The sequence below is a fragment of the Williamsia sp. z34 genome (genome assembly GCF_059553395.1).
Genome location: NZ_JCANWW010000002.1, coordinates 804,684 through 861,248, shown reverse-complemented (window position 1 = coordinate 861,248; position 56,565 = coordinate 804,684). Strand labels below are relative to the sequence as shown.

The window sequence follows — 56,565 nt, the reverse complement described above, 5'->3', positions numbered from 1 at the left end:
TCCGTGGCTTAGACCCTGGCCGATGCCGTGATCCGCCAGCGAGCACCGCGCCGTTGCAGCGCGCCGGCCTGAAAGACGGTGAATGTGGCCAAAGATGTTCGCAGGACTTTAGATCAACGCCGAGCCAATGAGCGCTGCTTTCGTTTGGGTTCAGCCGAATTAGTGACCCATTCTTTTGACCTCAGTACGCCGAGTCTGTTTTCAGCTGAGGCAGATAGGTCCTCCATGCCGTCTGCTAACGAAAGAATCGCGGTAGCGTCGGTATGGTTCAGTCCAATGGCGTCACGCCAGCGGGAAGAGGAACTCTCGACTAGTTTCAGATACTCTTCTACCAGAGTGCGGTATTCGTTGGGCGCTGAATTAGTGATAATCCAGTCCACGATTCCTGTTAGCCCTTTGATTACGGAAGACCGGACGCGCGGCCACGCCGCGGAGCCATAGCGCAAAATAGTTAAGGTATTGATTGGACCTAGGGCTGTGGCAAGTATTTCTCGAGCGCCTGTCGCGAGTTGCTCGATTATTGTCCTTATCCAACCGTACTCATTGTAGCTACTTGATTTTTCGATAAGTGAGAGAATCGTGAAACGGGGCCTGCTGGCGATCGCCCAGTATTCCGCAGATGCACCAAGTAACTCCCGTGCGGTTGTGTCATCGAGTTTACCAAGGGTTAGTAGCTCGTATTGTATTTCGAGTGCCAGCGTGTCTTGGTGTATGGCAGCAGTCTCAGCTAGCCTTGCATGATATTCCGAACGCAGTTTGGACAAGCGGTTTAGCGAAGGGCCATTTTCCCGGTCGCGATGATCCGCAATCATATCGGCCGCAGCGAGCGCTTGCTCGGACAGTAGGCGAAGCCGTTGTGATTCTGCATTGGAGTCGTCTTCTGGTCCGTCCAATCTCTCTACGGCACGCCAATTCTCCAGACTTGTTTCTGGCCCTGATCGCAGTAACTGGTCGGGGCGAAGAAAGAGCCGGTTCTCTCCTGATTGGCGTGTCTCAACGGAACGCCCGTCCTTCGCGATGACTGCGAACCAACTACTTGTTGGATACATGGCCGGTGCATCGAAGTCGCTTTGCCGAGTTGCTGCTACACCGTTCGCAGCACGTTGGCGAAGGAGCAGCCGCGACTTTATTTCCGACTCGAGGAGTGATCCCTCGATTGCGGGCAGATTGGCGAGTGCCCCAAGAGGTGGGGGGCTGAGAATGCTTGCATCTTGCAAAGCCCAGCCAGCCACCGCGGTGAGTAGTCCATCCCCTACAGCGGAAGCGATCTGGTATGCAGTATCGATTTGATCGAAGGCGAGATTTATTGCGAAGAATTTCCGTGCATCTATGACCAGTGAACCATCAGAAGATTCCTCTGATGATAGTATTGCTGACACACCATGCAGCTCATCAAATCCGAGGCCGCTCTTCCACAATTCGATAAGAGAGTTCCACGGCTGAGGATGCCACTCAGTTCGAATTCGTTCGAAGTCGACTTCAAATCTTCCCGCCATGACACAACGCGTGACAACAAGGTTAATCGAATAGACTGCCATATTTCCAATTATCGAAGAGCTTCCATATGGTGTGGGCAGCCTGCCGGACAACATGTCTGGCAATTCACTGTTGGTCAGAATACGTTTTAGTTGGCTGTAGATTAGAGTATCAAGAGATTTTAGAAAAGTGCCAATTTCGAGACCCGATTGAATCTGATACTCGGTCCATTCGCGTAGCATCTCTAGGACGACTGGCCGATTGAAATGTGGGGTAGTGGCGAGCGTTGTGAACCATTCTGTGGGCAGTCCCTCTTTGCCGAAGGTCCGATCCTGAACAATTTGTCCAAGCGCAGGGTTGGCTTCAAGTAGTGTTATCATTGTAGTCTCCCGGGAGATTACATCGAAGATCCACTTTGCGGCAAGAAACTCACCGAATGTATTGTGAAGGAATTCGAATGCGGAATTGCTTAAGTCAGATGTGTCTGCATTATCGTGGACTCGAGATCGAGATTCATGAACAAAGAAAAAGCTCCCGAGAAGTAATTCGGATTGCTTTAACTGGACGCCGCGGAGGCCTTCATCCGCTTCCTGGGTGGCGTTGAAAAATGTTAGATCCTCTTCGAGCTCGGCCTTCGATAGCTGTACGGTCCGTCTGTTCAACATTCCAATCGCCGCTACGCCGAGTCGTCGCAGATCCCCTTCGATAACCTTTTCGCGTTCATCATCGGTGAGTGCCAAGAACTTCTGTCCATCATCTCCCTTTCCGTGCTCCCTGCGAATGAATCGGACAAGTAGGCTGTAGTAGAGAACTGACTGTCTGAGGTTTTCTCCTGATTCTAATTTATTGTTATCGCTATCGTAAAGTGCGAGCATCAATAGAAGTAGGGGCTGGCCTGCTAGTTCTTGCACTTCACTGGTTCGAGGAATTGAGAATGGTTTAATATTGTTAGTTTCAAAGTATGGGGAATTGACTTGATTCCATACCTTTGTCCAAGCGGATCTTCGAGGCTCATCAAACTCCTCTAGCCGCAAAACGACAGAGCCGACAGGTATTTCGGCTTTGTCGATTAGGGTCACTCGACTAGTGATGATGATCCGAACTGGTCGACCAAGCGTCTTTTCTCGATGCTGGAAACTTGCTGCTTTCATTAGGTACGTGCTAAAAACTCGTCCAGTTGCTTGTAGTAGCTCGTCGTAGCCGTCGAGGATCACTAATGGCGGCCGTGTGTACGAGCTTGTAAGGTCCGTCCATTCAACGTTGCGTCCGGTCGTGGCTCGAATCTGTTGTTCGATTTGGTCTTGCAAATCCGAATCTGGATTTATATCTCGCAGTATGACCCGAACAGGATTGAATTCTTCGCTTGCGAGCCGAGCTGCTAGCATCTCTGTTAACAACGACTTACCGGAGCCTGGATGTCCCAGAAGAATTAATGGCGTCTCGGTGGAGTATGGACTTGTAAGATGCGTTAGAATGTAGCGACCAATGTCCTCCTGCACATCTCTCTGTGACCAGTGCCATTCGTTTTCAAGTGCCGCAGTATCGCCCGAGTATCGAATGGAGCGAAAGCTCTGCGGGATGTATATCTGAGACTTTTTGGGATATACGAGAGCTGTCCCCGTACCCTTGTCAAAGGTATCTTCAATTACTCGTTGCTCGATAGCGTCGCGATAGATTGTGCCAAGGTCGTTGAGTAGGCCGGTCGAGTTCGTGGAATTTCGTGCCGCGAGTGCGGTCTCTATTGCCGCTTGCAAATTTTCTAGCCCAATGTCTATCGAATATAAACTTGAACGCTGTATTTCGAGTAGCGACGTAACCGCTGCGATATCACGCTCTGACTTATTGATTTGTTGTCGAGTCATAGAGTGTTCTTGCAGGTTGGCCCAGATATTGAATTCCTCGAACTTTGCGCAGAGAGCGATATACTGGCCCTTATACATTTCTTTGGATAACTCTGGTAATAGCTGCAGTTGAGCTCGGAGTTGGTCACGACCGGCTTCATCCAAATTTTCCCACGTGGAAAGACCTTTTATGAGCCTAGTGATTCCACGAGTCATATACGTATATAACTTGTCAAGCTGGGTGGTACTCGTCTCCAGCGAATCGTTCGGATGCGGAAAGTGTAGTTTGTATGAGCCTAAGGGGGCCAGCGGTGCTTCCTCGGGTTCCGGTTCAGTGGACACGACTGCCTGGATGGAGCTAACGGCTAGGTCTAGGCGGTTTTTAGCGGTCAGTCCTAGGCTCTTTTTTATTTCTGGCGCCGCGCGATCGAGTGCCTCGAAGAACGCGGTATAGCAGGACAGGCAGTAAGCGGTAGACAGAACTTCGTGACGCGTTAGCTCGTCGTCACGCTTAGTTTTTTTGAGGTAGCGAAGGATCGCTTGCCCGGCCTTGGTAGCCTCGTTCTTGGCGCCTATCAGGCTGAGTGCTGCGGGCCCGACTGCGAGTGGCGCCATCAACAGCAGTGAGCCAGCCATGAGGTCGACGGCCTGGATGATCTTCTCATCCTTGACATCTGACTTTATGAGCTCGCAGATTTCGTCGAAGGTCATCTCGGTAGCTTGGGCTTTCATCGTGCTCCCTTGTCGTCCTGCGAGGTTGTCCTACAAGATTCGCACATCACGTACCCGGTTGCTATTGAGACGTTGCGTGTTGGGGACTGCTGCGCCAATAGGTGACATCTGATGTGGCTTGCCTGCGGGCGGTCGGGAAGGGTGTAGCTGTGCCCAAGCCCTACCCTCAAGAGTTCCGTGACGACGTTGTACGGGTGGCCCGTGATCGCGGCGATGGAGTGACAATCGAGCAGGTTGCCAAGGATTTCGGTGTGCATCCGATGACCTTGACCAAATGGATGCGACGCGCCGACATCGACGAGGGTCATCGACCGGGTGTGACCTCGACCGAGTCTGCCGAATTGCGCGAGGCCAACAAGCGGATCCCGTTGCTCGAGCAGGAGAACGAAGTCCTACGCCGGGCCGCGGCCTATCTGTCGCAGGCGAACCTGCCGGGAAAAGGCTCTACCCGCTCGTGAAAGAGCTCGCTGCCGACGGGGTTCCCGTGGCGGTGTCGTGCCGGGTCCTCAGGCTCTCCCTCCAGCCCTACTACCGGTGGCTGGCCGATCCAGTCACCGCTGCCGAGTTGACCTGGGCGTATCGGGCGAATGCACTGTTCGATGCCGATCGCGAGGACCCGGAGTTCGGCTATCGGTTCCTCGTTGGCGAAGCCGCCCTGGTCGAGGTATCAATGTGCGAGCGGACCGCCTGGCGGATCTGCCGCGACAACCGTTGGTGGTCGGTTTTCGGTAAGAAGCGAGGCCGCAATGGCCGTCGATCCCGTCCGCCAGTTCACGACGATCTGGTCCAACGCGACTTCACTGCCGATGCTCCAAACCAGTTGTGGCTCACCGATATCACCGAACATCACACCGCGGAAGGCAAGCTCTATCTGTGCGCGATCAAAGACGTTTACTCAGGGCGAATCGTCGGTTACAGCATTGATTCGCGCATGAAGTCCCGACTGGCGGTGGTAGCACTGGGCAGTGCTGTTGCCCGCCGCGGCGACGTCGCCGGCTGCATCGTCCACAGCGACCGAGGATCGCAGTTCCGGTCGCGAAAGTTTTTGCACGCCTTGAATATGCATGGTTTGGTCGGCTCGATGGGCAAGGTCGGGGCCTGTGGTGACAATGCGGCGATGGAGAGCTTCTTCGCTCTGCTGCAACGCAATGTGCTCGACCGTCGTCGTTGGGACACCGGGAACAACTGCGGATCGCGATCGTGACGTGGATTGAACGGACCTACCAGCGCCGCCGCCGCCAGGCCCGCCTTGGTCGGTTGACGCCGATTGAATACGAAGCCATCATCAACAATGCTGCAGCCGGGGCATGACACTGTAACTGTCACCTATCCGTGCAGCAGTCCCTTGGTCGGCATGTGGCGGTGGCCACTCGCTCACATGCACCAGTGGCGGGCCTGGTGGGACTTCGTGCCACTTGCGCAGCTTTGGCAGCACCGATCTCGTCGAACGTTGGACTCAATCTGGCTCAGTGCGAACGGGCAGTTCGCGCGGGTGGTTCTCCTAAAGGTGCGCTCTGAAGGTCTCCGATTTAACACGTACCTAGGGAGGCGTCAGGTTCGGCTGGTGGGTAGGGTTCACCGGGTGATATCGACCCCAGCTGTGAAGTCCGTGAATGCTCGAATCGCCGAAGAACTCGATGTTCGGGAAGAACAGGTGGCGGCAGCGGTAAAGCTGCTGGATGAGGGCTCGACGGTGCCGTTCATCGCCCGCTACCGCAAAGAGGCCACCGGCAGTCTCGACGACGCTCAGCTCCGTACTCTCGACGAACGCCTGCGGTACCTGCGGGAGCTCGACGAGCGCCGGGCAGCGGTGTTGGCCTCGATCGAGGAGCAGGGCAAGCTCACCGACGAACTCAAGGCCGCGCTGAACGCCGCCGAGACCAAGTCGCGCGTCGAGGACATCTACCTGCCGTACAAGCCCAAGCGGCGTACCAAGGCGCAGATCGCTCGCGAGAACGGCTTGGCTCCGCTGGCCGAACAGTTGCTGGCCGATCCGTCGTTGGTTCCTGAAGACGTTGCGGCCGGATTCGTGTCCGAGAATGTCGCCGATGCCGCAGCCGCTCTCGAGGGTGCCCGCCACATCCTGATCGAACAGGTCTCGGAAGATGCCGAGCTGGTCGGCGCGGTTCGGGAGAAGTTCTGGAAAGAGGGAACGCTGCGCACTGCTGCCAAGTCGGAAGCGGTGGCGAATACCCCTGCGGCACAGAAGTTCCGCGACTACTTCGAGTACGGTGAACCCCTCGACAAGATGCCGTCACATCGGGTGCTCGCCGTCATGCGTGGTGAGAAAGAAGAAATTCTGTCGCTGACCCTCGACGGTGGCGAGGACGAGGGCTATCAGGCGATGGCAGCGGCCTCGCTGGGGGTCGATGTCGCAAACTCCGGCCCGGCCACCCCGTGGCTGATCGCAACGGCCCGTCTGGCCTGGCGCACCAAGCTGATGATCACCGCGATGGTGGACGCCCGCGTCCGGCTGCGTCGTGCTGCCGAAGAAGACGCGGTGGCGGTGTTCGCCCGCAACCTCGGTGACCTGCTCCTGGCCGCCCCGGCCGGCGCGCGCACGACCCTGGGCCTGGACCCCGGGTTCCGGACCGGTGTGAAGGTCGCGGTGGTCGACGGCACCGGCAAGGTCCTTGACACCTGCGCCATCTTCCCGCACCAGCCGCAGAACCAGTGGGACAAGTCCAAGGCGACCCTGGCGGCGTTGGTGGCCCGTCACGGCGTCGAGCTGATCGCGGTCGGCAACGGCACCGCCTCCCGCGAAACCGACGCCCTGGCCGGCGAGTTGATCGCCGAGATCGGCAAGGCCACGGGTAAGGCCCCGGCCAAGGCGATGGTCAGTGAGGCAGGCGCCTCGGTCTACTCGGCCTCGGAATACGCCTCGCATGAATTCCCGGACATGGATGTCTCCTTGCGTGGTGCGGTCTCGATCGCCCGCCGTCTGCAGGACCCGCTGGCCGAGCTCGTGAAGATCGAGCCGAAGTCGATCGGTGTCGGGCAGTACCAACACGACATCACCCCGGGCATCCTCGCCCGGAGCCTCAACGCAGTGGTGGAAGACGCCGTCAACGCTGTCGGCGTCGACCTCAACACCGCGTCGGTGCCGCTGCTCGCGCGGGTGTCCGGTGTGACGAACACACTCGCGGAATCCATTGTCGCGCATCGTGATGCGACCGGACCATTCCCGAGCCGCAAAGCGCTGCTGAAGGTTCCGCGACTGGGGCCCAAGGCGTTCGAGCAGTGCGCCGGCTTCCTGCGCATCCGGGAGGGCGACGATCCGCTCGACGCATCAGGTGTGCACCCCGAGGCATACCCCGTGGTCCGCAAGATCCTCGACCGGTCCGGTGTCACCCTCGCGGAACTGATCGGCAATGAGCGTGCACTGCGCGCGCTGCGCCCGGCAGAGTTCGCCGACGACAGGTTCGGTGTCCCGACGGTGACCGACATCCTGGCCGAACTCGAAAAGCCCGGCCGTGACCCACGTCCGGCCTTCACCACCGCCACATTCGCCGCGGGCGTCGAGAAGGTCGCCGACCTCAAGCCCGGCATGGTGCTCGAAGGTGTTGTCACCAACGTGGCCGCCTTCGGTGCCTTCGTCGACGTCGGTGTCCACCAGGACGGACTGGTGCATGTCTCCGCGATGTCCGACAAGTTCATCTCCGACCCCCACGAAGTGGTCAAGTCCGGACAGGTTGTCCGGGTCAAGGTGATGGAGGTCGACGTCGACCGCCAGCGGATCGGGTTGTCGCTACGTCTGAACGACGAGCCCGGTGCCGGCAAGGCCAAGCCCGAGCGCGGTGGCAATCAAGGTGCGGCTAATCAGGGCGGCGGCAAGCAGGGCGGCGGTAATCAGGGTGGCCCGCGCCGCGGACCTCGCCCCGATCAGCGGGGTAATCCCAAGCGGGACAACAATTCCGGTCGGAAGTCGTCCACTCCGATTCCGGCGAACGGTTCACTTGCCCAGGCACTCCGCGACGCGGGGTTCGGTAACAAGTAGTCGCTTTTCGGTAGGGCTACTCGCGGAGCGAACCGCCGGGTTCCAGCTCGGTCGCACGCAGTCCGGTCTCGGTGGCGAGTTGTACGAACTCGCCGCCGGGACCGAAAAATCGTTCGGGGCGCACCCGGCCCATGCCGACCGGCCACAGCGTTCCGAAGTGAATGGGCACCACGTGACGGGCCGAGACGATCTCCGCGGCTCGTACCGCGCGGGACGGATCCATGTGCCCGGCACCCAACGTCGGCCCCCAACCGCCGACCGGGAGCAGCGCCAGGTCGATGTCGGACACCCAATCGGCCAGAGCCGGATAGAGATCGGTGTCGCCGGCAAAATAGGTGCGCCGGTCGCCGGTGATCACATAGCCCAATGCCGGAGTGGTTTGCGGCCCGCGGCGCCACCTGCGGCCGTCATGGTCGGCGGGTACCGCCCGGATCGACAATTCGCCGATCGACACCGCGTCGCCGGGGCGCACCTCGATCAGCCGGGCGCCGACGTCACGCAGGGCGGGTAGCGCGTCGGGCGCTCCGGCGGGCACTATCAGCGGCACATCCTCGGACAGGAGCCGCAGCGACGGCAGATGGGTGTGATCGGCGTGCAGGTGGGACAGCACGACAACGTCAGGACTGTGAATCTCGGACCCGGACGGGGCCGGCCCCCGACGGCGTCGTAGATGACCGACCCGCGAGGTGAGGACCGGATCGGTCATCACGGTGGTGCCACGGTCTTTGATCACCGCGCTCGCATGCCCCAACCAGCGCAGCGCCACGCCGACACGGTCCTCGTCGTCTGTGTCCGGTGTCGGCCCCACACGCATTACGATCCCAGAGATCACGCGAAAGGGGTGCCCTATGCGCACCACAGCCCGGCTGGTCGGCCTTCTCGTCGAGTTCGTCGTGCTGTGGTTGTCGTCGGCGGTGGCGATCCTGGTGCTCGACGCGGTCTTTGACGGCATCTCCTTGGATTCGGTGAACATCGGGATCCCGGCGTTGTCCAAATTGCCGTCGGCTTTGGTGGTTGCCTTGGTGTTCGGTGTGCTCAGCGCCGTGCTGTGGCCGCTGTTCGTTCGGTTGATGTCGTGGGTCGGGCCCGCGGTGCTCTTCCTGCTGGTCTTCTTTGCCAGCGGTGCGATCATGCTGTTGACGCTGAACATCGTCCCGGTGGCCTCGGTCGAAAGAGCCTGGGACGCAGTCTTGATGGCGACGTTGCTGTCGTTGTTCACGTCCGTGGTCGGCGGCGCCATCGCGTCCCGCTCGAATACCGCGTACCGGCTGATGCAGGTACGCAGGCAGCGACTGCGTCGCAATCACGCGACCGTTTCCGGTGAACCCGGGCTGCTCTGTATTCAGATCGACGGCCTCGGGCACGAGGTGCTGCGCCGAGCCATCGCGGACGGCGTCACCCCGGGTCTGGCGGCACTGGTCAGACAGACACACACGCTGATCCCGTGGCATACCGACTGGAGCAGTCAGACGGGGGCAAGCCAACTCGGGATCTTGCACGGTTCGAACCGCAACGTGCCCGCCTTTCGTTGGTATGACAAGACAAACGGCAAGATCGACGTCTTCAGCAATCCGCGCGACAACGAGGACCGCGAGCTCGAACGCGCCGACCGCCCCGGGCTTTTGGCGGTGGACGGCGCGAGTCGCGGCAACCTGTTCACCGGAGGTGCGGACGACAATGTTCTTGTCGTGAGCCGGATGCACGGGGCGCGCCTCGGCGGTGGCGCAGGCTATTCGTCGTATTTTGTCGATCCATCCAGTGCCCTGCGCACCCTGATCAGGATGGTCGCCGAGGTGCAACGCGAGTTGCGGCAGGCGTGGCATCAGCGTCGCGCCGACATTCGACCGCGTGTGCCGCGCGGTGGGACCTATCCGCTCGTACGCGCGTTCGCCACGGTGCTGGCCACGGATGTCACTGTGGCAGCGGTCGTCCGGGACCTGATCCACGGTCGAAGCATCATCTACGCGGACCTGATCGGGTACGACGAGGTGTCACACCACTCAGGGATCTCTCGACCCGAAACGCTGAAGGTGCTGACCAAGATCGACGAGGAGATCCAGATGCTCGTCGCCGTGCTCGAACAGGCGGACCGTCCCTATCACGTCACCATCCTGTCCGACCACGGGCAAAGTCAGGGTGCAACGTTCTTGCAGCGCTACGGGATGAGCCTGGAACACCTCGTCCTGCGACTCTGTGGTGAATCACCAGAGGTCGGCAGCTCTGCGGACCAGCATGCCGGTGCCGAGGGCGCCGAGTACGCGGCCGCCAGCGTGCGGTCACCGAAAAGCCCGCAGACGCCGGCACCCCAAGAGGGGAAACCGGTGGTACTCGGCTCGGGCAATCTCGGGTTGATCAGCTTCCCGGCGATACCCGGGCGCGCCGACATGGACGCCATCGAGTCGGCGCACCCCGGACTACTCGACGCGTTGCGCGCTCATCCGGGCATCGGGTTTCTGTTGGTTGCCCGGATAGCGGGCGGATCCGTGGTTCTCGGGGCCGACGGCACGGTGGATGTCACCACGGGCACCGTCGACGGTGTCGACCCCCTGGTGGATTTCGGACCGGATGCTCTGGAAAAGATCCGCCGGACCGACACATTCGACAATGTCGCCGACATCATGGTCGGCGGCGCGTATTGGCCCGAAACCGATGAGGTGGCCGCGTTCGAGGAACAGGTCGGCTCACACGGCGGGATCGGCGGGCCACAGAGCACGCCATTCCTGCTGTGCCCCAACGTGTTACCCATTCCCTCCGGGAATCTGCACGGTGCCGAAGCCGTACACACCGTGCTCGCGGGCTGGCGTGATGCGAGCATTGCCGCAATGAAGTGAATTGCCGGACCACGAGTGGGTCCGCAGCGCACGATCTCCGTGTTCGTGGACGACGTGCGATCGGCCGACGCTAGTCTTGCTCCCAAAGGAAGAAATCGGTGGCCGAGCGGGTCCGTGGCAGCAGGGGAGGGCGGTGGCGTGACGCTTTCGGTGGATCAGCACGTGCATGCGGTGAAGGAATGTCCGATGACCATCGGCGCCGCCCTTCCCGCGCTGGCCGAGCCTGCGTATGTCCGCAGCGCCATCGACAGTGTCGGAGCCCAATTGCGTGATCAGACCGCGTATGTCGTCGGGGGTTCGGGTGTCGGCGCCGCGGTGGGTGGGATGACCGGCCTCGGGGTGCGGCGGGGGCTGTTACTCGGTGCGACCACCGGCGCCCTGTTCGGGGTACGGGTAGGTGGTGTCCGGTTGCATTCGGTAGTGGGGGCTGTCGAAGAGGCGTCGCCGACGGTGGTCGCGAGCGAGACGCTGCGGATCATGGAGTTCAACGTGCACGGCGGCATGGGCGGTCCGGGGGAGTTCTTCGCCACGCCGGCCAAACTAGACCTCCTCGCCGAGACGATCAACCGGGAGCGGCCCGACATCCTATTGCTCCAAGAGCTCGACAATTGTGCGGTGCGCTCGAACTTCGTCGACACACTCGGTGCGCTCGTCAAGCGCCTGCGGCCCACCGGGGCCGTGATGACGGCGGCGATCGAGAAGGTCAACGGACGACGGGAAGGCACCGGCGTCATGACGTTCCACGGCGCGACCATCACCGACGCCCGAGGCCTGCGGATCGGCGATGCACTCGGGGACAACAGTGGGCGGCGCTTCCGGGCCACCGCCGATGCGTGGGCCGCCATGGTGAGCACCAGGCTGGGACACACCTGGCAACCATTCGGGGGTATGAAGGAATACCAGCCGCGGGTTGCCGGCGATGTCATGGTGCGCACCGCGGGCGGCAACAACATTCGGGTGCTGTCAGGGCATTTCAGTCCGCCCCAACACGGGATCGATGAGCCGAAACGTCAAGTCGATCCGGTGGTCGCCACGATTCGGAGATGGCCGGGGCCGACGATATTCGGTGCCGACTTCAACATTCGAGACGGATCACCCGAGTTCGCCAGTGAACACGAGGTGTTCGCCGCAGCCGGTCTGACCGAATCCACCGCCGGGGCACCACCCAACAGTGACCGGGTGTATGCGTCGGCCCACTTCACCGCTTCGAAGCCTCAGAAGCTCGTGCCCCCAGAGGGTTCGGTCCGCGCGAGCGATCACGATCCGGTTGTCGTGGATCTGACGCTGCACGCCGGCTGAAGCAGATCTGCCCCGGATACAGACGATCCGCCCCACGCGCAGCGCACTGCACGTGGAGCGGATCGTGTGAGGTGAAGCGGATCGCCGGGGGGGCGACCCGATCAGGTCAGCTGACGTTGAGTTCCAGCTCGCCGTCATGGACCTCCACGAAGACCTTGCCGCCGTCGGTGAGGACCTCGTCGAGCAGCAGGTCGGCGATGCGGTCGTCGACCTCCCGCTGGATCGAGCGCCGCAACGGGCGCGCTCCGAACTCCGGTTGATGTCCGTGCTCGGCGATCCAATCGATCGCGGCATCGGTGAAATCGATCTCGATGCCCTTGGCGCCGAGCCGTTTCCGGCTGTCCTCCAACAACAGATCGGTGATCTGGTGCAGCTGTGCCTCGTCGAGCTTGCGGAAGATGACGATCTCATCGATCCGGTTGAGGAACTCCGGCCGCATCGATTCCCGCAACCGACTCATGATCCGGTCACGGATCGGCTTCTCCGCGGCTTCGGCGTCACCGGAGGTGAACCCGAGTCCGCCCGACTTGCTCGAGATGATGTCCGACCCCAGGTTGCTGGTCATGATCAACACGGTGTTCTTGAAGTCGACGGTGCGACCCTGACTGTCGGTCAGGCGGCCGTCGTCGAGGACCTGCAACAAGGTGTTGAAGATGTCCGGGTGGGCCTTCTCGATCTCGTCGAACAGGATCACCGAATACGGATTGCGACGGACCTGCTCGGTGAGCTGTCCGGCCTCGCCGTACCCGACGTAGCCCGGAGGGGCACCGATGAGCCGGCTGACGGTGTGACGCTCGCCGTACTCGCTCATGTCCAGTCGAAGCATCTTCGATTCGTCGCCGAACAGCGAGGCGGACAACGCCTTTGCCAGCTCGGTCTTGCCGACGCCGGTGGGTCCGAGGAACAGGAAGCTGCCGACCGGACGATCGGGATCACTCATTCCCGTCCGGTTCCGACGCACCGCTCGGGCGATCGCCCTGACGGCGTCGTCCTGCCCGACGACCCGCTTGTGCAGTTCGTCTTCGAGTCGGCGCAGCCGTTCCTTCTCCTGTTCGGTCATCTGAGAGGCCGGAATGCCGGTCGCCCGCGACACCACATCGGCGATGTCCTCGGCCGTCACGTCGAGCCTGGTTGCCGGCTTGTCGCCGTGACCCTCGAGCCGTGCCTGCAGCCGAGTGATCTGGTCGCGCAGCGCGGATGCCTTCTCGTAGTCCTCGTCGGCGACCGCCTTTTCCTTGGCGGATTCGATGGCAGCGAGCTGCTTGCGAATCCCTTCGCTGTCCGCGCTCGGCGTGGTCAGCTGCATCCGGGCTCCCGCCTGGTCGATCAGGTCGATCGCCTTGTCCGGTAGGAAGCGGTCACCGATGTAGCGGGCGGACAACTCGACCGCGGCGGTGATCGCGTCATCGGAGTAGCGCACGCCGTGGTGTTCCTCGTACCGGCCACGCAGACCGGTGAGGATCTCGATGGCGTCGGCGACGCTGGGTTCGGGAACCGTGACTGGCTGGAACCGGCGTTCGAGTGCCGGATCCTTCTCGATGTGCTTGCGGTACTCGTCGAGTGTGGTGGCACCGACGATGTGCAGTTCACCGCGGGCCAGCTTGGGCTTGAGGATGTTTCCGGCATCCATTGAACCGTCGGCCCCGGCACCTGCGCCGGCGATGGTGTGAACCTCGTCGATGAAGACGATCAGCTCATCGGAGTGCGCGACGATCTCATCGATCACGCCGTTGAGTCGTTCCTCGAAGTCGCCGCGGTACCGCGTACCGGAGACCATGCTCGACAGATCGAGTTGGACGATCCGTTTGCCGACCAGTCGGTCGGGCACGTCACCGTCCACGATCCGCTGGGCGAGACCTTCCACGATGGCGGTCTTGCCGACACCGGCCTCGCCGACCAGAACCGGGTTGTTCTTGGTGCGCCGAGACAGGATCTCGATGGTCTGCTGGATTTCGTCGGCCCGGCCGACCACCGGATCAACACCGCCCGAACGTGCCCGGTCGGTCAGGTCGAAGCCATACTTGTCGAGATTCGGGGTGGCGTTATCGGACTTTGTGGTCGCTGCCGATCGGCCCTGCAGCGCCTCCTGCAAACCCTGAGGGGTGATCCCGGCAGATGCCAAGAGCCTTCCGGGTGCACGATCCTGATCCCCGGCGAGTGCCAGGAACAGGTGCTCGGGATCGATGTACGTCGAGCCGAAGGCCTGGGCGAGCTGATGGGCCTCGAACACGGTGGTTCGTACAGCCGGGCTCAGTGTGGTGGTGCCGGGACCGGTGATGGTGCCGCGGTTGGGCAGTCTCTCCTCCACGGCGGAGATGACGGTGGCGGGCGCAGCACCGGCGCGTTCCATCAGGTCACGGGTGGGCTCTTGGTCCGCCATGATCCGCAGAATGTGCAGGTTGTCGAGCTCAGAATCGCCGCGCCCGGCTGCGAACTTGGCCGCGTCAGCGACGAGGGCCTGGGTGGATTTGCTCATCAATCGACTGATGTCGATGCGGCGCGGGCCTTCGGGCCCGAAGAATACTGCCATTCGGAAGCCTCCCTGTGAAGAGTTGAGTGCATTCGACTCAATTAACATGAGCGTGGTCCGATCAATTCCCGCACAGCCGTGTCATTCGGCTGAACGACATGATGTGCATCACACCCGACTGAACTCGGAAAGCCCGTGTATTGCTGTCGAGGGTGCTCGTCATGGCCGGAGCTGCAGTACCCGTACCCGGGTGGTTCTCGTCCATCAACCAGGACTGTGGGGTCGCGGTCGGTGATATCGGCGGCGGGGACGGCGCGGGCCGTCGACGATTCGAACGGGCCCAGTTCCGGTCAGATCACCGTCGGCTGGGGTCTGACCGTCTTCGGACATCGCGTCGACGGCTGGAGCGTGTGGGCCGGCTGGTACCTGCTGTGTGTGGTTGGCACCCATGGTGTTCCGTCAATCGGACGGCGGCTGAACATCTCGTGACGGACTCAGTCGGTCGCCTGGTCGATCACGCCGGCGGCCTGGTCGACCCAGAAGGCGGCGTGCGCTCGACCGGTTGCCGCGGCGGCGTCGACGTCCCCGGTCGTCGCCAGCACGTCGGCGGCCGCGTTCGCGGTCTCGGTCGTCCCGAGGAGCAGCAGTTCGGGTGCACCGAACAGTACTGCCGACGCCGTGTTGATGCCGTCGACCGCGGCGGCCTGTTGCTCTGTGGTGACGATGGCCGTCGATGGCGGGTTCGGTGTGACCGGTCGATCGAGCGCCTCGAGTACCCGCGCGCGTCCGGTGTCGATGTCCTGCCCGTCCGCGGTTTTCATCGCTTCGACGACGGCGACCGTGAGCGCGTTCTGCGCGCGGGGCAGTACCAGGGTCAGGTCGTTGACGATGATTCCCGTCATCGCCGCATGTGCCGGTTCGGTGACCGAATGTGCCGCAACGCCAGTGGAACTCGGAACCGATTCGGTGGTCTCATATGCTGCGGCAAAGACTCCGGGTGACCTGGCAGCAGCGATCGGTACGGTGGTCACACCCGCGATGAGGTACGGGCAGATGAGACTGCAATACAGAGATTGATTGCGAATCACCGCGGCTGGTATCTCGCCGGTGATCACTGCCGCCGGCCGCACGCCGGGTGACACCGCACCGGCGGATCGGGGGTTGTCGGCCGACGTGGCGCCGAAGATGAGGGCGACGACAGCCGTGACCGAGGCTGTCAGGCCGGTGAATGCACGAACAGTCGGGCGCATTGGTCGACCCCCCCAGGTGAGTCGTCGGCGGATGGCGGTGTGCACTGGAATCTACGCTCGTCGTCGCACCGTCACCCACTGTTCGTTCGCATACGGACGAGTCGGAGGAGCCTTTGCCGACTTTGCCTCCGTCGATCGGATCGCGTAACGCTCGGGGTCGGATAGCGTGTTTGCCTGAGGCTCCGCCGCCACGACCTGAAAGAGGTTCGAGTATGGACGACACAGATTCGACCCTGGAAGTGCTCTCCGCCAAACGCCTGGATCTGGCCCGCGACGATGCGCACGGACGGAGCGCCGACATCCTGGTTCACGATGGCCCGCTGAGGCAGAGCGTCGTTGCGATGATCGCTGGTTCTGAACTCGGAGAACACAATTCGCCGCCCGCCGCCAGTCTGCTGGTGCTTCGCGGCTCGATCAGGGTGTCGAGTGGGGCGGGGGACGTCGTGATCGGTGCGGGCGAACTTCGTGGGCTTCCGCATCACCGGCACAGCCTCACCGCGATCGAAGACTCCGTCTTCATCCTGACAACGGTCACCGGTACCGGTGAACCCTCTCGTCGCTGATCGAACCGGACGGCCGGGTCTTCGAGGCTGGGATACTTAGCCCTTGCGCTAACTGTCCATGTGTTGATAGTTTGCCTTATGGCTCAGTATCAGAAGGATTTGAACGGCGTATTTCAGGCCCTCGCCGACCCGACCCGTCGAGCGGTGCTGGGGCGACTGGGCCAGGGGCCGGCCGGCATCACGGAGCTGGCCCAGCCGTTCGACATGGCGCTGCCGTCATTCATGAAACACATCCGCCTGCTCGAGAGCACTGGGTGGATTCGTACGCAGAAAGTCGGACGGGTCCGGACCTGCGCAATCGAGAAGGAGCAGTTCACGGTCGCCGAGAGCTGGCTGGCGGAGCAGCGCGCACTCTGGGAGGGCCGCACTGACCGACTCGAACAATTCGTCCTGTCCGACCAGAGTGACCAGCCCGATCAAGCAGGTACTTCCCCCGACCAGAATTCCCCTGAAAACGAGGAGACCGCATCATGACCACCACCGATTCTGCCCTCGACCTCACCGTGTCCCGAATCATCAAGGCACCGCGGGACGCCGTGTGGTCGGCCTGGACCGACCCCGCGAAGTTCGCCCAATGGTGGCTGCCCGCGCCGGCGACGTGCCGGGTCGTGCACATGGATCTGCGCCCGGGTGGCGCGTTTGAAACCGAGATGAGCGAGGACGGGATCGACTTCACGCCGCACATCACCGGCTGCTTTCTCGCGGTCGACGATCGGGAACGCATCGTCTTCACCACCGCGCTGGTCGCCGGCTGGCGGCCGGCGCGCGAACCCTTCATCACCGCTGTCATCACGTTCGCCGATCATCCCGACGGCACGGAGTATGTGGCCACCGCGATGCACAAGGACTGCGCGGACCGACAGATGCACGACTCGATGGGGTTTGACGATGGGTGGGGGACCGTCACGCGCCAGCTCTCCGAACTGGTCGAGCGCGGGGTTTGACGGCTCACTCGGTGACAAACGTGTGCCGAAATGTCCTGTGCGCGTTGTCCAGATAGAGTGACCGGCCGGGTTCGTCGATGCCGTGGGCGTAGTCCTCGATCCACTTGCACCTGGCCAGAAATGCGGCGCGTTCGAGAAGACTGCGCTCGCCGATCCCGGCGATGCGGGCGACTGCCTTGGCCGCGCCGGGTCCGAGGTCCCGATAGATCAGCGCGATGTCCCGGGCCGGATCGGTGAGAGCGGCGTCGGTCCAGTCGATGATTCCCGACAACACCCCTGAAGCCGGGTCGACGAGAAGGTGTTCGGCACCCAAGTCGTTGTGGCACAGGGTCCGATAGGCCGGGTTCGCCGGTGGCGGTGTGGCCAGGAAACGCCGGATCTGTGGACGCTGGTCCGCAGCGAGGTGGGGGTCGATCCGGTTCGCGATGGATCTCGTCTCCACAAGCCACAGCTCGAGCGGATGGTCGTCGTGTGGCAGATCGACGTCATCGGACAGTCGGTGCAGGGTGCGCAGAACGGTCCCCAGCCGGTCGGTCAAGGCAGGCGAACCGAGCTGACTGGACGAGCGTCGTGTCGAAAGCAGGTACGGCTGTCCCGGCAGCTTTCGGTAGACGACCACTCCGGCGACTTCATCGGTGACGAGGAAATCGGGGACGGCGACGTCCAGTTCGGGCCCCAGACGTGCGAGCAGTCTGCTCTCGGTTGCCACGGCAACGGCTCGGTGTGGTGTGGGCTGCACATTGACGCGAACGATGAACTCGTCGGCGACATCGATCACCAGATTTTCGTCCCCCCGGGACAAGATCCGATACCGAGCATCGGGGCCCCACAAGCGGTGTTCGGAACACAGCTTGCCGACCAGCGACCCGATCTCTTCCACCGATGTGGTTTTGGAGGACACCCACTCAAATGTAGCGCTCATCTGTCCTCCTCGACGGTGTGGGCGACCGGCGTCGGCGCGATCGGTATGGCAAGTCAACGCCCTGGTCCGGGCTCTCACGAATCGTTCACAGTCAGCCGTCCGGGCACCGATCGCTGCACCAAAAGGCAGCCGGTCACCGCGGTGTTCAGTCTCGTACGCTGCGTGGGCCCAGAACCTGCGCACCGAGCGCGGTCACCCGCGTGCGCAATTCCCGGTCGGCGGTGACCACGGCGCAGGGTCGATCCGAGTTGGCGGCGACGAGCTCGACGATCTGATCGTCGCCGGATCCCGGGGCGTTCACCACCTCCACGGTCGGTGAGGAATCGACCCCGCGGGCCTGTCCCTCGACGACGAGGATGACCTGTGGGTGGTCGGCTCCGGTGAATCCAGGTTCGGAGACCCCATTTACGGCAAGGTCTGCCAGGCTGTCGCGCAGTCGCTCGGTCGCCGCTTTTCGATCACGCCACCAACCGTCGGGTTTGGACCCGACGACGTTGGCCGCATCGACCACGATGACCGGGCGCGGTTGTGGGACTGATTGATTCTGCGGCATCCGCCCATTGTGAGCGCACGTTTGGCACCCGGACCAGTTTTCGTTGCCCTGGCGGTTCAGTGTTGCCTGGCTAGGATCAAGGGATGCGATTCGGAATGTTCGTTCCCCAGGGTTGGCGTTTGGATCTGGTCGGTATCGACCCCGCACAGCAGTGGACGGTGATGCGTGACCTCGCGCTCCGTGCCGACCAGGGCGAATGGGATTCGTTATGGGTCTATGACCACTTCCACACAGTTCCGGCGCCCACCGAGGAGGCCACGCACGAAGCGTGGACTCTGATGGCGGCACTGGCGGCATCGACCTCGCGGGTCCGGCTCGGTCAGATGTGTACAGCGATGAGCTACCGCAACCCGGCATATCTGGCGAAGGTGGCGGCCACCACCGACCTCATCTCCGGTGGGCGGGTGGAAATGGGAATCGGCGGCGGCTGGTACGAACACGAATGGCGTGCATATGGTTACGGATTCCCCTCTGCCGGAGAACGTCTCGGTCGGCTGGACGAGGGCGTGCAGATCATGAAACAGGCCTGGACGACCGGATCGGCGACACTCGACGGCAAGCACTATCAGGTCGACGGGGCCATCTGCCGCCCACTTCCGTTGCAGGACGGCGGTATTCCGTTGTGGATCGCCGGCGGCGGCGAGAAGGTCACGCTGAAGATCGCCGCAAAGTATGCGCAGTACACGAACTTCGATGGCACACCAGAAGGTTTTGCGCACAAATCGGCGATCCTTCGTGAGCACTGCGACAACGTCGGTACCGACTTCGATGCCATCGTGCGTTCGGCCAACTACAACATCGCGATCGGCAGCACCGAGGCCGAGGTGCAGCAACGACTGGACACCCTGGTCGAGCGTCTGACCCCGTACGTCGGCCCCGAAAAGGCCGAAGCCTCGTTGGGTGCATTCCGCGGCATGCCGGGCGTCGGGACGCCCGACCAGATCATCGACAAGCTCGGCGCACTCAAAGATCAGGGCCTGTCTTACGGCATCTGCTACTTCCCGGAAGCCGCTTATGATCTGTCGGGCATCGAACTCTTCGAGAAAGAAGTCCTTCCCGCGCTCCGCTAGGCGTCGGGCGTTCCGGTGCCGAGATAGAAGGCGGTGGTACGCATCTCAGCGGCCCGAGCGAGTTCCTCCGGGGTTCCCGACGCAATCGAGGCATCGGCCCAACGCCGGCTGCTGTCGGACAGGAAGGTCTGGGCCTGCTCGGTCTGCGCCCAGGCGGTGTCCTGAGCCGGCGCCGCGCCGCTGTTGGCGAGATGGTGCGCCAGGCCGAGCAGGCCCAGGTCCCACCCGATACCGACGGCGCCGGGGCCGAAGGCCTGCCACCGCAGCGGCTCGACGTCCGCGGTGTGCTCGAGGACGAGTCGCGAGCGCGCTGCGTCGTCCGACTCGACGCGGACGGACAGTTCGCTGACCTCGCCGCCGAACTCCCAGCTGACGGTGAAGCCACGCGGTGCCTCGCAGCTCTTGATGGTGCCGCCGGCGTTGCCCTCGATCTGATAGGTACCGCCGAGGCGGAGATCGCCTTTGACCGGTGCGAACCACCGCACCAGGCGCTCGGGGGCGGTGCAGGCATCCCACAGCTCATCGATCGAGGTGGGGTAGTCCTGCTGCAACGACGCCACCGTCCTGACCACCGATCCGTTGTCGGTGACGGTGACGGTCCTGCTCACGGCGTCGATCTGTCCCTGCGCGGTGGTGGCGAGGTCCGGGTCGGTCATTGTCTGCTCCTGGAGGGTCGGTGCGGGGTGTGTTCATTCTCCGTTGTGGTCCGGTCCGGCCACAAAGGTGGTCGGACACGGAGTTTCTTTGTGAGAATGTTGCGGTGAGCGACTTCCACCCCGACCGGCATCTGTACGGAGATGCCGGCGCTACTGTTCGCATCGTCGAATACGGCGACTTCCAGTGCCCCGGCTGCAAGATGCTGGCCCCGGTCCTCAAGCAGCTGGTCGACGAGTCCGGTGGCCGGATCTGCCTGGTGTTCCGGCATTTTCCGGTGTTCGAGGTACATCCTTTCGCCCTGACGGCGGCGCTTGCCGCGGAGGCCTCCGGCGGCCGGTTCTGGGAGATGCATGAGCAGCTCTACAGCCACCAAGACCATCTCGATGACGACAGTCTGGCCGAGTACGCCGCGCGCGCCGGTGTCGCCGGTGCGGTGACCGGTCTGCAGGCGCAGCAGTACAAGGCGGGCGTCTCGGCCGACTACACGCTGGGGATCGACGAAGGGGTGCGTGCGACCCCGGCATTGTTCATCAACGGGGTCCGATACGAGGGACCCTTCGAACTCGACGCCCTGCGAGCAGCCGCCGCCGGCCACTGATCGCTTCAGCGCCCCGTGGGGTCGAGCCATGGTCCGTCCGGGAGACCCGGCGGGTTGTCGACGTCGTCGACACTGCACAGCGGAAGTCGCTCACCGAGATAGCGGAGCAGGACCGACCCGAGGATCGCGGCGATGGCGGAGCCGGCCAGGACCCCGATCTTGGCGTCCTGCCGGAGCACCGGATCGGTGAACGCGAGGTCGGTGATGAACAGCGAGATGGTGAATCCGATGCCGGCCAGCGCGGCACCGCCGATCAGATGCCCGTACCGTACCTGCCCGGGTAGGCGGCCCCAGCCGAGTTTGAGTGCGATGCCCGCGGCAACCGAGATGCCCACGCCGTTGCCCACCACCAGTGCCACGATGATGCCGATGGTCACCGACGAGGAGGCCGCCGCCGACAGTGCGTCCGCGTTGAGCAGGACCCCGGCGTTCGCCAGACCGAACAGGGGCACCACCACCAGTGCGCTCACCGGGTGCAGGGCATCTTGCAGCCGTTCATTGGCCGGGACCGTCGCCCGCAGGGCGGTCGCGGCCAGTCTGGCTCGTCGGGCATCGGTCCGCTGCAACGCCAGTCGGCCATAGATCCGGACGCGCACCTGCTGTTCGGGTTCGACCGCAGCCGTCGGGATCAAGATCCCGAGGATGACCCCGGCCAACGTGGGATGGAGGCCCGACTCGTAGACGGCAGCCCACAACACGAGTCCGACCAGGATGTACGGGCGCAACATCCAGACCCCGGCCCACCGCATCACGGCCAGCGCGGCAACCGCCAGGATGACCACGGCCAGGGCCGGGAGCGAGATGTCATCGGTATAGAACACCGCCAGCACGGTGATCGCACCGATGTCGTCGACGATGGCGAGAGTGAGCAGGAAAAGCCGGATCTGGTCGGGGCAGCGCGGACCGAACAAGGCCAGGATCCCGAGTAGGAACGCGGTGTCCGTGGAGATGGGGATACCCCAGCCGGCCGCTGCCGGACCGGTCGGCTGGAAGGCCAGATAGATCAGTGCGGGGAGGAACAACCCGCCGAGCGCACCGAGCACCGGGATGATGACGGTGCTGCGATCACGCAGATCGCCGACGGTCACCTCCCGGCTGATCTCCAGTCCGACAACCAGGAAGAAGATCGCCATCGCCGCGTCGTTGATGATGTGCTGCAGATCCAGTTCGGTGGACCAGCTGCCCACCTGCAGCACCACTTCGGTGTGCCAGAACGTGAAGTAGCTGTCCCCGGGCAGGTTCGCCCACACCAGTGCGAGGACGGTGGCGGCGAGCAGCAGACCCGCGCTACCCGACTCCTTGGACAGGAATTGCAGTGTGCGGGGGGAGATCGGCCGCCTCGCCGACCGCAGCCGCGTGGTCGGACCCGGGCCGACGGGCAGCGCCGCTGCCGGGTGGTTGTCGCTGGGCATGCTGGTTATTGTGCGCCAAAGGCCCGGCTTGTACCGGCCATGGCTCCAGGGAAACACCTACTGTGGATCATCTGACGTGACCAGAGCGCGCACTGTGGCGCCGAGCGGGAGACACCTGAGATGACTGAAGAGCACACCGTGGTGACGACCACGAATGGTCCGGTTCGGGGACTCGATGACGGAACCACCACCTCGTGGCGTGGGATCCGTTACGCCGCACCGCCGGTTGGTCGCCTGCGGTGGCGAGCGCCCGTGCCTCCGGAGCCGTGGACCGATGTTGCCGACGCGACGGTGTTCGGGGCGGTGGCACCACAACCGAGCAACCCGGTGATCCGACTCGGTCCGGACGTCAGCCAGGACGAGGACTGCCTGAGTCTCAATGTCTGGTCGGCGTCGAACGTCGACCGCAGCGACCGGCGTCCGGTGATGGTCTGGCTGCACGGAGGCGCGTACGTCTTCGGGTCGTCCAGCCAGCCGCTCTACGACGGACGTGCCCTGGTTGCGGGCGGCGATGTGGTGCTGGTGACGGTGAACTACCGCCTCGGTGCGCTGGGGTTTCTCGATCTGTCGTCCTACAGCACCGACGAGCGGACGTTCGACTCGAATCTGGCTCTGCGCGACATCATCCTGGCCCTGGAATGGGTCCGCGACAACATCGCGGAATTCGGTGGTGATCCCGATCGGGTGACGCTGTTCGGTGAATCGGCCGGTGGTTCGCTGGTGACCACGTTGTTGACCATCCCGTCGGCGCGTGGCCTGTTCGCCCGGGCGATCGCTCAGAGTGCCCCGGCGACATCGGTGTACGACAGTGCCCGCGCGGCGCGGGTCGCGGGGATGTTCTTGGAGAACGTGGGGGTCGAGGCGGGTGATGCCGCGGCTCTGGAGGGTCTCGCGGTGAACCGGGTCGTCGCCGCCGGTCTGGCATTGTTCAACGATGTACCGGCCGGAACCCCGGGCACGTTGGCGTTTGCACCGACGGTCGATCGTGACCTCCTGCCGGACTACCCGTTGGAGGCCTACCGGGCCGGACGGTCTCATCCCGTGCCGCTGATCATCGGCACCAACAAAGATGAAGCGTCCCTGTTCAGGTGGATGAAATCGCCGTTGATGCCGGTCACCCCGGACGCGATCCGTGCGATGTTCGCCGAGATCGCCAGTGAGCAGCCAGGGTTGGCCCTGCCGTCCGAAGCCGAGATCGGCTCGGCCTATACCGGTATGAAACTCAAGGCCGCCGGTCTCGCCGTGGCGCGGGATATCGGGTTTCGGATGCCGACGCTGTGGCTGGCCGACGCGCACAGCGCGGTGGCTCCGGTTTATCTCTACCGATTCGACTGGGCCACACCGATGTTGCGGGTGCTTCGGGTCGGTGCCACGCACGCCACCGAGTTGCCGTACATGTGGGGAAACCTGGTGATCGGCACCAAGGACATCACCTTCAAACTCGGTGGGATGAAGGTGGGTAAGGAGTTGAGCGCCCGCATGTTGAAGCGTTGGGTGTCGTTCGCCGTCGCCGGAACTCCGGAAGGCGTGCCCGGAGATCCGGAGTGGCCACCCTACGAATCCGGGAGACGCGCGACGCTCGTGATCGATCGGAAGGACGAGGTCGTCGACGACCTGGACAAGGCGCTGCGTCAGGCCTGGGGGGACGATGTCCTGAATTTCCGTTAGCAGGATGGGCCTTCGCGATTGTCTGACGTTGCGTGGCGCGGCCTGAAATCTCCTCAGGTCCACAACGAATATGCTGTGCGACATGGATCGCGCGCCACGGGCACCACGACATCGCATCGATCCGCGGGCCCGGTGGTACTGGCTGACCGAATGTGGTCTCTGGTTGCTCGTGAGCGTGATCGCTCTGCTCCTGCCGGCGATCATCTGGACCGCGGTACGGCCCGGCTTCCTGATCGCCTCGGCCGTTGTCGGGACGGTGCTGCTGTGCTGGTCGGTGACGATGCCGATCGTGCGGTACCGGGTCCACCGGTGGGAGGCGACGAGCACAGCGGTCTACGCGAAGACGGGATGGCTCTCCCGGGAGTGGAAGGTCGCGCCACTGTCGCGGATCCAATCGGTGGAGGCCAAACGCAATCCGCTGCACCAGTTGCTGGGTTTGGCGCAGGTCTCGGTGACAACGGCATCTGCGCACGGCGACATCGTCATTCAGGGTCTCGACAAGGACGCCGCCGACGACCTGGTGGCCGAGCTGACCGTGGCCACGGAGGGAACTCTCGGAGACGCGACGTGAGTGAGGTTCCGGCTCAGGGGATCACGGCAGAGCAGGGGTGGCAGCGCCTCGACCGGGGGATGATCGGCGCGGCGCTGATCAGGATGGTCATTCTCATCGCCCCGGTGGTGTTCGGGTGGGTGTTCCTGGGACAGCGTGATCCGTCGGTCGCCGGCACTCTGATCGTCCTGACCGCAATGGCGGTGTTGGTGCCGAGCTTCTACATCTTGCAGTACCTGCGATTTCGATATCGGCTGACCGCCACCGAATTACAGATCACCTCCGGGCTGTTCGTCCGCCGTACCCAACGGATCCCGCTGCACCGGGTCCGGACCGTGGACATCATCGCCAAACCCGTGCTGCGACTGCTCTCGCTCGCGATCGTGACCATCGGAACGGGGGAGCAGGTCACCGCGGGCAATTCGGCGTTGCGGCTGGATGCGGTGAGCGCGCGCGTCGCGGCAGCGCTGCGCGCCGACCTGCTGGCCGCCGCCGGCATGCAGCGCGCCGGGACACCTGACTCCGCGTCACCCGGCACCGACACGTCGACGGTTGATCCCGGGCCGGTGGTCCTGCGGTTGCGGTGGCTGTGGATGGTCTACGCCATCGTCGGGGTGTGGTCGCTGGTTGCCCCGGCGGCGATCTTCGGGTTTGCGTACCAGGGTCTACAGGTTGTGGGCCGTAGTCCCGACACCGTTGTGGGCTGGTACTTTTCGGAATACCTCGAGCAGGTGTCGTTCACGCAGTGGTTGTCGACCACGGTCGGGGTCTTTGTGCTGATCGGTGTCGTCGGTGCCGCAGCCCTCTTTGTAGAGGCATGGTGGAACTACACGCTGGTGCATGAAGCGCACGGACGTTTCGTGGCCACCCGCGGGCTGTTGACGACGCGGTCGTTCACCGTCGACCAGTCCAGGCTGCGTGGTGTGACGGTGTCCGATCCGCTGACGACGCGGGTCCTGGGAGGGGCTCGGCTCGTTCCGATCCTGACGGGCGTCAGCGCGGACCAGCAGAACACGAAATCTGGGGTGCTGGTACCGACCACCACCCGCGACGTTCCGATCATGTTGGCCAACACCCTGTTGTCGCAGCAGGTGCTCAGTGACGAGAGATTCGGGAATCACTGGCTTCACGGGCATCCGCCGGCGGCTCGGCGGCGGATCATGTTCCGCTACCTCGGACCCGTGGTTGTCGTCGCGGCGGCACTGTCGGTGGCCCTCCACCTGTGGTCATGGCCGCCTGGGCTGTTCGTGATTCCGGTGGTCGCCGCGGCGGCGCTCTATCCGGCGGCGATCGGCAACTTTTCCGGTCTGGGTCATCGGATCGAGGACGGCTACCTGTTCAGCCGCCGCGGGTACTTCCTTCGGCGATTCGACGCGGTGCAATTGCGCGGTGTCAGCGGCGTCGCGGTGTGCCAGACGATCTTTCAACGACGGGTCGGTCTGGCATCGGTCATCGCGACCACCGCCTCGGGTGAGAAGGCCTATCACGTCGTCGATGTCAATCTGGCGACCGCGACGGATCTTGCGGTCGCGCTCGGTGGACGCGTGTTCGTCAGCTGAGCGCGGCCGGGCTGTGGTCGCGGGCAGGTTCGATGGGTAGCCACAGTTCCCCGGTGCCGGTCGGCTTGTCATCGGAGAGTTGGACCCGAACCATTTCAGGTCCATCAATGAGCTGGAACGGGTTGGCAGGGAACCACTCCGAGTAAGCGGCGGGCCACAGTTGCTGCAGGGATTCGGGGAGCGGGCCGGAGGATTCGAAAACGACCCAGAGTCCGGCCGCGACGTCGAGGTTGTCGAGGCCTTCTGGGGCGGGGCGACTCGTGACAATCGCGTGGTAGTAGTCGAGTTCGGTTCCCTCTGCGCGCGTCTCGTCGAAGTCTGTGCAAACGGAGATGATTCCGAGTGGATCCTGGTCGCCGAGTTCGGTGAGGGCCGCATCGAGCGAGTCTGGGATGCTGCGTTCGAACTCGATGATCGCCGGGTTGGGTCCGGAGTACACCAAGGGAATCCGGCGTTTGCGTCCGACGATCCGGAACGAGTCCTTCTGGACAATGCGATATTGCATATCTGTCCGTCCTTCGATGGTGAGGTGAAATGTCAGTCGCGGTTGGGAACGCAGGCGGGTACCGGGTTGTCTCGCTTCGGCGGGTCCCACACCGTGCATCCGTTTGAAGGCCCGGGTGAACGCATCGGCGGACGTGTAGCCGTACCTCACGGCGATGTCGATGATGGACTCGTCGCCACCGACGACCGCTGGGGCGGCAACCGTGAGTCGACGACGTCGGATGTAATCAGACAAGGACATTCCGGAGAGTGCGGAGAAGACCCGTCGAAAGTGATGCTCGGAGGTCAGTGCCAGGCGAGCCAGTTCGGACACGTCGATGGCACCCTCGAGATGTTCCTCGATGGCGTCCATTGCGTGATTCCAGCGTTCCATGGGAGTCACGCTAGGGGCTCAGGGAGCCCGTCCGCCCGACAATCGGTGCCCGGATCTGTCGGGTCGATCGGGAACCTGTGTCAGCGGCCGGCGACGAGAGATTCCAGGTAGACCGCGACACCGTCGTCGTCGTTGCTCGGCAAGATCGTGTCGGCAACCGCGAGAGTGTCGGGGGCGGCGTTGGCCGGACACAGTGCCAGCCCGGCCCAGCGCAGCATGGGCAGATCGTTGATCGCGTCGCCGCAGGCGGCGACTTCGGACGGATCGATACCCCACTGCGTGCACAGTCTCGACAGTCCGGTGGCCTTGGAGACACCGTCGGCCGCCATCTCCAGATACGGGGCGCCGGAATGGGTGGGAGTCACCTGGGGTATGCCTGCCGCGGCGACCGCACGGAACAGGTGCTCACTGGTCACCTCGGGATGCCGGGCTACGATTTTCACGATCGGTTCGGTGTCGAGCGCAGACGAATCCGACAGCTCCATCGTCGCCGGGTCCCGGTGATGATCGGTGAACTCACACAGCGCCGCGTAGTCGGGATCGGCGACAAACCTAGTGGGCCCGACCGAAGCGAAAACCGTTCCGGGGACCAGAGTGCGAACCCGGGACATCGTGTCGTGCGCAATGTGCGCCGGTAATGGTTGTACGTCAATGACTTTCGGTGTGCCGTCGGCGAGGTCGAGGAGGACTGCGCCGTTGGCCGCCACCGCGAATCCGCGAAAGCCGCAGGAGGCCGCCAATGTCTGGACCGAGTGCTGGGCCCGAGCAGTCGCCCACACCACGATGATGCCGGCCTCGGCAGCCGCGGCCATCGCCGCGGCTGTTCGCGCGCTCACCGCGCGGTCGGAGTCGAGAAGGGTTCCATCGAGGTCGGTTGCCACCAGGCGAATGCTCACTCGTACATGATGCCAACATGCCGTGGTGATCCTGTACGCTCACGTACCGATCATGGGTTACATCCTGGATCACAGTGTAACGTCGATATGTGCATCTAGGGTTGACCAGCTGAGAAGGGGAACAGTATGGACACCGCTGTGCCGGTGTTGACGGCATTACCTGAGCCGTTGCGTGACCCGGTGGCCCTGGCGATTCCGTTTTTCATTCTTTTCCTGCTGCTCGAGATCGCGGCAGCCCGCATCCTCGAGCACCGGGAGGCAGCTGATCCAGGCGCGGCCGGGCGACCGGGTCCCGGCGCATACCTGAAGGCCGACGCCCGAGCGAGTATTTCGATGGGGTTGGTCTCCATCGTCACCACTGCGCTGTGGAAGGCGCTGGCGCTTGTCGTCTACGCCGCGCTGTTCGCATATGTGGCGCCGTGGCAGCTGCCGGCAGACCGGTGGTACACATGGGTCATCGCGCTGGTCGGCGTCGACCTGCTCTATTACACCTATCACCGATGTGCCCACCGGATTCGGCTGATCTGGGCCACGCATCAGGCCCACCACTCCAGCGAGTACTACAACCTCTCGACGGCCCTGCGGCAGAAGTGGAACAACAGCGGCGAGATCGTCATGTGGTTGCCGTTGCCGCTCTTGGGTGTGCCGCCGTGGATGGTCTTCTTCGCGTTCTCGGTGAGTTTGGTGTACCAGTTCTGGATTCACACCGAACGCATCGGGCACCTGGGGCGTCCGGTCGAGTTCATCTTCAACACCCCGTCGCACCACCGCGTCCACCACGGCCGCGATCAGGAGTACCTCGACAAGAACTACGGCGGCATCCTGATCATCTGGGATCGGATGTTCGGGACCTTCCAGAAAGAGCTGCATCGTCCGCACTACGGGCTGACCAAGCCGGTGGACACCTACAACATCTGGCGTCTGGAAACACGCGAGTATGTCGCGATCGCCGCCGACGTCCGCCGGGCCGCCCGGTGGCAGGACAAACTCGGATTCATCTTCGGGCCGCCGGGATGGCAGCCACGAAAGTCGGCTGTCGACGAGGTCGTGTCGGCGGGCTGAGCAACCAAGCCACCGAAGTGTCGGTGCTGATCGTTACCGTGGGTGTGTGTTGCTCGCAGAGGTTGTGTCCACGAGTGCGGCGGTGGCCGGCACCCGGTCGCGGAAGTCCAAGTCCGCCGCACTTGCTGCGCTGATCAGCGCGTGCGCGCCCGACGATGTCCCGATTGTCGTGTCGTGGTTGTCGGGAGAAGTGCCGCAGGGACGTCTGGGTATCGGATGGCGGACCCTGGCCGGTGCACGGACCGAGCCCGTGCCGGATTCGGGGTGGACCGTCTCCGAGGTGGACGAGCTCTTGACCGACCTGGCCCAGACCTCCGGCGCAGGGTCGGTGGCCCGGCGCAAAGAACTCCTCACGCGGTTGATGTCGGCGGCCACCGACGACGAACAGACGTTCCTCATCCGTCTGCTCACCGGCGATATGAGGCAGGGCGCCGGTGAAGGCGTGATGACCGACGCGATCGCGGTCGCGGCCGGCCTGTCGGTCGACGTGGTCCGGCGTGCCTTCATGCTGTCCGGGGACCTGGCGGTGACAGCTGCCGCCGCGATCAGTGGTGGGGCGCAGGCGTTGGGAGAGTTCGCGTTGAGCGTAGGGCGTCCGGTGCGGCCCATGCTGGCGTCTCCGGCCACCTCGCTTGCCGATGCCCACGCCGCGCTCGGCGGCGCGGTGAGTGTGGAATACAAGCTCGACGGCGCCCGGATCCAAGTGCATCGAAAAGGCGATGAGGTCGCCATCTACACCCGCACGCTCAATGACATCACCGATCGGGTGCCTGAGCTGGTCGAGCTGATTCGTGAATTGCCCTGTGAATCGGTGGTTCTCGACGGTGAAACACTGGCGTTGAACGACTCGGGTCGGCCACGTCCGTTCCAGGAGACGATGAGCCGCTTCGGTGCCACGTCCAAACGTGAACTCCTACTGCACCCGTACTTTTTCGACTGCCTCCATCTCGACGGTGTTGACCTGCTCGACGAGCCGCTGTCGGATCGACTGGATGCGCTCGATCGTGTCGCGTCCGCGCACCGCATCCCGTCGTTGGTGGCCCCAGACCTCGCGGCGACCGAGATGCACCTCGACGCCGCCCTCGCTGCCGGCCACGAGGGCATCATGATCAAGTCCCTCGATTCGGTGTACGCGGCCGGGCGACGCGGCAAGACCTGGCAGAAGGTCAAGCCGGAACACACGTTGGACCTGGTGGTGCTCGGTGCCGAGTGGGGTTACGGCCGCCGCACGGGCTTCCTGTCGAACCTGCATCTGGGCGCCAGGGATCCCGACGGAGGTGACCCGATCATGGTCGGCAAGACGTTCAAGGGATTGACCGACGAGTTGCTGCGGTGGCAGACAGAGGAGTTTCCGAAACACGAACGCGATCGCGACGGCCAGGCGGTCTATCTGACACCGACGCTGGTCGTCGAGATCGAGCTCGATGGTGTGCAAGTCAGCTCGCGTTACCCGGGTGGCGTGGCGCTCAGGTTCGCCCGCGTACTCCGCTACCGACCGGACAAGACTGCGGCGCAAGCCGATTCGATCGATGCGGTCCGATCGTTGTTGGTCGGCGGATGACCGGCAGTGTTCGGAGCATGGGGTGTGTCAGATCGGAAAGGCGACGCCGGTCAACTCCTCCGAAACCGACCATAGCCGTTGCTGGACATCTACCTGATGAGACTTCGCGCTGGATGTGACCAGCACGGGATGTCCGCGTTGCTCCATGAAGCCGCCGGGGCCGTAGTACTGGGCTCCCCGGGCGTCGGGGTCGGTCGAGGCGCGCAGAATCGGTAACGCCCCCATCTCTGCGGACTGGAAGAAAAACTTCGCGGCCAGGTCCTGAATCCAGCGGAGCTTCGCCGGGGTGTGTCTGGTCAAATCGGTATTCGCACCGCCAGGGTGTGCCGCGACGGCGATGGTGGGGGTGGCCGCGGCCGCGAGGCGCTTGTCGAGTTCGTAGGTGAACATGAGGTTGGCCAATTTCGACTGTGCGTAGGCTGCGGCAGCGGAGTAGGTGTGTTCGGAGTTCAGGTCGTCGAAGTTGACGTCGGCCCGTACTTTGTGGCCCAGACTGCTGACCGTCACGACGCGTGATCCCTTGACAGTGAGTAGCTGGTCCAGGAGTAGTCCGGTCAGTGCGAAATGTCCGAGGTGATTGGTGGCGAATTGCAGTTCGTAACCGTCTTCGGTGACGGTCTTGGGACCGAACATCACCCCGGCATTGTTGATCAACAGGTCGATGCGGGGGTACTTGGAGCCGAGCGCAGCGGCGGCGTCTGCGACTGATCGCTGTGATGCCAGATCCAGTTCCTGGACAGAGACTTTCGCGTGGGGATAAGTCGTGAGAATCCGCTCGGCCGCCTGTTCACCTCTGGTCGTATCACGTACGGCGAGGACCACGTGTGCTCCGTTGCCGGCGAGCACGAGTGCAGTCTGGTACCCCAGGCCGCCGCTACCGCCGGTGATGATCGCGACGCGGCCGCTTTGGTCAGGCACATCGGTCGCGGTCCATCGATTATTCATCGGATACGTACCTTCGGATCTGTCTGTAGGGGGGTAGGCTGGCGACCGCTGTATCCAACAGTCATGCGTCTTCGTCGGACATCCAGTGGACGAAGCGCTGGAGCGAGTACATGGCGTCGTGGGGGCTTCCGAGGACATGTTTGGCCGCAGATCCGAGACGGACGACGCGTTGAGCGCCGGCGCACGCGAGGCGGTCGCGAAGCGCGGTTTTGCGTTCATACGGGTATATGCCAATCGTCTGGGTCGCGACATTGACGAACGGCACTGCGGCATCGAGTGATTCGACGTGGACAACATTGACGGTCTTGCCGCTGGGGTGAAAGGAGACTCGTTCATCGGAGAGTACGACCATGCCGGCTCCGTCAAACGTGCCCCACACCTTGTACTCGCCCCCCATCATCTGGAGCATCTCGATCTCTTCCCGCATTTCGGAGGGGATCGGTGGCGCGGTGGCGGAGGCGGTCTCGCGGTCGACACCGAGGCGTTCGACGAGTGCTTCACAATATTGTTCGATGCCTGTGCGGTCGCCTTCGGCATAGACGAATCGGCTCGCGAGGCAGGCTTCCTGGTTGAACAGTGTGGCGTCTTCCGCGGTTTGTTCGGCCACCGCTTCGATGGTCGCCTGGTCGGCGAAAGCTTCTCTGCCGAGCATGGAGATCGACGTCTTGGGGTCGAACGAGACCAGTTGCAGACCTGGTCCGAGGTAGCGGATGACGTTGTCGATGGCCGGTCCGCCGCCCCATGCTGCGATTTTGTCGAAGTACTGGGGGCGGTACAGGGTTCGTTCGATGGTCTCGTCGCCGCCGCGCCAGTAGATGGCCGACATGGAACGGACGACCGGATGGTCGGGATCGATGCCGGCCATGGTGCGTAGTACGGCGACGGTGGTGAACGGATCGCTTGACGGCATCTTGAAGAGGTTGACCGCCTTGACCAACGCGCCCTGGGCAATCGAGGAGACGCAGCCCGCCGGAGAATTGCCTGCCAGCATGTGGACCATGCGCGGTGGGAATGCGCGGATCGCACCGGAGTTGCCGTTGATGTCGGTCCGGGACACCCAGCCATCGAGGGCGGCGGGGTTCGCGAAGTTCGACTCGATCATCGAGGTGAGCATGCCCCGCTCGAGGAGGTACGGTGCGCCTCGGTAGAGGTTTTCGACGACGCGACGCGGCAGTGGATTGGTCTCCACGACCCGTTCGAGTGCCTCTTGCATATACGGGTTCCGGTCCAGTGCAAGCTGTTCGCCGGTCTCGACCAGAAAGTCGATGATGTCGTCGACCTTGACGTCGAGCAGGGGTGGAAGCTCCGAACGCGGCTGGATCAGTTCGTCCAAATCGATTTCGGGCGTCGTGAAGTCGACGCCGAGATCCCGTGACCGGTGCCGGACCGTGGTGTCGGTGACGAGTTTTCCGCGAACGAAAAAGGGTGCGGCAACAGCGGGTTCGCGGTCGGTCGGCGCCGCATTGAGGTCGACACTCATGAGATCCCCCGAACATAGGCGTCGGTGGTGCCCGAGCAGCCGATCTTGTCGCCGCCGGGCAGATCGGAGTATCGGCCGATGTTGTCTCGGATGGAGGGGCTGCGGTTCCCGCAGGCGCAGGGGTTGTAGTCTGCGACGATTTTGTCGCCTGAGATGACCCCGTTCCAGCGGCCGTCGAGGGACAGGTCGAAAAACGCTGCGCGCCCTTCGATTTCCCCGGTGGACGGGGGAAGGAGGTTTTCACCCGTCTCATCGAGGAGTAGCAGCATCAACCACGGCGGGACGTGATAGCGCTTGGCTTGGCAACGTGGCATGGCAGCGTTGATCTCTTGCATGCCATACATCTGGAACACGCGCTCAGGCGCCAGGTTGAACGTCTCCACGATGTACTCGAAGTAGTCGGGCGGCAGGTTCGCACCCTTTAGCCCGCCGCCGATGTAGATGGTGTTCTCCGGGTGAAAGTCGCTGCCACAGAATCCCATTTCGCGTACTGCCACCGCGATCGGATAGAGGGAGGCAAACATCCCGGATAGGAGCATCTTCTCGTTGCGGCCGGCCACGAGGGCTTCGGCAGAGATGGTCAACGCCTGTTCCATGATCTGCTGACGCGCGGCGGACGTCGCCTCGAACCTGGCCATGTCCGCGGGCCGTGCGTTGCCGTCTGCCATGGCTTTGCGCAAGGTCACCATGCTGGTGATCTGGCCGATCGTGATCGGCGGGACCGGATATAGGAAGGGCTCGGAGTCCGGGGACGTGAACCCCTCGATGAGCGCATCGCGGATCGTGAGATTGCGCGGCGCTGTCGCCGTCGGAGCCAGGCCATACAGCTTGCGGCCGTCGCCCGGCGTCGATCCCGAACCCCAGGCGAACGAGCGAATCGCCTCACGCCTGTTCCAATCGAGATCCGCTTTTGAGGAGTTCATCATCGCCGACTTACCGGTGGTTCCACTGGAACAGCACAGAAAATGCCCGGCTTGTTCCAACCTACCGAGCCACTCGTCGATATCGGAAACATCCTCCAGATCAACATTTTTCACCGGATTGGTAGAGATTGTCTCGAGCCATCTTCCGAGCCTGTCCCACTTCTGTTCGACAAGCCAGCCTTCGGGATAACTCTTGTATGCGGTGTGTGCGAACAAAAGAGGAACAAGGTCTTCCCGCGTCTTCACCTCGGTGATGCCTGCCTCGTCGGCACGGTTCTGCAGCAATCGGATTCGTCCGAGTCGATCCTGAAACAAGTCGTTCGCTGCCTCCAACTGGAGTGGCAGCAACTCGGGTGCGGGAACGTCGTAGCATTCCTCAACATCCACCATGCTCGTCAACCTCGTCAGGGCTGACCCCGTATCGAGAGGTGTGGCCATCTGATTCCCCTTTGGTCATGGATTGCTGGTGGACTGCACTTAACCGTATTGGCACCAGAGCCGTATACTTATTGGGAAATCAGGTCTCGGGCCAATTCGGACACCGACGTGTCGATGCACGTCGAAGTCGCAACCGCGCTATTTTGGGACCGATGACAACACGTCGAGGACGGCCGACCCATGCCGAGGCCAAGGAGCTGGACCGGCAGTTGCGCGAGGCGGCAGTTGCGACCTTTCTGGAGCACGGGTACGACGGCACCACGATGGAAGCGATCGCGCGAGCTGCGGGGATAACCAAGCGAACGCTCTATGCCCGCTATGCGGACAAGCATGAGCTCTTTGTGACGGTGATTCCCTGGGCGCTTTCGCGTCTTGACGAGCAGGACGTGGTCCGCGAACCCGAGGGTGACGACGTCGCTGCGTCGCTCATCGCGATCGGTCGCGCGGCGATCGCCCGCGCCGTGGACCCGAAGACCACGCAGCTCATGCGGTTGGCCATGTACGAGAGGTCACGGTTTCCGGAGTTCGATGTCAAGCCGGAATCCATGGCTTGGTCGGCGCAGCATCAAGCAGTCGCCGACGCGCTGCGTCTTCACCGCGATCGAGAAGGCCTCGTGATCGGTGATGTCGAACTGGCGGCGGAGCAGTTTCTTGCCATCGTTGTGGTCCTCCCCGGTCGGCTTGCCGACTTCGGGGTTTTCCGCTCACCTGAGGAAGAGGAACTGCGCCTTCAGCACGCGGTCACGCTGTTTCTGTATGGAATGCTGCCTCGCTGATCACTGGTCAGGGCTGGTCGCCACGCATGGCGGGCCGGTGGTGCCGGCTGATGGTTACCTAAAACTTTAAATATCCGGTTTCGTGTACATAGTCGATACTCGGAGTTATGCTCGTCACACCTCGCACCATATGTGCAGGTCAGGAGGGGCGGAGCCTTCTTCGTGATGCGATCGACCGGCGTCGCAGCGCACTCGACTGCTGGGGAATGTTCCATCAGGCGAACCCAATGATCCCAGGAGTTTCATGAGCGACTTCGATTCGATCAACTACTTCACCGACACTTGGATCGTCGATGGCCCATACCCCTACTACGACCATTTGCGGTCGAAATGTCCGTTCGGCACGCGTCGGGTCATGACGCGATGACGGTGACCGGCCTCGAAGAAGGGGCCGAGGTCCGCCAGTCCTCCTGCGAGCCGACCTACATCGTGCGCGGTCTGGCCGTGTTGCACTTCGACTTCACACCTATTCCGTGAGCGGGCGGCGACGGTAAACGCCGCACGTTCTGGCTGATCCACTGGCGGCGCGGCGCAGGAACTCCGCGGTTGGGTTACAGATTCAGTGGCACATCCTTGCAAATGTGCTATTTCGACACAGGAGGAGCAAGTTGAAATCACACCTTTCGGGCATCGCATTGGTGGCCGTTGCGCTGATCGTCGTCGGCTGTAGTAGCCGTGATGGTGGTGAAAAGAACGACGCCGGTGGTACGTCCGCATCCGGAGGGACCTCGACGGCCGTATTCGGTGACCTGGGTGAGATCTGTGACACGGGATCACCGAAAGGTTCTCCTGCGCAGGGAGTTACCGAGACCGAGATTCATGTCGGTGTGGCATCGGACATCGGTTTCACAAAGGTCTCCGAATTCCCGGATGCAGCAAAGGTTTTCACGTCCTGGTGCAATGAACAGGGTGGAATCAATGGGCGCAAAATCGTCGCGACCACCCGCGATTCGAATTTGTTGCAAGTGCGTCAGCAAATGGTGACGGCTTGCCGTGAGGACTTCGCCCTGGTCGGCGGAGGTCATGCCTTCGATGGGCTGGGCGTCAAGGAACGTCTTGCGTGCGGGTTGCCCAGCTTCCCGGCTCAGGTGGCTCAACCACAGTCTGTAGGGTCGGACCTGGAGGTCAGCGCTTCGCCGAGTCGGGTCGCCGGGTATGACCCGTTCTACGGCATGGGCCAGTGGCTCATTCAAGATGCCTACCCTGAATCTGCCGGCGCGATCGGGATCATCAGTGGGGATTCTCCGGTTGTGAAAACGACGGGTGACCAGTCGGAGGAAGCTCTCACGGCAGCCGGGGGCACCATCATCTATCGCGATTCATATCCTCCGACAGGGATTGCCGACTGGACGCCCTATGCCCAAGCCATCAAGAACAAGGGCGTGAAGGGTCTGTTCTTCTATGGGGTGCCCGAGCAGTTGGCAAAGCTCGAAAGTTCGCTTACCGACATGGATTACAAGTTGGATTGGATCAACCCGGGTAACAATGCGTACAACGATTCGTTCATCGAGGCATTGGGTACGTCGGCCGGCGAACAGAATAATGTAGTGGAACTCGGCGGAGTTGCGCCGTTGGAGAGTGCAGACGAGGTGCCGGCGATGCAGCAGATCCATGACCTCTACAACCGCTATGCGCCCGACGCAGAATTGACGTTGCCATCGATTAAAGCATTCTCTTCGTGGCTGCTGTTCGCCAAGTCGGCGGCAAGCTGTGGGGATGATCTGACGCGTACCTGTACCTATGAGGCAGCCGTCAAAGAAACGGCGTGGACGGGTGGTGGCCTCACCGCGCCGATCGATCTGACGCCGGGCGCTGCGCCGTCACCCTGTTTCAACGTCGAGCAGGTGACGCCGGACGGCTGGATGGCCGCGGACTTCAAACCTGACAATGGTCCGTATCGCTGTAACATTCCGGCCTTCAAGTATCAGAATGACTACGGCAAGGCGATGACACTCGCTGATGTCGGCAAAACCATGGCCGACATCAAGTAGGAGCCGTCACCGGGTAGCGACACCAAAAGTCCTGCCCGGTGACGAACGCCCGTCATGAGGTTGCTGCGCCGGCTCCGTAGGCGATTTATGGCTGGCCGCCACTCAAATCTGTTGTGCGATCTCGACAACTCTGTCACGGGCGGCGGCCGCAGAGGTGGTGGCCTGTTCGGTGAACGGATCCAGAGCCGGGATCCGTCCGACGAGAGTGAGATCCGACGTCACCACCTCGACTTTCATACCCAGAGCCACACCGAGGACCTGCATGAGCGGGGGAACGGTGTGGTCAAGACCTTCGTCGTTCGACCCGGGTCCGTATGTCAGGCCACGTGATGAGATGACCACCACGGGAATCCCGGCGAATGGCTGATCGGCAGTGTCGTACGGCGCGGTGGTCCCAAGAACGTGGATGTGGTCGACCCAGGCCTTGAGCGTCGAGGGAATCGACCAGTTGTACATCGGTGCGCCGATGACCACCGCATCCGCGGCGGATATCTCCGCGATCAGTTCAGCCTGCAGCGCTTCTGCTTCCGGCGCGACATCCTCGATATCAACCCGGAGTCGCGGGGCGTAATGCAATCCGGCATCGGAAATGTGCGGCACCGGCTGTGCATGCAGATCTCGGTACGTGACCGTCCGTTCTTCTCCGCGTCCGAGCCACGTGGTGGCAAAGAGTCCGGTCAGCTCGCGGGAGACCGACGTCTTCGGATTGGCGGACGAATCGATGTGCAGCAACGTTGGCATCTGATCATTCTGCACCAGCGCTCGGGTAACGGATCGGACCGCGTGTCCGACACGCGCAAGGCGTTGTCCCACAGGTGGTTTGTCAAAGCAGGACACCTAAACCCGTTGCTCGAACAAACATTCGACAGATTAAGATTTCCGGTGTATTCTGATCGTAAGCGTTTTGATCAGATGTGCTGGGGGGCATTATGTCTGACGATCCACCTGTTGACTCTTCGGTTGATTCCTCGCCGGTTCCGGTACTGGTGCGCAAGTACCTCGAGTTGGAGTTGCTCGTTGCCGATATCGCGGACTGCGCTGATTCCGATATGTCTGGCGCGGAAGTCAATGAGCTTGTGCGGGTGCATGAACGGATCGCCCGTAAGGTCGAGTTCACCGGGTTGCGTCACCTGTTGCGGGTCTCGGATCGGTCATCGTTTACCGAAGCCGGGTATTCGTCACTGTTCGGTTTCACCCGTAGCGAGTTGCGGCTGACCAAAGGGCAAACCATGTCCCGGATCCGAGCCCTGGAGGCGGTCGGCCGATTCCATACGATGCAGGGGGAGGAGTTGGCGCCGAAATGCCCTGCCGCCGAGCAGGCCTGGTCACGCGGTTTGATCGGGGCGGCGCACATGGATGTCATGTTGGATGTGCGTAAGCAGATCCCGTCGGCCTCGGACCTGGCAGTGTATGACGTGGTGGATCATTGGATGACCGAAGAGGCCGTCGGCCAAGATCCCACCCAGTTGACCGCCGCCGGTCGCGCGGTGTTGGCCCGGGTCGACCCTGATGGCCGGTTGACTGATGATTCGGATCGGGCCCGTAAACGGTCGATGGGTATCGGGGATCAGGGGGTGGATCTGATGGCCAAGATCACCGGCACCCTCGATCCCGAAACGCTGGCCTTGTTGAGGACGGTGATGGATGTGTGGGCGGCGCCGGGGATGAACAATCCAGCCGACCCCAACTCGCCGACCGGAGCCTCCGATGACCCGAAACAAGACAAAGAGCTGATCAAGGCTGCTGCTGAGCGTGATACCCGTTCGAAGGGCCAACAATTCCACGACGCGCTCAAGGCGATCCTGAAAACCATTCTGGAGTGCAATCTGCTGGGCAAGTCGCATCGGGGTTTGCCGGCCCAGTTGGTCATCACGATGACCAAGCAACAGCTTGACGAGTGCGCGGGGATCGCCAGAACGGCGTCGGGAGTGGACATTCCGGTCAACGAGGCCCTGAATCTGGCCGCCCGGTCGGACAAATATCTGGCCGTGTTCGCCGACCACTCCGCTGAGGTGTTGTATCTCGCCCGGACCAAACGCACTGCGCAGAAGGGGCAACGGTTGGCGTTGTTCGTCCGGGATCGAGGTTGTTCGCATCCTGGCTGTACCGATCCGGCGACCTGGGTCGAGGCCCATCACCTACTTGCCTGGATCAACGGGGGCCTGACCGACATCGACATGATGGGATCAGCGTGCCCGCCGCACCACAAACTCATCGGTGATGGACCGCATCAGTGGCAGACGATCATGATCACCGAAGGCCCCGACACGGGTCGGGTCGGCTGGATACCGCCGGCGTCGGTGGATCCGGAAAGAAAACCGCGGGTCAACCGGGCCCAGCATGTCAACGAAACCCTCGCAGCAGCCTGGCTGAAAGTGCTCGCCGACCGCCAGGACTCACTCGCACAACACCGACAAAAAATCTCCCGCGATCACGACAACTCCAAATCCGAACTCGATCCGGAATCAGGGCCCGAAGCGGACTTCATCAATCCTGACCAGGTCGAATAGTCGTCAACTCGAACATGTTTCGTGATCGCGAGCGTCCCGCTGCGGTGATTCGGATACGAATAGCGGCAGGCCCCTGCGAATTTGTGAAATCGCAGGGGCCTGACAGGGATCGGGGTGTCGACCGGCTGACGGTCAGGGAGTGAGGTTCTCCCGGAAGAGGCTTTCGAGGGTGTTGAAGTGACGTTCGTCGGCATCGCGACGATAGGACGGTAGGTCGGACATCGTGAAGCCGTGCGGCGCTTCTGGATACACCTCGGAGGTGTACAGCAACCCGGCAGCGTCGAAAGCCCGTTCCAGGATCTCGATCTTCTCGGCGGGCATCGACCGATCGTTGTCGGCATGTCCGAGGTACAGGCGCGCTCGCGCGTTCTTGGCCACGATATGTGGGCTGTCGACGGCGTCCGTCACAAGATTGCCCCCGTGGAATCCGGCAGCTGCCTTGACTTGTTCCGGTCGTGCGCCGGCGGTACGCAATGCCAGAGCCGCACCCATGCAATACCCGGTGACACCGATCCCGTCACCGCTGACCTCCGGGAGCTCGAGCAGTCGATCAACGTACTCTCCGACGTCCGCGGTGGCCAGACCCGAGCCCAGCGATCGAACTCGACCCATCGCGCCGGCCATGAACTCATCACGGTAGGTGGGATCGCTCAGATCGCCCTGGACCGCGAGATCTTCGATGGTGCCATGGCGGTAGAACGCGTTGGGGGCCATGACGACAAAACCCCAACCGGCGATTCGGTCAGCCATCTCGTAGATGCGCGGGCGAAGACCGAAAGCATCCATATACAAGAGGACGCCGGGATGAGAATTCTCATCTGGTCGGGTTACATAGGCTTCCGCAACGCCGTGTCCGGCCTCGATCTCGATGGTGGTGCGCAACATGAACACAACGCTACCGGGGCCTCCCGTGCGGGTTTCGACGGGTCAGCCCTGCGCTGTCATGACCTCACGGGTACGAACTCGGGTTGGTCGAGCAGTCGTAGCCAGCTGCCGTCGGGTTGCTTGCGCGCCACCTGGGCGCGGGCCCCGGCACCGTCTCGCGGCGGGGTCGAAGTCAAGGCGATATCGCCGCTGACCAGCGTCGGCAGAGGTTCTTCCGCCTGGAAACGGGGTTGATGTGACAGCACCTGAGTCCACAGTTCTCGGATCGCTGCCCGTCCCACAGTCTGCTCGCCAGGTGGGTACGCCATCACCGCATCCTCTTCATAGAGCAGGGCGACACCCTCGGCGTCGCCGGCATTCGATCGTTCCACGAACAGTCGGGTCAGGTCTTCGGGACGACGCGCGGTCTCTCGGGGTGACATTGTTCATCCTTCCGTAGGTGTGATCCCAGCCTCGCTCTACCTGCACAAGAAGTCCAATACATTGTTCTGCCACATACTAGAATCAGAGCTTATGGAACTGAGACAGTTGGAGTACTTCGTCGCGGTGGCCGAGGAAGCCAACTTCACGCGTGCGGCCGAGCGGGTCCGGATCAGCCAGTCCGGGGTGAGTGCCCAGATCCGGCAACTCGAACGAGAACTCGGCGCGCAACTGTTCGATCGGTCGAGTCGCGTCGCAAGGCTCACCCCCGCGGGTGAGGCTGCCCTCGGCCCGGCTCGGACCGCTCTCGCGGCGGCCGGTGAAGTGGGCCGGGCGGTCGACGACGTGAGCGGACTGTTGCGGGGCAGGTTGGTGATCGGGATGGTTGTCGGCTGCACGATCACACCCCTGTTCGCTGCGATCGAGAAGTTCCGGACGTCCTACGCGGGCATCGAAATCGCTGTGCAAGAGGCAAACTCGAACGAGTTGATCGACGACGTCCGCGCCGGGAGGCTGGACGTCGCGATCGTCGGCACCGCGGGTCCGGTCGACGATGAGCTGGAGGCATCCGTGATCGTCAGTGAGGGACTGGTGGCGCTGGTGCCGCCTGGCCATCACCTTGCGGATCGAAAGCGCATGATGGTGACCGATCTTGCCGGTGAGGCATTGGTGGCGATGCCGGTGGGGACCGGTGTCCGGGCGGTTCTCGACGTCGCCTGCGCTGCGGCCACGTTCTCGCCGATGGTGGTGATCGAGGCCAGCGCCGGGGAAGCGGTATCGGAGTGTGCGGCCAGGGGACTGGGAATCGGGATCCTGAGCGAGTCGATGGGTGCGGATGATCGTGGACGGGTGCAGGTGATCCCGATCGTGGGTGTCGATGTCCCGGCGCAGTTGTCGGCGGTGTGGTCGACGCCGACGAGTCCGGCGGTGCGGGCGTTCATTCCGCTCCTTCACGAAGCGTTCGGCCTGTGATCGCCGACCACGCGTTCACCGAAGCCGAACGGGCCGCGGTCTATCGCGTCATGGCCGAGCGCCGTGACATGCGCATCTTCGCCGCCGATGCGACCGTACCCACCGATGTTCTGGAGCGGTTGCTCCAGGCCGCGCATGCCGTGGGCAACAGGACGCCCGCTGAGCGAGTTCGTCGGCGAGAACGGTCGGTGATCGGCGGGCACCCGGGGGAGTGTCGACTTGTGGCCAGTCGTACCTAGGAACCCTGCCAGTCTTCTCCGGGGGCTCCGGTGACGCTGTTGTGATAACTCAGCAGCCGGGACAGTAACTCCGTCAACTGATCTCGCTCGTCCGCCGTGAGCGGTGCCAGTAACTCGTCCTGTGTCTTCGACAGCCGCTTCTCGAGACGGTGCAACTGCCGTTTGCCCGAGGGGGTCAACGAGATGATGTTGCGTCGCCGGTCCGTCATGTCCGGAGTCCGCTCGACGTGGCCGCGTTCGGCGAGTTCGTTGATCGTCGCAACCAGGTCGCTGACGTGAATACCGCTTCGGCGGCTCAACGTGGCCTGGCTGGACGGTCCCACGCCCTCCAGCGTCGCGAGCAGTCGGTAGTGGTATCCACGGGCCTCAACGGCGTTGAATCCCTCCGACACCAGATGGTGCGCATGGTCCGCAGTCCGGGTGAGCAGCCAGCTCGGTAGAGCTTTCCATGGCGCGGCCGTGTCCTCGGACGGGTTCTCCATGGGAAAAGTCTAGTCGAATCGTTGGACAGCACCAACGGTCTAGGATACCGTTTGGAGCACAAACGTTTGGCGTCCAAACGTTTACTGACCAAACTTGATGTTCAGGGAGTACGAGGATGATCAAGACCTTTCGTATCGACATCCCCCAGGCCGACCTCGACGATCTGGAGGATCGGCTGCTTCGGTCCCGATGGCCCAACGAGGTGGCCGACGCGGGCTGGGACTACGGCTTCTCGATGCCGCGTCTTCGAGAGTTGGCCGATCACTGGCGCGTGGACTTCGACTGGCGGAAGGAAGAAGCCGAGCTCAACGAGTTTCCGCACTTCACCACCGAGATCGACGGCCAGAACATACATTTCATTCATGTCCGGTCGTCGACGCCCGACGCGCCGGCGCTGATTCTCACCCATGGGTGGCCTGGCTCGTTTCTCGAGTTTCGTGACGTGATCGAGCCGCTCTCGCGCGACTTTGATCTCGTCGTCCCGTCGATTCCGGGTTTCGGCTTCTCTGGGCCGACCCACGAACGCGGCTGGGACGTCGCCCGGATCGCCCGAGCCTGGGCGGAGCTCATGCGTCGTCTGGGGTATGACCGTTTCGGCGCGCAGGGTGGCGACTTCGGGTCAGGGATCTCGCTGGCGCTCGGCGCAATGGCACCGGAGCGGGTCGTCGGGGTTCATGTCAATTACCTGCCGACCCCGCCGGATCCGGAAGGCGCCATCGCGCTGTCCGACTCGGACCGTGCCCGGCTGGAAAGGGTCCGGCAATTGATGGCACAACGTCCGCCGTTTCAGGCGCTGCAGGCGTTGACGCCTCAGACCATCGGCTACGCATTGACCGATTCCCCGGTAGGGCAGCTGGCCTGGATTGCCGAGAGGTTCGAGGAGTGGACCGACCCGGATTCGAGGGTCGATATCGATCGGATGCTCACCAATATCTCGCTGTACTGGTTGACCGGCACCGCTGCGTCATCCGCGCGGCTCCACCACGACGCGCCCCGGCGGGTCGAGCCGTGCCCGGTGCCGACGGGTGTGGCGGTGTTCGCGCACGACATCACACTGCCGGTGCGGCCGCTTGCCGAGCGGCTCTACGACATCAGGCACTGGTCGGAGTTCGGGCGGGGTGGGCACTTTGCGGCCATGGAAGTGCCCGACCTCTTTGCCGCCGACGTTCGAGAGTTCTTCCACGCCCGTACCGCCGATTCCTAGCGTGACTTGTTCTAGTTTAACTAGAACTATATGATCGGCTTGTGCTGATACGCGTCGATCCGACAGCGCCGCAAGCGCTCTATGAGCAACTCGCGGCGGCGATCCGGGGTGCTATTGTCCGCGGCGAAGTGGTTGCGGGGGAAAGGCTTCCGGGAGCGCGAGAGCTGGCCGAGTCGCTTGGAGTGAATGTGCACACCGTGTTGCGCGGTTATCAGGAGTTGCGTGATCAGGGTTTGGTCGAACTCCGTCGGGGCCGAGGTGCGGTCGTGGCGCAGACCGCGGTGCCGGATGAAGCCGACCTGAGATCGGCGATCGAGGCGGTGCATGCGGCCGCACGAAAGCTGGGCCTGGGCGGCGAAGATCTGGCAGCGATGATTCGGGAAGGTTACTGACAATGGGCTCGTCCGAGATCGAAACGAAGCGACCGAGGGTGCGGTTGATGGTTGTGGCGGTGGCCATTCCACTTGTCGCCACACTCGTATCGGCGATCCTGTTGGCCGTGTGGCGAGATGAGCTGCCGGATCAGGTCGCAACACATTGGGGACCCGGCGGTGAACCCGACGGATTCATGTCGGTGTCCGGTCTGACGTGGTCGCTTGTTGTCGGTGGGATCGTCCTGACGGTGTCGGCGGCGGTGGCAGCCGGTCTCTGCCGGGAATACACGCTGTGCGTCTCCATAATCAGTGGCGTCGCGGCGCTGGCTGCGTTCATCCCCGCGCTGGCATTATCGGCAACCGGTCAGCAACTCGGTGTAGTCGACGCCACGTCGGTGGGGCTGCCATGGTGGTCTCTGGTGTTGGCGTTGGCAATCGGTGCCGTCAGTGGTGTGCTGTTGCATCGGCTGGTACCGAAATGGACGTCTCCGGCGACTGTGACGTCTTCGACCATTCCGATGGCCATCGAGCCCACTGAGCGTGTCGTGTGGACCAGAGCGGTCCTCAGTGGCGGAATACCGTTGGTGCTCATGGTGTCCGGAGTGGTGATGTGTGTCGCCGTCGCGTTGCTGTCCGGTCAATGGTTGTTCGTGGTCCTGGCCGCGATCGTGGCTCTGGTCGCGGTGCTGCTGTACGGAATGCGTGTCACTGTCGGTCCGCAGGGCCTGACGGTCCGGAGTGTCGCCGGTTGGCCCAGGATGACCACACCGGCATCGGAGATCGCCGCGGTGCGCGCGGTGAAGGTCAGCGCGCTCAAGGACTTCGGTGGATACGGTTATCGCTTCGGGTTCCGCGGGGACCTGAAGGGCGCCAAAGGTTTTGTTCTCAAGTCCGGCGACGGGATCCTCGTCGACCGCATTGATGGTGGTCGGCAGATCGTGGTGGTCGACGATGCGGACACCGGTGTCCGTCTTCTTGAGGCCTATCGGTTGCGTGCCCACGACGCGGCGTGAGGGATTGCTGCCCGGACACAGCAGACGCCCGAGCTCCCGCGGGATATCCGGAAAGCTCGGGCGTCGAGGCGATCACGGCAGGCGCAGGGCCGCCGTTGCTGTCTCCAGGTCGATGACGTCGGCATACTTCGCGCCGACATCGAAGAGGTTGGAATCATGGATTTCCTGGCTCCGGTCACCGCAGGCCTCGTTGACCACCTTCGGTATGAACCCGTGCTGCATCGCGTCGGTGGCGCTGGCGCGCACACATCCCGAGGTGGACACCCCGGAGATGAGAACCGTGTCAACACCATTGGCGGTGAGCGTCGACGCCAGCGAGGTTCCGAAGAAGGCCGACGCATACTGTTTGACGACGACGGTTTCGCCGGCGATCGGCATCAGCTGCGGTACAAAGGCGCCCAAACCATCCGGATGACCGGCCTCGAGAAATCTCAGGGCACCGACCTTCTTGGTGAACAACCCTCCGTCCACGAGCCCGGGGCCGTATTCGACTCTGGTGTGGACGACGAGGACGCCGGCGGCTCTGGCGGCCTCCAGCAATGCCGAAGCCCGCTCGATGAGGGCTGGATCAGGTAGGCACAGGGGTGATCCCGGCCGGAAATAGGCTTCCAGCATGTCGATCATCACCAGTGCCGGGCGGCGGCCCCAGCCGAGGGAGCCGCCGAACCCTGCCTTCTCGTAGTCCTGCTGCTTGTCGAGGCCTGCGGTCTCGGTCATGCCGAAACCTCGACCGCCCGCTCGCACGCCTCGAGCAGCGACTGTTCGCTCAGTTCGGCCTGCGGGAGTTCGGCCACGATCTGGCCGTCGTGCAGGACCATCACGCGGTGACAGATCGCCGCGAGTTGTTCATGGTCACCGGAGAAGACCACCACCGATGCGCCGCCGGCAGCAAGATCGGCAACCCGATCGAGCAACTGGCGGGAGGCCCCGGCATCGACGCCCTGAGTGGGTTCGTCGAGTAGGAGTACCGACGGGTTCATCTGCAACCATTTGGCCAACACCAGCTTCTGCTGGTTGCCGCCGCTGAACTGTCGAACCTGCCAATGCGGCTGTGCCGGAACCATACCGGAGTTCTGTACGAGTTCCAGCGCATCTTCGCGTTCCTTGCGCCAGTTGGTCAGGAGACCGAACCTGGTGTACTTGCCCAGTGCCGGGAGCGTCGCGTTCTCCACGGTTGATGCGTCGAGCCAGACACCGTCGCGATGACGGTTTCCCGGAACCAATGCCAGTCCGGCCGCGATTGCCGCACGGGGCTTGTTCGCGGGCACGGCGGTCCCGTTCACCATGACTGTTCCCGCAGTCCGTGCGAGTTTGCCGGCGAGCAGCAGGGGCAGTTCCTCGTGGCCCATCCCGGCCAGGCCGGTGAATCCGACGATCTCGCCGCTCTGGACGGTCACCGACAGGTCGCGGACGACTCCGCCGCTGACGCGGTCGAGAACCAGCTGAGGTGTCGGCTTTTGCGCCTTCGCCGGCGGATCGGGGTAATACTCCGTCAACCGACGTCCGAGGATGTCTGCGACCAGGTCTGAACGGGTCAGTCCCTCGGTGGACCGGGTCAATACCCGCTCACCGTCGCGCAGCACGGTCACGTTGTCGCATTCGTCGAGAACCTCACCGAGGCGGTGACTGACGAAGATGACACTTGAACCGAGGTCGGCAACGTTGCGCATCATCGCGGTGACCTGGGCGGCTTCGCTGTGTGAGAGCGAGGCCGTCGGTTCGTCGAGGATGAACAGGTGACCTTCGTGCCCGTCACCGAGAGCCCGCACCGCACGCACCAGTCCGACAAGTGCGCGCTGTGCGGGACTGAGATCGGAGACCATCGTGTGCAACGGCAACTCGATGCCGATGCGTTCGGCGATCTCGCGACAGGCCTTGGCCTCTTTACGGTCCTGCACCCAGCCGAGGGTGCGTGCACCGTAACCCGTTGCCACCCCGATGTTCTCCAGCACCGTCATTTCCGGTGCCAGCCCGAGGTCCTGATGGATGACGGCGATGCCGTGGTCGGCGGGGTTGTGGACCGGGAGGTCCAACTCCTTGCCGAACAGCTTCACCCGGCCGGTCTCGGGCCGGTAGTAGCCGGCCAGGCACTTGATCAAAGTGGACTTGCCGCTTCCATTTTGACCGACCAGCGCGTGCACCTCGCCACGCTGCACCTGCCAGGTCAGCGGGTGCAATGCGTAGTTTCCGTCGAACTGTTTTGACAGATCCTCGATCTCGAGTGCCGGGCTGGTGCTCATTTCGCTGCGCCCCGCCGCTTGCCGACCAGCTTGGCCAGTGCGACCGCGATCATCAGGGCCAGGCCGTTGAACAGCGGGCTGACCCAAGATGCCGCTCCGGCGAGTTGCAGGCCGGTGATACCGACGACCAGCAGGTACACCGCGACCATTGTGCCGATCGGGTTGAAGCGGCCGACGGTGATCGCGGTGGCGCCGAGGAACGTCGCGGCAAAGGGCGCCAGCAGATACTGGTTGCCGATGCCCGGATCGATGGCTCCGAGGTTGCCCACCAGGATGATCCCGATGATGGCACCGACCAGACCCGACACCACATAGGTCACGGTGCGGATGCGGGCCACGGAGATACCGGCGAGCAGTGCGGCGTCCCGGTTGCCGCCGATGAACAGCATGTAGCGGCCGACCGGGGTGCGCTGGTAGACGAACCACAGGACCGCCACGAAGATCCAGGCGTACCAGGTGGTCATCGGCAGGCCCATCAGCTTTGCCCGTGACAGCTCCACATAGAAGTCCGGGACACCGGTGACGATCTTGGAATCGGTGATGGCATAGCCGATTCCGGACAGTGCGGTGAACATGCCGAGGGTGGTGATGAACGAATCGACGCCGACCTTGACGACCAGCAGGGCGTTGATCAATCCCACCGCCACGCCGACGGCGAGGGCGACCAGGATGACGACCGCCGGTGAATATCCGTTGGTCGACATGACCGCGACCACACACGCACTGGTCACCATCACACCCGGGATTGCGAGGTCGAAGTCCCCGGTCCGTAGTGCGAGGGTGGCGGCCAGTGCCAACAACAGGATGATGGCCTGCGAGTTGATCATCGCCGAAACGATGCCCGTGGACCTGAACTCGGGCAGGAACAGCGCGCAGATCGCAAACGCCAGCACCAACAGACCGACCAGCGCATAGCGCTCGACGATCGACGTACTCTGTCGAACTTTGTGGTTGGTGGCCGGCTTCTCCGGCTTGTCGGGAGTTGCCGCGTTGCCCGTGGACGGGGCGACGACGGCACCAAGGTCATTAGTCATGATTTCTCCGGTGTGTGTGGCCGCGGGCATGTCCATGCCCGCAGGGCGACGGTTACTTCGCCCAGGCCTCGGTGAAGGCGGCCTGGAAATCGGTGTAGTTCGGGTTCACCGCGTCATTCGAGTCACCGGCGTTGGTGCTGTCGATGAGTCGGGTGGGGATCACGATTCCGGACGGCTGCGCGCCGGTGATGGCCCGGATCGCGTCGTCGAGCATCGTCCAGCCGAGCCATGCCTCCGGCGGTGCAGCCACGGTGACGTCCTGGCCCTTGCCCGAGCGGATGGCGTCGAGGCTCGAGGCGATCCCGTCTCGGCCGAGGATCTTTGCGTTCGGGTTCTTCATCGCGACGGTCGGCTCGACGAAGGTGACGCCGGAATCCCATGCGGTGAAGATGTAGTCGGTGTTCGCGTCGCGGGTCATCTCGGTCTGCACTTTCTGGGGCAGATCGGTCGCGGCGTTGGCCAGGTCGATGTCCAGGGCGGTCAGCTTGCAGTCGTCCGGGCAGTACTCGTCGTAGACGCCCTTGGCTCCGTTGGCCATGTTCTCGTAGATCTCGATGGCTGTCGGCTGTGCGAGAACCGTTGTCGCGGTGCAGCCCGAGTCGGCCAACGTCCACGCGGCGAGCGAGGCGCCGTCTGCGGTGTAGTCGGCGCTGATGTTGGAGAACACACCATTTGCCAGCGGTGCACTGGCGTCACCGGAGAGCGCGTTGATCACCGGGATCCCGGCGTTCTTGGCATCGGCGAGCGCGCCGGCCAACAGTGCGGGCTCGACACCGAGCAGAACGATTGCGTCTGCTTTCTGGGCGATTGCCTGCGAGACACCCTCGTTGAACTTGTTGGTCTGACCCTGACCGTCGAAGATCGTGGTCTTGACCCCGGCTGCCGCGGCAGCCTCGTTGAAGCCATTGGTGGCGGCGGTGGTGAACTCGTTGGTCACCACGTTGATCATCCAGATGCTCTTGCCCTTGGCGGCGGCGAGATCCAGGGTCGACTGGGGGACAACCAGCGGTGCAGGCTCTTTGGCCGCGGCCACCAGATCGGTTGTGGCAGTCGTGCACTCGGTGTTGCCGGCTGCCTTGTCCGACGAGCCGCCGTTGCTGCTGTCGTCGGTGGCACTGGTACATCCGGCAAGTAGGGATCCCACAGCGAGCGCTGTGATCATCCACGAAGCGGTCTTCTTCACGAAGTCCTCCTGATTGGTATGGGGGTGGGGGCTGATGCTGGTTCTGCTCGCGGAACTGGCCCGTGGAGCAGAAGATATGGAACGGAGAAGTCGGAGCGCAGGGTGTCCGAATCAGTGCTCGCGGAGCAGAGTTCCGGAACCACGGACCTGATCGGTGATCCCGTTGGTGCGCAGCGCGTGCCACCAGGTGGCGGCGTTGATGGCGATGACCGGCTTGCCGAGCCAACGCTCGGCCTCGTCGGCGAGACCGACCATCGACAGGTTGGTGCCGACCTGCACGATGGCGTCGATGTCAGGGCCGTCGACCTCGAGGATGCTCCGCCGCAGCGTATCTTCCGAGACCCTGGCGATGTCGACCGCGGACGGGCATTGGAGGCCCTTGAGATTGACGACGTCGTATCCGGCTTCGGTGAGGAACAGTCGCACCATGTCATCGGCGATCGGCTGGTAGGGAGTGATGACTCCGAGCCGCCGGGCACCGAACAGGTCGAGCGCACGGCGCACGGCGTCGGCACCGGTGGCCAGTTTCTTGCCGGAGAAGGTCTCGATCTGTTCGGTGAACAGTCGGTTGCCTTCGATTCCGCCCCAGAAGGTTTCGGCCGACATGCCCATCACCAGGTAGTCGGGATCGCAGGTCAGCACACGCTCACACGCGGCATTGATCTCCGCGCGGATCTGATCGAGCAGACCTTCGAAGTCATCGTTGCTTGTCAGCGTCTGATTCCGGATGTGGATCCGTGCGACATGCGGGGTCACTCCCGGCACCGTCATCCGGTAGTAGTCCGGCTCTACGACAGTATTCGTCGAGGGGGCCAGAACCCCGAAAACGTTGCGCCAGCCGAGCACGTCAACCATGAGACTCCTTTGGGGATTGCACACAAAGTGTGGTGTGCCAAAACTGATTCTGTGTACATCGTGAGATGCGGTGTTGCCGCTTGTTAACGAAAGCTACGGTAGTTCTGTGTCGAAACAATAGCGGTAAGCACGCGTGTTTACAGGGAGTTTACGGAAATATTCCGGCGGATCTGGTCTGCTGTACAGTCGTTTGTGCTCCTGAGCTGCGCTAATGATCTAAATAGGGTTGTATACATAACGGTTGACCTTCTACGACCGCGCAGTCATAATTGTGTGCAGTTCGATCACATGAAGCAAAGCGGATCGGTGTACGACACGAGTACTCGAAGTGGATCGCCAGATCCGCCGGAGATCGTCGTCGCCCCGCGAGGAGAAGGAGCAGCCATGGCGATGCAGAGAACGGTCTTGACCTTGGAAGATGCGGACGCCGTCTTGGCGGCGGCTCGGGCCAAGGCCGTCGAGATCACTGTCCCGATGGCTGTGAGCGTCATCGATCATGCCGGTCAGACCATCGCGTTCATCAAGATGGACGGCAGCCCGCTGATGGCCGAACCGATGGCAAAAGGCAAGGCTTACACGGCTGTTGGCATGGGACAGCCGACATCGATGTGGGAGGACGCCGGCGCCGCGAGTCCATCGTTCGCCGGATCGATCACGGCCGTTCCGGGCTTCACGCCCTTCGGTGGTGGACTTCCGCTCCTGGTGGACGGAACGCTCGTTGGGGCCATCGGGGTGAGCGGTGGAACGACCGAAGATGACATCAAGGTGGCGACCGCAGGCGCGGCGGCAATCCAGTGACCAGCACGGCCCCAACATTTTTGACCGAAAAGATCACCAATGAGAACAGGATTGAACATGGGTAAGTTTGACGGACAGGTCGCTTTCATCACCGGTGGTGCGCGCGGACAGGGCCGCTCGCACGCGGTTCACCTCGCCGAACAGGGTGCTGACATCGTCATCACCGATTCGCTCAAGGACAACGCGACCACCCCGTACGCAATGGCCACGCAGGCTGATCTCGATGAGACCGTCCGCCTCATCGAAGGATTGGGGCGCAAGGTCCTGGCGCGACAGATCGATGTGCGAGATCTGGACGGACTCATCGCATTTGCTGATGAGGTTGTCGAGAAGTGGGGCAAGATCGACATCCTGCTCGCCAATGCGGGCATCATGACGGCGGTGCCGATCGCAGAGATGTCGGGAGAGGTCTGGGGCGAGACGGTCGACATCAACCTGACAGGTGTATTCAACTCGTTCCGTGCGGTTCTGCCACACATGGCCAAGGCCGGCTACGGACGCGTTGTCGCCACCTCGTCCGGCGGCGGGCACATCGGATTCAACAACCTCGGTCACTACTGTGCTGCCAAGTGGGGCGTCATCGGTCTGGTGAAGTCTGCTGCGATGGAAATGGCCCAGAGTGGTGTCACGGTCAACGCCGTCACCCCGACGAACGTCAATACCGACATGATCCGTAACGCATCGTGTGAGGCACTGTTCCTTCCGGGTGTCGAGAATCCGACCATCGAGCAGATCGAATCCGCCTACGTCATCAACCCGATGGGCGTGCCGTGGATCGAGCCTGTCGACGTCTCGCGCACCATTGCGTTCCTGGTGTCGCCGGATTCGAAGTACATCACCGGTGAGACCATCGGCCCCCTGGCCGGTTCAGGTGCCACCAATGGTGCTGCGTAACAACATCTGACGCGTAGGCGTCATCACGGCGGGGCCCTTCGGATGCAGGCATTCGAAGGGCCCCGCTCTTTTGTGGCTGCATCAGGTTGGGCCGACTTCGTGGCGACTGCGGTACGAGAGAAGCGCCTGCGGGTATCGGAGAAACACAACAGCGCCCCGGCGGATGCCGGGGCGCTGTTGGCCGCCGAAAACACCTGGGGGGGAGGCGTTCCGGCTGGCCTGTTGGCTATCGCTTGGCGCGCTCTGCGAGCTCGGCGTCGGTGTACCAGGTCTTGCGGGGAGGGGACTTGATCTCGAGTTGGATGGTGTCCTCGAGAGCTTCGCTCATGTGCGGCACTCCGCGTGGGTGCAACCAGGTGTCACCGGCTTCGGCGATGAACTCTTCGCCGCCGATGACCAGTCGAAGCTTGCCGCGTAGGCAGTATCCGATGGACTCGTGATCGTCGTGCTGGTGCATCGGGTCGATCATGCCCTTGCCCTTGAACGCCTCGACGAAGATCATGTCCTGGCCGACCATCAGTGCGCGGACGGTCAATTCACCCTCTTCGACGGTATCCTCGATCAGGCTGACCGGATCCGACGGGATGTCGGAGTTCTTGGTGAACAGGCGTCCGCTGGGCTTGATCATCCGATCTTCGATGTCAATTGCCATGAGGTTTCTCCTTCAATAGTGCTGGGCTGTCGTACTTTTGGCTGTCGTACTTTTGGCTGTGGTTCTTGGTCGGCGAACCGGGCAGGCGGGTCAGGACCACATCAGGAGGTCGTTGCCCTTGGTGCCGAGGAACGATCCGATGGACACCCGACCCTCACCGGCGGTTTCGCCGGCCGAGATCTTGTGGGGGTTGCGGGGGTTGAACAGAACCACCTCGCCGACCTTCGGTGCGAAAGTGAAACTCTGGATCGAGCTGTCGGTTTCGACGTCGCCACTGGGCAATCCGCGGGCGGGATCTTCACCCTCGGCCGGAATCCAGGGACTGTTGTAGACGGTGGTCTCACCGCCTGCCGAGGGGCACTGGGTGTAGAGGTTCCAGGTGATCTGATCCTCGATCTCACCGATGGCCCAGTCCGGCGAGTTGTACGGGGCGTAGTCGGCGTGCAGGTGCACGCCATTGGAGGCGATGCGCACGACGACGGGGCAGTAGTCACCGAATCCGGGCTCGCTGGGCACGCGGATCTCGCCCTGCGGGTGGTATGCGCCGAGCATCGAACGGAAGCGCTCCGGCACATCGACCGACTGCGCGTAGAGCCTTTCCTGGGCGGCAACGGCGGCAGGCACGGCGTCGAAGAATTCGGCTTTGCGGCCACCGTCCTGGCGGTATTCGTACATGACCAGTCCGAGATAGTGGGTCGGTGTGGCCACACTGTACGACTTGAGGTCGGGGGAGGTGTGAACGGCCTCGGAGAACGCCACGCATTCCTCTGCGGTGGCGAAGTCTTCGATACGGATCGCGGGGATCTCGTTGCGTATCAGTGCCGCCAGCGATTCGGCGCTCAATTCGGCCGCAGTATTCTGCTTCCATTCAGGCATGTAAATCGGTCCTCTCTACGATCCCGTGTATGCGGACTTTTCGCGGTGGAATGTCGCAGCAGGGAACTACTTAATTAGTCTTGCATACAAAATCGAGACGTGGTTGCGTCTGTGTTACATCCGGGTGGGAATCGGCCTCAGATGGCGCCTGAACTCCGTAGCTCCGCGATCTCCTGGGGTGTCCGGTTGAGCGCAGAAGTCAGGATTTCGGCCGTGTGCTCGCCGAGTTCCGGGCCGAGCCACCTGATCGAGCCCGGCGTCGACGACAATTTCGGAGCCACGTTCTGCAGCGGGAACTCGCCGAACAGCTTGTGCTGGACCTTCACGATCGCCTCGCGGGCAATGAAGTGCGGATCGGTCATCATGTCCCGGGCCTGATAAATCCGTCCGGCCGGCACGCCCTTTTCTTCGAGCAGCACCAGCAGGCTCTCGGAATCCTGTGTGCGCGTCCACTCGGCGATCAGATCATCGAGTTCGGTCTGCCGGATCCCACGTTCGGTGTGGTTGACGTACCGGGGATCGGATGCGAGTTCGGGGCGACCCATCGCGTCGACGAGTCGTCCGAAGACCGTGTCCTGATTGGCCGCGATCAAGATGCTGCTGTCGTCCGCGGTCGGGTAGACATTGCTGGGCGCGATGTTCGGGAGAATCGATCCCGTGCGCTCGCGCTGGTAACCGGTCAGTTCGTACTCCGGGACAACTGATTCCATCAGGGCGAGCACGGCTTCGTAGATGGCCGAGTCGACCACCTGGCCGCGGCCGGTGCGCTGCACGCCGTGCAGGGCCACCAATGCGCCGATCGTGGCGAAGACCGCCGCGAGCGAATCGCCGATCGAGATGCCGGTCCGGCTGGGCAGACTGTCCGGATCGCCTGTGATGTAACGCAATCCGCCCATGGCCTCGCCGATCGAGCCGTAACCCGCACGTGGTGAGTATGGTCCGGTCTGACCGTAGCCGGTGACGCGCACCATGATCAGCTTGGGATTGACGGCACTGAGTTCTTCGTAGCTCAGGCCCCATCGCTCGAGCGTTCCCGGTCGGAAGTTCTCGATCAAGATGTCCGCCGAGGCGATCAGGTCGCGGGCGATCTGCTGTCCTTCGGGGGTGCGGAGGTTGCACGTCACCGACTTCTTGTTACGTGCGACAACGGGCCACCACAGCGATTGGCCCTGTGAGCTCTCCCGGCCCCACTGGCGCATCGGGTCACCCTTGCCGGGATCTTCGAGCTTGATGACCTCGGCACCGAAATCGGCGAGCAACTGGCCGCAGAACGGGCCGGCCAGTAACTGGCCCATCTCGATGACCCTGAGGTTGGACAGCGGACCTGATTGGTCCGTGCTCTCGTTACCTTCGATGTGTGAGGTGGACATAGCAACTTCCTCTGCGGTTGGAGCCCGATCGGGATCGGGCTGTGCGGTGCGTCGAACAGCATGCAAATGCAACCCCGGTCGCATGTCCCGGGATGTGGATGTGGTGACGATGTAAGTGGTCGTGTTCAGGTGTGGGTGATCAGTTCGGAACGGCGCCAATACCTTTGAAGATCCCGATGCCCGAGGTCTGACCGGTGTCCGGACTGAGCATTCCGGTGCGCGCGTTGTGTAGATGACAGCGCATCACTGACTCGACCCATTCCGAGTTGCCTGCGCGGACGGCGGCGACGATCTCGAAATGGTGAGACAGACTGCGGGAGAGGGCCTCTTCTTCGTAGTGCTGGTAGTTCACGGTGGCGAGGGTGACATGCCGGACGGACGTGAGCGTTGCTGCGAGCTGGCTGCTCTGGGTCTTTTCGGTCAGGATGGCGTGGAACCGGCGGTTCAACTGCGCGATGGCCGCGAAGTCCCGGTCGCCATCGGCATTGCCGAGTTGCTGCATGCGGCCTGCCAGTTCCTCCAGGTCGTGGATCTCCTTCTCTGACAGTCGCCCGACGGCCATGCCGGTGGCGACCGGCTCCAGAAGAAGCCGGAGATCGAAGATCTCGTTCAGGCGCTCGGCAGTCCAGGTCGCAACCCGGGCACCCTTGTTGGGCGACATCACCACCAGGCCCTCGGCGGCAAGGCGGGCCAACGCCTCTCGTATCGGAGTGCGGCTGACGTTGAGCAGGGCTGCCAGTTCCACTTCGCCCAGTCGGTCGCCCGCGTTCCACTGACCCTCGACGATCTTGGCGCGGAGAAGATCAGTCACGCTCTGCGATGTTTGAGACACCGGCTACCTCCTCGATTGCATACATCCTATCCCGGCCACTTGGTCCAGACAACCGAAACGACGCAATTGTGACCCTATTTTGGCGATTTACACCCCGGCAACATCGAACTTGCATACATTCGAAACCTGAGGGAAAGTCTGAGCATGGGAACTGAAAGCTCGCGCGAAACGAAAGAGCCCGAGTCGGTGACAATCGTCGAGGTGTCGCCTCGGGATGGCCTGCAGAACGAGGCAACGCTGTTGCCGACCGAGGCCAAACTCGAACTGATCAACAACCTCCTCGGCGCCGGTCTGCGTCGCATCGAGGCAACCAGTTTCGTACACCCGGGGCGCGTCCCGCAGATGGCCGATGCCGAGGCCGTCGCTGCGGCGCTCCCGCGCGGGGACGTC

52 protein-coding genes and 1 pseudogene (1 of these 53 cut by a window edge) are annotated in these 56,565 nt (G+C 62.8%); 27 read left to right on the top strand and 26 right to left on the bottom strand.

Annotated elements, in window-relative coordinates; translation table 11 throughout:
* Nucleotides 1-113 precede the first annotated feature (113 nt).
* Nucleotides 114-4,028 (bottom strand): NACHT domain-containing protein, encoded by a 3,915-nt coding sequence (locus AC51GT_RS08375; RefSeq protein ID WP_496328436.1) that lies wholly within the window; start codon nt 4,026-4,028, stop codon nt 114-116.
* Between the two features lie 170 nt (nt 4,029-4,198).
* Here AC51GT_RS08375 and AC51GT_RS08370 point away from each other — a divergent pair.
* Nucleotides 4,199-5,360 (top strand): annotated as a pseudogene (locus tag AC51GT_RS08370) (IS3 family transposase).
* 271 nt (nt 5,361-5,631) lie between these two features.
* Complete coding sequence (locus AC51GT_RS08365; protein WP_496328435.1) at nt 5,632-8,046, top strand: Tex family protein; 2,415 nt, start codon at nt 5,632-5,634, stop codon at nt 8,044-8,046.
* 16 nt (nt 8,047-8,062) lie between these two features.
* Here AC51GT_RS08365 and AC51GT_RS08360 read toward each other — a convergent pair whose 3' ends face one another.
* On the bottom strand, nt 8,063-8,860 hold the full coding sequence (locus AC51GT_RS08360) for an MBL fold metallo-hydrolase (protein WP_496328434.1): 798 nt from the start codon (nt 8,858-8,860) through the stop codon (nt 8,063-8,065).
* A gap of 34 nt (nt 8,861-8,894) precedes the next feature.
* Between AC51GT_RS08360 and AC51GT_RS08355 the strand changes: the two genes are divergently transcribed.
* Nucleotides 8,895-10,877, top strand: coding sequence for an alkaline phosphatase family protein (locus AC51GT_RS08355; protein ID WP_496328433.1), 1,983 nt, complete (start codon nt 8,895-8,897; stop codon nt 10,875-10,877).
* A 138-nt stretch (nt 10,878-11,015) separates the two neighbouring features.
* Complete coding sequence (locus tag AC51GT_RS08350) at nt 11,016-12,176, top strand: endonuclease/exonuclease/phosphatase family protein (protein ID WP_496328432.1); 1,161 nt, start codon at nt 11,016-11,018, stop codon at nt 12,174-12,176.
* A gap of 106 nt (nt 12,177-12,282) precedes the next feature.
* On the opposite strand, the gene AC51GT_RS08345 is transcribed toward AC51GT_RS08350, so the two are convergent.
* On the bottom strand, nt 12,283-14,706 hold the full coding sequence (locus AC51GT_RS08345; RefSeq protein WP_496328431.1) for an ATP-dependent Clp protease ATP-binding subunit: 2,424 nt from the start codon (nt 14,704-14,706) through the stop codon (nt 12,283-12,285).
* A 231-nt stretch (nt 14,707-14,937) separates the two neighbouring features.
* On the opposite strand from AC51GT_RS08345, the gene AC51GT_RS08340 reads away from it, so the two are divergent.
* A complete protein-coding gene (locus AC51GT_RS08340; RefSeq protein ID WP_496325805.1) occupies nt 14,938-15,135 on the top strand; it encodes a hypothetical protein in 198 nt (65 codons plus the stop codon).
* A gap of 5 nt (nt 15,136-15,140) precedes the next feature.
* On the opposite strand, the gene AC51GT_RS08335 is transcribed toward AC51GT_RS08340, so the two are convergent.
* A complete protein-coding gene (locus AC51GT_RS08335; RefSeq protein WP_496328430.1) occupies nt 15,141-15,896 on the bottom strand; it encodes a hypothetical protein in 756 nt (251 codons plus the stop codon).
* 212 nt (nt 15,897-16,108) lie between these two features.
* Between AC51GT_RS08335 and AC51GT_RS08330 the strand changes: the two genes are divergently transcribed.
* From AC51GT_RS08330 to AC51GT_RS08320, 3 genes are all read left to right on the top strand, one after another.
* The gene (locus AC51GT_RS08330) at nt 16,109-16,459 is read left to right on the top strand and encodes a cupin domain-containing protein (protein WP_496325803.1); all 351 of its coding nucleotides are present in this window, start codon (nt 16,109-16,111) and stop codon (nt 16,457-16,459) included.
* A gap of 78 nt (nt 16,460-16,537) precedes the next feature.
* On the top strand, nt 16,538-16,933 hold the full coding sequence (locus AC51GT_RS08325; protein ID WP_496325802.1) for an ArsR/SmtB family transcription factor: 396 nt from the start codon (nt 16,538-16,540) through the stop codon (nt 16,931-16,933).
* Nucleotides 16,930-17,403: an SRPBCC family protein gene (locus AC51GT_RS08320; RefSeq protein ID WP_496328429.1), complete on the top strand. Its 474-nt coding sequence runs from the start codon at nt 16,930-16,932 to the stop codon at nt 17,401-17,403. Before AC51GT_RS08325 ends, AC51GT_RS08320 begins: the two co-directional genes overlap by 4 nt.
* Nucleotides 17,404-17,407: 4 nt before the next feature.
* On the opposite strand, the gene AC51GT_RS08315 is transcribed toward AC51GT_RS08320, so the two are convergent.
* Nucleotides 17,408-18,325, bottom strand: a complete 918-nt coding sequence (locus AC51GT_RS08315) for a phosphotransferase family protein (protein ID WP_496328428.1) — start codon at nt 18,323-18,325, stop codon at nt 17,408-17,410.
* 145 nt (nt 18,326-18,470) lie between these two features.
* Nucleotides 18,471-18,878 carry an NTP pyrophosphohydrolase gene (locus AC51GT_RS08310; RefSeq protein ID WP_496328427.1) on the bottom strand — a complete coding sequence of 136 codons (408 nt, stop codon included), beginning with the start codon at nt 18,876-18,878 and terminating at the stop codon, nt 18,471-18,473.
* Between the two features lie 83 nt (nt 18,879-18,961).
* On the opposite strand from AC51GT_RS08310, the gene AC51GT_RS08305 reads away from it, so the two are divergent.
* Complete coding sequence (locus tag AC51GT_RS08305) at nt 18,962-19,948, top strand: LLM class F420-dependent oxidoreductase (protein WP_496325798.1); 987 nt, start codon at nt 18,962-18,964, stop codon at nt 19,946-19,948.
* Here AC51GT_RS08305 and AC51GT_RS08300 read toward each other — a convergent pair.
* Nucleotides 19,945-20,604 (bottom strand): SRPBCC family protein, encoded by a 660-nt coding sequence (locus AC51GT_RS08300; protein WP_496328426.1) that lies wholly within the window; start codon nt 20,602-20,604, stop codon nt 19,945-19,947. The two genes, AC51GT_RS08305 and AC51GT_RS08300, sit on opposite strands and share 4 nt — an antisense overlap.
* 104 nt (nt 20,605-20,708) lie before the next feature.
* On the opposite strand from AC51GT_RS08300, the gene AC51GT_RS08295 reads away from it, so the two are divergent.
* Complete coding sequence (locus AC51GT_RS08295) at nt 20,709-21,203, top strand: DsbA family protein (RefSeq protein WP_496328425.1); 495 nt, start codon at nt 20,709-20,711, stop codon at nt 21,201-21,203.
* A gap of 5 nt (nt 21,204-21,208) precedes the next feature.
* Here AC51GT_RS08295 and nhaA read toward each other — a convergent pair whose 3' ends face one another.
* Nucleotides 21,209-22,615: a Na+/H+ antiporter NhaA gene (gene nhaA / locus AC51GT_RS08290; protein WP_496328424.1), complete on the bottom strand. Its 1,407-nt coding sequence runs from the start codon at nt 22,613-22,615 to the stop codon at nt 21,209-21,211.
* Nucleotides 22,616-22,735: 120 nt separating this feature from the next.
* Here nhaA and AC51GT_RS08285 point away from each other — a divergent pair, with 120 nt between their 5' ends.
* From AC51GT_RS08285 to AC51GT_RS08275, 3 genes are all read left to right on the top strand, one after another.
* The gene (locus AC51GT_RS08285; RefSeq protein WP_496328423.1) at nt 22,736-24,283 is read left to right on the top strand and encodes a carboxylesterase/lipase family protein; all 1,548 of its coding nucleotides are present in this window, start codon (nt 22,736-22,738) and stop codon (nt 24,281-24,283) included.
* 82 nt (nt 24,284-24,365) lie between these two features.
* Entirely contained in the window at nt 24,366-24,854 is a 489-nt protein-coding gene (locus tag AC51GT_RS08280) for a PH domain-containing protein (RefSeq protein WP_496328422.1), read from the top strand.
* Entirely contained in the window at nt 24,851-26,392 is a 1,542-nt protein-coding gene (locus tag AC51GT_RS08275; protein ID WP_496328421.1) for a PH domain-containing protein, read from the top strand. The genes AC51GT_RS08280 and AC51GT_RS08275 overlap by 4 nt, the downstream gene beginning before the upstream one ends.
* Here the strand turns inward: AC51GT_RS08275 and AC51GT_RS08270 are convergent.
* Nucleotides 26,385-27,269, bottom strand: coding sequence for an AraC family transcriptional regulator (locus tag AC51GT_RS08270; RefSeq protein ID WP_496328420.1), 885 nt, complete (start codon nt 27,267-27,269; stop codon nt 26,385-26,387). The two genes, AC51GT_RS08275 and AC51GT_RS08270, sit on opposite strands and share 8 nt — an antisense overlap.
* 80 nt (nt 27,270-27,349) lie before the next feature.
* Nucleotides 27,350-28,165, bottom strand: a complete 816-nt coding sequence (locus AC51GT_RS08265) for an HAD family hydrolase (RefSeq protein ID WP_496325790.1) — start codon at nt 28,163-28,165, stop codon at nt 27,350-27,352.
* Between the two features lie 126 nt (nt 28,166-28,291).
* Between AC51GT_RS08265 and AC51GT_RS08260 the strand changes: the two genes are divergently transcribed.
* Both AC51GT_RS08260 and AC51GT_RS08255 read left to right on the top strand, forming a co-directional pair.
* On the top strand, nt 28,292-29,227 hold the full coding sequence (locus tag AC51GT_RS08260; RefSeq protein ID WP_496328419.1) for a sterol desaturase family protein: 936 nt from the start codon (nt 28,292-28,294) through the stop codon (nt 29,225-29,227).
* Nucleotides 29,228-29,273: 46 nt separating this feature from the next.
* Nucleotides 29,274-30,788 carry an ATP-dependent DNA ligase gene (locus tag AC51GT_RS08255; protein ID WP_496328418.1) on the top strand — a complete coding sequence of 505 codons (1,515 nt, stop codon included), beginning with the start codon at nt 29,274-29,276 and terminating at the stop codon, nt 30,786-30,788.
* A 27-nt stretch (nt 30,789-30,815) separates the two neighbouring features.
* On the opposite strand, the gene AC51GT_RS08250 is transcribed toward AC51GT_RS08255, so the two are convergent.
* The 3 genes from AC51GT_RS08250 to AC51GT_RS08240 all read right to left on the bottom strand — a co-directional run bounded on the left by AC51GT_RS08250 (nt 30,816) and on the right by AC51GT_RS08240 (nt 34,526).
* Nucleotides 30,816-31,733: an SDR family NAD(P)-dependent oxidoreductase gene (locus AC51GT_RS08250; RefSeq protein WP_496328417.1), complete on the bottom strand. Its 918-nt coding sequence runs from the start codon at nt 31,731-31,733 to the stop codon at nt 30,816-30,818.
* A 61-nt stretch (nt 31,734-31,794) separates the two neighbouring features.
* Entirely contained in the window at nt 31,795-33,213 is a 1,419-nt protein-coding gene (locus AC51GT_RS08245; RefSeq protein ID WP_496325786.1) for an acyl-CoA reductase, read from the bottom strand.
* The gene (locus AC51GT_RS08240) at nt 33,210-34,526 is read right to left on the bottom strand and encodes a hypothetical protein (protein ID WP_496328416.1); all 1,317 of its coding nucleotides are present in this window, start codon (nt 34,524-34,526) and stop codon (nt 33,210-33,212) included. Before AC51GT_RS08240 ends, AC51GT_RS08245 begins: the two co-directional genes overlap by 4 nt.
* 200 nt (nt 34,527-34,726) lie before the next feature.
* Between AC51GT_RS08240 and AC51GT_RS08235 the strand changes: the two genes are divergently transcribed.
* The 3 genes from AC51GT_RS08235 to AC51GT_RS08225 all read left to right on the top strand — a co-directional run bounded on the left by AC51GT_RS08235 (nt 34,727) and on the right by AC51GT_RS08225 (nt 37,341).
* A complete protein-coding gene (locus tag AC51GT_RS08235; protein ID WP_496328415.1) occupies nt 34,727-35,350 on the top strand; it encodes a TetR/AcrR family transcriptional regulator in 624 nt (207 codons plus the stop codon).
* Nucleotides 35,351-35,680: 330 nt separating this feature from the next.
* Entirely contained in the window at nt 35,681-35,827 is a 147-nt protein-coding gene (locus AC51GT_RS08230) for a hypothetical protein (protein WP_496325783.1), read from the top strand.
* A gap of 131 nt (nt 35,828-35,958) precedes the next feature.
* Nucleotides 35,959-37,341, top strand: coding sequence for an ABC transporter substrate-binding protein (locus AC51GT_RS08225; protein WP_496325782.1), 1,383 nt, complete (start codon nt 35,959-35,961; stop codon nt 37,339-37,341).
* Between the two features lie 102 nt (nt 37,342-37,443).
* On the opposite strand, the gene AC51GT_RS08220 is transcribed toward AC51GT_RS08225, so the two are convergent.
* Nucleotides 37,444-38,082 carry an FMN-dependent NADH-azoreductase gene (locus tag AC51GT_RS08220; RefSeq protein WP_496325781.1) on the bottom strand — a complete coding sequence of 213 codons (639 nt, stop codon included), beginning with the start codon at nt 38,080-38,082 and terminating at the stop codon, nt 37,444-37,446.
* A gap of 188 nt (nt 38,083-38,270) precedes the next feature.
* Here AC51GT_RS08220 and AC51GT_RS08215 point away from each other — a divergent pair, with 188 nt between their 5' ends.
* Entirely contained in the window at nt 38,271-39,851 is a 1,581-nt protein-coding gene (locus AC51GT_RS08215; RefSeq protein WP_496328414.1) for an HNH endonuclease signature motif containing protein, read from the top strand.
* Between the two features lie 132 nt (nt 39,852-39,983).
* Here the strand turns inward: AC51GT_RS08215 and AC51GT_RS08210 are convergent, their stop codons facing one another.
* Together AC51GT_RS08210 and AC51GT_RS08205 are read right to left on the bottom strand one after the other, a co-directional pair.
* The gene (locus AC51GT_RS08210; RefSeq protein ID WP_496328413.1) at nt 39,984-40,736 is read right to left on the bottom strand and encodes a dienelactone hydrolase family protein; all 753 of its coding nucleotides are present in this window, start codon (nt 40,734-40,736) and stop codon (nt 39,984-39,986) included.
* A gap of 56 nt (nt 40,737-40,792) precedes the next feature.
* Entirely contained in the window at nt 40,793-41,158 is a 366-nt protein-coding gene (locus tag AC51GT_RS08205; protein ID WP_496328412.1) for a YybH family protein, read from the bottom strand.
* A 91-nt stretch (nt 41,159-41,249) separates the two neighbouring features.
* Between AC51GT_RS08205 and AC51GT_RS08200 the strand changes: the two genes are divergently transcribed.
* A complete protein-coding gene (locus AC51GT_RS08200; protein WP_496328411.1) occupies nt 41,250-42,128 on the top strand; it encodes a LysR family transcriptional regulator in 879 nt (292 codons plus the stop codon).
* Nucleotides 42,125-42,367 (top strand): hypothetical protein, encoded by a 243-nt coding sequence (locus tag AC51GT_RS08195; RefSeq protein ID WP_496325776.1) that lies wholly within the window; start codon nt 42,125-42,127, stop codon nt 42,365-42,367. Before AC51GT_RS08200 ends, AC51GT_RS08195 begins: the two co-directional genes overlap by 4 nt.
* Here AC51GT_RS08195 and AC51GT_RS08190 read toward each other — a convergent pair.
* Entirely contained in the window at nt 42,364-42,849 is a 486-nt protein-coding gene (locus tag AC51GT_RS08190) for a MarR family winged helix-turn-helix transcriptional regulator (RefSeq protein ID WP_496325775.1), read from the bottom strand. The genes AC51GT_RS08195 and AC51GT_RS08190 overlap by 4 nt on opposite strands.
* A gap of 116 nt (nt 42,850-42,965) precedes the next feature.
* Here AC51GT_RS08190 and AC51GT_RS08185 point away from each other — a divergent pair, with 116 nt between their 5' ends.
* Genes AC51GT_RS08185 through AC51GT_RS08175 form a run of 3 tightly spaced genes read left to right on the top strand, consistent with a single transcriptional unit; the run spans nt 42,966 to nt 45,441 of the window.
* Nucleotides 42,966-44,054 carry an epoxide hydrolase family protein gene (locus AC51GT_RS08185; protein WP_496328410.1) on the top strand — a complete coding sequence of 363 codons (1,089 nt, stop codon included), beginning with the start codon at nt 42,966-42,968 and terminating at the stop codon, nt 44,052-44,054.
* Nucleotides 44,055-44,095: 41 nt separating this feature from the next.
* Nucleotides 44,096-44,446 carry a GntR family transcriptional regulator gene (locus AC51GT_RS08180; protein WP_496325773.1) on the top strand — a complete coding sequence of 117 codons (351 nt, stop codon included), beginning with the start codon at nt 44,096-44,098 and terminating at the stop codon, nt 44,444-44,446.
* Nucleotides 44,447-44,493: 47 nt separating this feature from the next.
* On the top strand, nt 44,494-45,441 hold the full coding sequence (locus AC51GT_RS08175) for a DUF1648 domain-containing protein (protein ID WP_496325772.1): 948 nt from the start codon (nt 44,494-44,496) through the stop codon (nt 45,439-45,441).
* A 72-nt stretch (nt 45,442-45,513) separates the two neighbouring features.
* Here the strand turns inward: AC51GT_RS08175 and AC51GT_RS08170 are convergent, their stop codons facing one another.
* The 5 genes from AC51GT_RS08170 to AC51GT_RS08150 all read right to left on the bottom strand — a co-directional run bounded on the left by AC51GT_RS08170 (nt 45,514) and on the right by AC51GT_RS08150 (nt 50,753).
* Nucleotides 45,514-46,158, bottom strand: coding sequence for an isochorismatase family protein (locus tag AC51GT_RS08170; RefSeq protein WP_496325771.1), 645 nt, complete (start codon nt 46,156-46,158; stop codon nt 45,514-45,516).
* The gene (locus tag AC51GT_RS08165) at nt 46,155-47,681 is read right to left on the bottom strand and encodes a sugar ABC transporter ATP-binding protein (protein WP_496328409.1); all 1,527 of its coding nucleotides are present in this window, start codon (nt 47,679-47,681) and stop codon (nt 46,155-46,157) included. Before AC51GT_RS08165 ends, AC51GT_RS08170 begins: the two co-directional genes overlap by 4 nt.
* Complete coding sequence (locus AC51GT_RS08160; protein ID WP_496325769.1) at nt 47,678-48,715, bottom strand: ABC transporter permease; 1,038 nt, start codon at nt 48,713-48,715, stop codon at nt 47,678-47,680. The genes AC51GT_RS08165 and AC51GT_RS08160 overlap by 4 nt, the downstream gene beginning before the upstream one ends.
* A gap of 52 nt (nt 48,716-48,767) precedes the next feature.
* The gene (locus AC51GT_RS08155; RefSeq protein ID WP_496328408.1) at nt 48,768-49,898 is read right to left on the bottom strand and encodes a substrate-binding domain-containing protein; all 1,131 of its coding nucleotides are present in this window, start codon (nt 49,896-49,898) and stop codon (nt 48,768-48,770) included.
* Nucleotides 49,899-50,009: 111 nt separating this feature from the next.
* Nucleotides 50,010-50,753, bottom strand: a complete 744-nt coding sequence (locus AC51GT_RS08150; RefSeq protein WP_496325767.1) for a maleate cis-trans isomerase family protein — start codon at nt 50,751-50,753, stop codon at nt 50,010-50,012.
* Between the two features lie 384 nt (nt 50,754-51,137).
* Here AC51GT_RS08150 and AC51GT_RS08145 point away from each other — a divergent pair, with 384 nt between their 5' ends.
* Together AC51GT_RS08145 and AC51GT_RS08140 are read left to right on the top strand one after the other, a co-directional pair.
* On the top strand, nt 51,138-51,551 hold the full coding sequence (locus AC51GT_RS08145) for a GlcG/HbpS family heme-binding protein (RefSeq protein WP_496325766.1): 414 nt from the start codon (nt 51,138-51,140) through the stop codon (nt 51,549-51,551).
* A 57-nt stretch (nt 51,552-51,608) separates the two neighbouring features.
* Nucleotides 51,609-52,445 (top strand): mycofactocin-coupled SDR family oxidoreductase, encoded by an 837-nt coding sequence (locus AC51GT_RS08140; protein ID WP_496325765.1) that lies wholly within the window; start codon nt 51,609-51,611, stop codon nt 52,443-52,445.
* A gap of 226 nt (nt 52,446-52,671) precedes the next feature.
* Here AC51GT_RS08140 and AC51GT_RS08135 read toward each other — a convergent pair whose 3' ends face one another.
* The 4 genes from AC51GT_RS08135 to AC51GT_RS08120 form a co-directional block, all read right to left on the bottom strand.
* The gene (locus AC51GT_RS08135) at nt 52,672-53,097 is read right to left on the bottom strand and encodes a cupin domain-containing protein (RefSeq protein ID WP_496325764.1); all 426 of its coding nucleotides are present in this window, start codon (nt 53,095-53,097) and stop codon (nt 52,672-52,674) included.
* Between the two features lie 90 nt (nt 53,098-53,187).
* Nucleotides 53,188-53,973 carry a 2OG-Fe(II)-dependent halogenase WelO5 family protein gene (locus AC51GT_RS08130; RefSeq protein WP_496328407.1) on the bottom strand — a complete coding sequence of 262 codons (786 nt, stop codon included), beginning with the start codon at nt 53,971-53,973 and terminating at the stop codon, nt 53,188-53,190.
* A gap of 137 nt (nt 53,974-54,110) precedes the next feature.
* On the bottom strand, nt 54,111-55,343 hold the full coding sequence (locus tag AC51GT_RS08125) for a CaiB/BaiF CoA transferase family protein (RefSeq protein WP_496325762.1): 1,233 nt from the start codon (nt 55,341-55,343) through the stop codon (nt 54,111-54,113).
* Between the two features lie 139 nt (nt 55,344-55,482).
* Nucleotides 55,483-56,154 (bottom strand): GntR family transcriptional regulator, encoded by a 672-nt coding sequence (locus AC51GT_RS08120; RefSeq protein ID WP_496328406.1) that lies wholly within the window; start codon nt 56,152-56,154, stop codon nt 55,483-55,485.
* Between the two features lie 165 nt (nt 56,155-56,319).
* Here AC51GT_RS08120 and AC51GT_RS08115 point away from each other — a divergent pair, with 165 nt between their 5' ends.
* A protein-coding gene (locus AC51GT_RS08115; RefSeq protein ID WP_496328405.1) for a hydroxymethylglutaryl-CoA lyase crosses the window boundary here: on the top strand, nt 56,320-56,565 show its 5' end (the start). It continues 678 nt past the right edge of the window; only the first 246 of its 924 coding nucleotides appear in the window; it begins with the start codon at nt 56,320-56,322; its stop codon lies beyond the right edge, outside the window.

Coding starts and splice junctions, on each gene's coding strand:
- AC51GT_RS08175 (WP_496325772.1), top strand. CDS start 44,494: ATGGTTGTGGCGGTGGCCATTCCACTTGTCGCCACACTCGTATCGGCG.
- AC51GT_RS08170 (WP_496325771.1), bottom strand. CDS start 46,158: ATGACCGAGACCGCAGGCCTCGACAAGCAGCAGGACTACGAGAAGGCA.
- AC51GT_RS08220 (WP_496325781.1), bottom strand. CDS start 38,082: ATGCCAACGTTGCTGCACATCGATTCGTCCGCCAATCCGAAGACGTCG.
- AC51GT_RS08145 (WP_496325766.1), top strand. CDS start 51,138: ATGGCGATGCAGAGAACGGTCTTGACCTTGGAAGATGCGGACGCCGTC.
- AC51GT_RS08320 (WP_496328429.1), top strand. CDS start 16,930: ATGACCACCACCGATTCTGCCCTCGACCTCACCGTGTCCCGAATCATC.
- AC51GT_RS08235 (WP_496328415.1), top strand. CDS start 34,727: ATGACAACACGTCGAGGACGGCCGACCCATGCCGAGGCCAAGGAGCTG.
- AC51GT_RS08270 (WP_496328420.1), bottom strand. CDS start 27,269: ATGGAACGCTGGAATCACGCAATGGACGCCATCGAGGAACATCTCGAG.
- AC51GT_RS08230 (WP_496325783.1), top strand. CDS start 35,681: ATGTCCGTTCGGCACGCGTCGGGTCATGACGCGATGACGGTGACCGGC.
- AC51GT_RS08260 (WP_496328419.1), top strand. CDS start 28,292: ATGGACACCGCTGTGCCGGTGTTGACGGCATTACCTGAGCCGTTGCGT.
- AC51GT_RS08375 (WP_496328436.1), bottom strand. CDS start 4,028: ATGACCTTCGACGAAATCTGCGAGCTCATAAAGTCAGATGTCAAGGAT.
- AC51GT_RS08240 (WP_496328416.1), bottom strand. CDS start 34,526: ATGGTGGATGTTGAGGAATGCTACGACGTTCCCGCACCCGAGTTGCTG.
- AC51GT_RS08190 (WP_496325775.1), bottom strand. CDS start 42,849: ATGGAGAACCCGTCCGAGGACACGGCCGCGCCATGGAAAGCTCTACCG.
- AC51GT_RS08165 (WP_496328409.1), bottom strand. CDS start 47,681: ATGAGCACCAGCCCGGCACTCGAGATCGAGGATCTGTCAAAACAGTTC.
- AC51GT_RS08345 (WP_496328431.1), bottom strand. CDS start 14,706: ATGGCAGTATTCTTCGGGCCCGAAGGCCCGCGCCGCATCGACATCAGT.
- AC51GT_RS08285 (WP_496328423.1), top strand. CDS start 22,736: ATGACTGAAGAGCACACCGTGGTGACGACCACGAATGGTCCGGTTCGG.
- nhaA (WP_496328424.1), bottom strand. CDS start 22,615: ATGCCCAGCGACAACCACCCGGCAGCGGCGCTGCCCGTCGGCCCGGGT.
- AC51GT_RS08160 (WP_496325769.1), bottom strand. CDS start 48,715: ATGACTAATGACCTTGGTGCCGTCGTCGCCCCGTCCACGGGCAACGCG.
- AC51GT_RS08300 (WP_496328426.1), bottom strand. CDS start 20,604: ATGACCGACCCGGACCTCGCCACCACCGCGCAGGGACAGATCGACGCC.
- AC51GT_RS08305 (WP_496325798.1), top strand. CDS start 18,962: ATGCGATTCGGAATGTTCGTTCCCCAGGGTTGGCGTTTGGATCTGGTC.
- AC51GT_RS08205 (WP_496328412.1), bottom strand. CDS start 41,158: ATGTCACCCCGAGAGACCGCGCGTCGTCCCGAAGACCTGACCCGACTG.
- AC51GT_RS08125 (WP_496325762.1), bottom strand. CDS start 55,343: ATGTCCACCTCACACATCGAAGGTAACGAGAGCACGGACCAATCAGGT.
- AC51GT_RS08355 (WP_496328433.1), top strand. CDS start 8,895: ATGCGCACCACAGCCCGGCTGGTCGGCCTTCTCGTCGAGTTCGTCGTG.
- AC51GT_RS08185 (WP_496328410.1), top strand. CDS start 42,966: ATGATCAAGACCTTTCGTATCGACATCCCCCAGGCCGACCTCGACGAT.
- AC51GT_RS08215 (WP_496328414.1), top strand. CDS start 38,271: ATGTCTGACGATCCACCTGTTGACTCTTCGGTTGATTCCTCGCCGGTT.
- AC51GT_RS08330 (WP_496325803.1), top strand. CDS start 16,109: ATGGACGACACAGATTCGACCCTGGAAGTGCTCTCCGCCAAACGCCTG.
- AC51GT_RS08210 (WP_496328413.1), bottom strand. CDS start 40,736: ATGTTGCGCACCACCATCGAGATCGAGGCCGGACACGGCGTTGCGGAA.
- AC51GT_RS08135 (WP_496325764.1), bottom strand. CDS start 53,097: ATGGCAATTGACATCGAAGATCGGATGATCAAGCCCAGCGGACGCCTG.
- AC51GT_RS08245 (WP_496325786.1), bottom strand. CDS start 33,213: ATGAGTGTCGACCTCAATGCGGCGCCGACCGACCGCGAACCCGCTGTT.
- AC51GT_RS08335 (WP_496328430.1), bottom strand. CDS start 15,896: ATGCGCCCGACTGTTCGTGCATTCACCGGCCTGACAGCCTCGGTCACG.
- AC51GT_RS08150 (WP_496325767.1), bottom strand. CDS start 50,753: ATGGTTGACGTGCTCGGCTGGCGCAACGTTTTCGGGGTTCTGGCCCCC.
- AC51GT_RS08280 (WP_496328422.1), top strand. CDS start 24,366: ATGGATCGCGCGCCACGGGCACCACGACATCGCATCGATCCGCGGGCC.
- AC51GT_RS08325 (WP_496325802.1), top strand. CDS start 16,538: ATGGCTCAGTATCAGAAGGATTTGAACGGCGTATTTCAGGCCCTCGCC.
- AC51GT_RS08130 (WP_496328407.1), bottom strand. CDS start 53,973: ATGCCTGAATGGAAGCAGAATACTGCGGCCGAATTGAGCGCCGAATCG.
- AC51GT_RS08200 (WP_496328411.1), top strand. CDS start 41,250: ATGGAACTGAGACAGTTGGAGTACTTCGTCGCGGTGGCCGAGGAAGCC.
- AC51GT_RS08250 (WP_496328417.1), bottom strand. CDS start 31,733: ATGAATAATCGATGGACCGCGACCGATGTGCCTGACCAAAGCGGCCGC.
- AC51GT_RS08140 (WP_496325765.1), top strand. CDS start 51,609: ATGGGTAAGTTTGACGGACAGGTCGCTTTCATCACCGGTGGTGCGCGC.
- AC51GT_RS08315 (WP_496328428.1), bottom strand. CDS start 18,325: ATGAGCGCTACATTTGAGTGGGTGTCCTCCAAAACCACATCGGTGGAA.
- AC51GT_RS08360 (WP_496328434.1), bottom strand. CDS start 8,860: ATGCGTGTGGGGCCGACACCGGACACAGACGACGAGGACCGTGTCGGC.
- AC51GT_RS08310 (WP_496328427.1), bottom strand. CDS start 18,878: ATGCCGCAGAATCAATCAGTCCCACAACCGCGCCCGGTCATCGTGGTC.